Raw genomic sequence first — 57,671 nt, forward strand, 5'->3', positions numbered from 1 at the left:
TGGAGCTGAGCTTTTCTTAGCTCTTTTTTCGACATCACATCCACCATCCTCACTTACTATTTTAATGGATTAGAAACTGAAATAGAATGTTTATAGGATATGAAAAAAAACAAAAAAAAGCAGCGGATAAAATCCGGCTGCTTATTTCGTTTCGCGGTGAAGAGTCACACGCTTTAATTTCGGGCAATATTTTTTTAGCTCAAGGCGGTCTGGGTTATTACGCTTGTTCTTAGTAGTAATATAATTACGCTCACCAGTTTCTGTGCAAGCTAAAGTAATGTTTACACGCATTATAATTTCCCTCCAAACATATACATCATCTACTATTCATACGACTTTTATATAATATCACTTTTCTCGGGGAAATGCTAGTCCGTTTTTAATTCTATCGCTTAAATTTGAAACCTCTTCTTCCAAAGCCCCTTCAATTGCATAGACTTTGCCCTTTTTCACTTCAAAAGGCTTAAAGGAAAAGTCCAGCATATAAACCATCATATTGGGTCCATTCGTAATGGGATAGTAGTAAAGGCTGCCATTTGAAAGAGATTTTTTCCAAAGGTGGAGTCCTTTTAGATTTAACGGGTATATGGACTTTTTGACCCCTTGGGCGCAAGAGACAATATTTGTAATGGCAATACGCTTTCTGCAATAATTCCAAAATGTATCCTTTGATAAAGACAGGATCCCTACCCCATCCTCTTTACAGCCGAGCCATTCAATCAGGAAAAAAACCTTCAGTTCCTTTGTTTCTTTCGTGATATTCTCCATCTCAAAAGTGAAAGCTTCTCCCCAGCCTTCGACGTGTTCAGTGATTTCAACTTTTATACCTGTTAACTGGGGTACATTGTCTGACGAAAGCGGGGTATACTTATTATTCTTGCTCCAGGCGATTCCTTGGATATGGAATTTACAATTTTGAATCTCCTTCATTTGCCTCTACACCTTTTGCCAGATTTTTATTTTCTTTCCATAATACCTTGCGAGTTCCAGCGCAAGATTCCTTCTTTGGGCCATGGAATAAATAATGAAGCCTCGATTCGGGTCACTGATGATTCTCGTACTTCCTCCATCTCTATGTTGAAAAATCACTTCCTTTTTGCTTGTGGAAGATGGAACTGTTTCGAGTAATTTCGCCAGGACCATTGGCTTTTTTCCGTTTGGACAGGCGACTTGAAGTCTCGTGACAAAGGGCTGGAAGGATTCTTTGGATTCAGTGAAGCTTTTTTTAAAAGAAGGATGGGAAAATTGCCCCTTCATCAGGTCTTCCCTGGCTCCCTTGTATTCTTCAGGATTACCTATATCCCGCCAGTAAGCGCTCGTCTTATACACGTATACCTCTTCATCATTATTTAAAAGCTGGGGGATGAAATCCTGACCAAAATCCCTGATGCCTTTATTTGAATAGCGTTCAAGGAGGATCGGATCCAGCATATAAACCCCTGTATTCACTTCATTCCCTTCCCACTCCTCGGGCTTCTCGATGAAGTCAACCAGCTTACGGTTCCGATTGGTGTGACATACCCCGTATTCTTTCGGAGAAGCCACATCCTTTGATACGACTGTCATCACTGCCTTTTTCTCATAGTGAAATTCAATGACTCTGTCAATAGGAAGATTCGTAAACGCGTCACCACTCAGCACAAGAAAAGGTTCACGGAATCGGTGACGGGCCAGAAAAAGCCCCCCCGCAGTTCCGAGTGGGGATTTTTCTTCAAGGTAGGTGATATTCACATTGAACGCTTCGCCGTTTTCAAAGTATTCTTTGATGGTTTCACTTCTATAACATGTCGTGATCAGAATATCCTTAATCCCATATGCTTTAAGGAGGTTGATGCTATATTCCAGAATCGGCTTATTCATAATCGGGACCATCGGCTTTGCAATGGACATCGTATATGGCCTTAACCGCCTGCCTTCTCCACCTGCCAATATGACCGCCTTCATCTTTTAAGACCTTCCACTTTGAATTGAAGGATGACATCTTCGTAAACATGGATGGTTTGGTCTGCAATACGGTCCCAGCTGAACATGGATTGAGCCAATTTGAATCCATGTTCACCAAGTTTTTCAGATTTTGTTGGATCCTCAATCAAGGAAACGACTTGAGCGTAAAGGCTGTGATCCTGGTTCGGTTCAAATAATAAGCCTGTGCTGTCATGTTTGACGATGCTCTTTAGCCCTCCCGTGTTGGACGCGACGACGCCTTTACGGAAAGCCATCGCCTCTAAAGCGACAATCCCGAATGGTTCATAAAGACTCGGGAAGATGACCGCCAGGCAATTCTTCAAGTAATCATTCCGCTCCCTGTCGGAGATGTATCCGACGAAGGACACCATATCCATCAGGTTTCTTTCCGCTACCATTTGACGATAGTGTTCAAGCATCGGACCCTTTCCGGCAATTACAAAAGAGGTGTCTACCCCTTCATCCTTCAAACGGGCCGCTACCCGGATGATCGTATCAAACCCTTTTTCATGTACCATCCTTCCAATTGAAAAGAAATATGGTGTTGATGTCTTTTTCATCTCATATGGAGAAGACTGATCCAGCTTTTCAAGCTCGACCCCATTTGGGATCACGGCAATGGGTGCTTCGATTGTAAACAGGCTTTTGATTTCATCTTTCATATGCTCACTGCATACGATAAGATGGTCCGATGCTTTCACAAGAAGCTGTTCTTCACGGTGAATCTTGTGTTGGAGTTCTGTATAGATCCCCTGGTTCCGTCCATGTTCCGTTGCATGGATCGTAGTAATCAAAGGAAGTGAAAAATACTCCTTCAGTTTCATGGCAGATGTCGATACGATCCAATCATGGGCATGGAGATGGGAGATCCGCTCCTCCCTGATTAAATCACTTGCGTAGTGAATGAATGCCTGATTGAGATCAAATACCCATTTAAAGAAATCTTCTTCATATGGATGAAGCGGGTGGACCCGGTGAACCGTGACCCCTTCCATCACCTCGAGGGAAAGTGCATCATTCGCCTTGGTTGTCAAAACATGAACATGCTTGCCCTTTTTCACAAGATTATTGGCTAAATCATACACATGCCTTGATAATCCCCCCACAATATTCGGTGGATATTCCCATGAAAGGATGAGAACTGCCTCTCCGTTTGCTCTTTCCTCCACTTCTTCCGCATCTCCAGCGAACAGCGCGGCCAGGATCTCATCAGACGGGATGGCATTGATCCCTTTTCTGTGGAGAAGGAAATGTTCATCGCCCTTCCCGTCCATCAATTGTTGACGTAACCGGTCGTAATGCACGGTGGATATACCGTCGACTCCGTTCACCCCGTCCATGGAGGTCATCCATTCCCTCACCAGCTGATGAGTCAAATCAGTCTGATCAGACGATGAAATCAACTGGTCGAGTTCTTCTTCCATCTGATGGACTTTTCGTATATTCCTGATTGCTTCATCGGACAAAATCGTCGTCTGCTTCTCCATACCAAGATATCCAAAGCCCACTCGTGAAAGTGAAGAGGTCAAATCCTGCCATTCTTCCAGTGAACGGAAGGGGTTCTCTGCCATAGGCCTGGTTAACCCTGCATAATCTGCCCCGGCGCTTATCATGGTAATCGTCAGGACGGAGGAACCGTTGCTCTCTTGTGCCACTGGCAATAGCTTCAAGCCCCTTGGTGACCGTATGATGGGTGCATCGTGCTCTTTTTCACTATGTTCATAAGAAAATGTAGAAATGAAACTGTATTGAATTCCTTGCTGAGTGAGATATAAGTCGATTCCTGGGACATACGCCGCCTGAGGCAGCCAGAAGGTTTTCGGTGTCATTTGGAGATGATGTCTATATAGTAATATACTCAATCTAATCTGTGACTCTATGGCTCGTGGCGTACGGTAATGAGTCAGTGGAAATGCATTTACCGTGGTTGGGATGAGGACCGCTTTCCCGTCTGCTACGAGCTTTTTAAAGGCTTGTACGAGGTTCATTCCATTCGCGGTCCAATGAGAGTAGATTAACTGCCACTTGCTCTTCTCACAAGGATCTGCTTGAAGGAGGTTGGCTTGAAGATTCTTTTGGGCGCTTTCCTTGAATCCCTTATCCATGAACAAGCTAAAGAGCCTGGGATTCACGACGACAGGAATGGGATTCCCCTCATTTTGTTCAAGGAAGTCGATCAATTCCCCGCATTCAATCAGTAATGCAGAGAGCTGATCCTCACGCCCGGTTACTTGTGAAAATGCCAATTCGTTAAATTGTGGATGAATCATCATCGTTGAACCTGATTCCATCATGCTTTCCCCTCCCGATTCATGACATAGTACGAGTAGGTACTCACATGCTCCACCCACTTCGGTTCTTGAATGAATCCTTGCTCAAATTCAGTTAATTCTTTCATGCTATGCCATTCCTGATGATGAGACGTTCTTGGCGTGTGGATGACATTTGAACGGCTGATGGCGATGAAATCACCGGCAGGCAGACGCAGTCCCACCTCCATGCAGTAGCTCCTGTTTTCCTTGAGTCCATTTACGAACCACTCCGTCTCTGTATGGGGCACGTATGTATCTGTATAAGCGTGATGATTGTGTCCATTAAAGGCTATGGAAGTAATATCGTACAAACGCAGGACGTATGGCTGAGGGTCAGTATTCATATTGAAATGATTCTGTATATGGCGGACCCATCCAGCGGGAATATCCCAATAGCAGTAAATTCTTGAAGGCGTCGAGAACGTTACTGATACTCCTGAAACACGGCGGCTGCCATCCTTACGATCAGCCATCTTCCTCCCGAACGAAGCCCGCCCGATACGCTTTTTCGATACTTGCGGCTCCTTGACTTCTATCTCAGCGGTAACCAATCCACTTCCAAGTGCTTTATGGTATTTCACCCATTGATATTGAACTTTCCCTACAGTCGTACCCAGCTCCTTGGCAATCTTCCTGAACGACACTCCCTGTTCTTTTAACTTAATGATGTCTTCAATCAACACAATACCTCCCATAACGTAACCAAAGTTTATATGCATTTCATCTAAAAATTATGACAATTCATCTTAAATTAATCGTACCACCCCATCATGGAACCTACAATGAACACATTTTGTCGTATCTTGCCAACCCTCGTTTTAACAGCGTTTATCATGCATTTTTTTTCCGAACGATGAATGAAAAATCAAATTAAAGCGGTTACATATCCAACCCGACAATTTTCTTAAATTACGGAACTGTAACATTCGACAAAAAACTTGTTTTTGCTGCAGATTTATCCTCCAATCTTATAGAGATACATGTCTATCTGTGCTATAACTAAAGGAGAATAATACAGCAAGAGGTGATTGAGTGGAATTACTATTCATTGGATTAGTAAGTTTCTCTATCCTGTTACTCCTCATTTCTTTTTTCCAAAAAGACCGGTATCGTGAGATCGAGAAGGAAATCGAAGAGTTGTCAATGAATGTCCTGCAGGAAAACTATCAGTTAAAGAAAAGGCTCCGTGTTCTTGAAGAAGAGCTGATGATGGATGGGGATGCTCCTGTGAAGAAAAGAACGTCAGTCAGGAACCCGATACATGAGGTTGTAAAGAATCAAGTGCTGGCTCTTCACCAGCAAGGTATTTCAATCGATCAGATTGCGAAACAGTCTGCCCTTTCAAAGTCAGAGGTCCAGCAGCTCATTTCAAAAATGTGACCGGGTTACTCTTATTGATCCCATAAAGATGCAAAAAAAGCTGTCCGTGATGGACAGCTTTTCTTCTTACATTCTATTCATTCAGGTCGTAGCGACGGCCTTTTACAAGGTAGAATACACCTTCAGCTATGTTCGTTGAATGATCGGCAGCTCTTTCAAGGTAACGGCATATGAATGAAAGCTGGGTGATCTGAGCGGTGAATTCCGGTTTTTCTTTATTAAGCGTCAGAAGTTCTACGATCGTCTCTCCATATAGGTCATCCACTTTGTCATCCATATCGGCAATTCTCTTGGCTTTCGCTGCGTCCTCTTCTACAAATGATTCCAATGTAAGCTGGATCATTTCAGACGTGATCGCATGCATTTCTTTAATATGATGAATCGGTTTGATAAGCGGCTCATTCCCGATACGAATCGTTGATTTTGCAACATTCACTGCAAAATCTGCAATTCTCTCAAGATCTGATGCGATTTTTATCGCAACGATGATCCTTCTCAAATCGGTTGCGACCGGCTGCTGCTTGGCGATGGTCAGGATAGCCAAATCGTTGATTTCCTCTTCAAGTTCGTCGGCCTTTTGATCGCCCTCAATGATGGCAAGTGCCGTATCAACGTCTTTCTCCTCTAGTGCGATAATACTTCTCTTGAGTGCATCATTTGCGATATGACCGAGATCCATCAACTTTGTTTGCAGCTCTTTTAAATTTGCATCAAATTGTCCTCTGACTGACATTGTCTTACCCCTTCCCACATACTGTTCATATTCATGTACATATGAGGATAAATTAGCCGTCGCGGCTGCATTATCCTCCTTCTGATAGAAATTATCCGAAACGCCCAGAAATATAATCTTCTGTACGTTTATCTGATGGAGTGGAGAAAATCTTATCCGTTTTATCAAACTCTATGACTTCCCCGTTCAGGAAGAATGCTGTACGGTCAGAAATCCGGGCAGCCTGTTGCATGTTATGAGTGACGATGATGATGCTGTAGTCTTTTTTCAACTCTTGCACAAGTTCCTCAACCTTCAGAGTTGAAATTGGATCAAGTGCAGATGTCGGCTCATCCATTAAGATTACGTCAGGCTCGATCGCGAGACATCTAGCGATACAGATACGCTGTTGCTGACCACCGGACAGTCCATATGCATTCTGGTTCAGGCGATCTTTCACCTCATCCCAGATGGCTGCACCCCTCAAGCTCTTTTCCACAATCTCATCAAGGATTTTCTTGTTTTTGATTCCGTGGATACGAGGGCCGTAGGCGATATTATCGTAGATTGATTTCGGGAATGGATTTGGCTTTTGGAAGACCATCCCGACCTTGGTGCGAAGTTCTTCTACACGATATTTACTATCGAAGATATTACGGTCCCGATAGATGATATCCCCTGAAGTCTTGACGCTTGGAATCAATTCAATCATACGGTTCAACGTCTTGATATACGTTGATTTACCGCAGCCTGAAGGGCCGATGATGGCTGTCACTTCATTTTCCATAATATCAAGATCGATATTCTTCAATGCGTGGTTTGTCCCGTACCATAAATTCAATTGTTTCGTTTGATAAACCGCTTCTTTCGTCCCCATATTTTCAACCGTGTTATCTTTTTTTGTGATTGTCGTCTGCATAATTGAAAGCCTCCTTCATCCATTTAAAACCCGTGAATCCTAGTATCTATTTTGAAACTTATTCCGAATGAACACTGCAACTGAATTCATGAATAACAGCAATACCATCAATACAATGATCCCCGAAGCTGCTACATGATGGAATTCTTCCTGCGGTCTCTTCGTCCAGTCATAAATCTGCATTGGTAGAGCCGTGAAGGTGTCCATGAGAGAGCCTGGTGTAAAGAGTAATATGGTTGGAACCCCGATGACAACGAGTGGAGCCGTTTCTCCAATCGCACGTGAGAATGCCAGGATGCTTCCTGTCAATATCCCAGGGATCGCTGCCGGTAATACAACCCGCAATATCGTCTGCCATTTAGTCGCACCCATCCCATATGACGCGTCACGCAATTCCTTCGGTACAGAACGGATTGCTTCCTGTGCCGCAACAATGATGACCGGCAAGATCAAAAGACTCATTGTCAAACCTGCAGCAAGCACGCTGTGCCCCAGGGCAAATGCACGTGCAAAAATGGTTAATCCGAGGAGACCGAATACAACGGAAGGTACTCCTGCCAAATTTGAAATATTGATTTTGATGAATTTATTGATCCGGTTTTGCTTCGCGTATTCTTCAAGATACACCGCTGTCCCCACAGCGAGGATCAATGAAACGGGTACAATGACTGCCATCAACCATAGAGATCCGATTAATGCAGCATAGATCCCTGCTTTCTCTGGAAATCTGGACCCCATATTTTGAAGGAATTCCAGATCTAAATAACCAGTTCCTTGAGTGAGTAGCCGATATAGAAGTACCGCCAATACGATGAGGCCAAAAGACGTGGCGGCCAGGAATACCCATTTAAATATTCCATTGATTGATAGTCTGGACGTCATCTTTTTCTTGACGTTTTCCTGATTGATATGCTTCATATTAATACTCCTCTCTGAACCGCTTAGAGATGTATTGGGCAAGCAGGTTCATCACCAATGTAAAAACAAACAGGGTGAAACCTACTGCGTAGATACTATAATAGATAGTCGTACCATACCCTGCGTCCCCGGTACTTACTTGTACAATGTAGGCTGTCATCGTCTGGATGGAGCCTGTCACATCCCAGGTAAGATTTGGTGTAGCACCTGCGGCAACGGTTACGATCATCGTTTCACCGATGGCGCGTGATATCGCCAGCACCACAGAAGCGACGATTCCTGAGACAGCCGCCGGCAGTACGATTTTCATGGCAACTTCAAACTTCGTTGCCCCGATCGCCAGTGCCCCTTCACGGATAGAGTTCGGAACGGACGCCATTGCATCTTCTGATAATGAAGCAATCATCGGAATGATCATCACTCCTACGACGATTCCTGGACTTAATGCATTGAAAATTTTCAATTCGGGTATCATGCTCTGCAACACTGGTGTGACAAATGTAAGAGCAAAGAATCCGTACACAATCGTCGGAATCCCCGCAAGAATCTCCAATATCGGTTTAATGATTCTTCGAGAACGATCTGATGCGTACTCACTCAAATAAATGGCGGATGCAAGACCAATCGGCACTGCAACCAAAACAGCGATCCCGGTAATCTTCAGCGTCCCTGAAATAAGGGGAAGAATACCATAGCTCGGATTATTGCTTGAGAACGGGTACCACTCACTCCCTGTGATGAAATCAAAGAAAGGAACCCTGGAAAAGAATTCGATTGTTTCAAAAATTAATGTTAATACGATGCCGATTGTTGTTAAAACTGAAACCCCAGCTATTGTGAACAGTATCCAAGGAATAGCTTTTTCAGTTTTGTGATTCAGGCTCTTATTACTCTTTTGTTCAATCATCTCAGAAACTGAGTATGATTTCGTTGTACTTGAACCCATATAGTGCAAACCCCTTTCATCCACATAACAAGATGAGAAGCAAGTAATCGCTTCTCATCTGTTATGAATAACTTTTGCTGAGCTACTTACTTAAGTTCTTCTAATTTAGATAAATCTTCTTCATAAATGCTGTCTTCGAGTTTCACATATCCGACAGCTTCTGCCATTTCACCTGCGTTTTCAAGCGTATATTTCATGTAATCGTAAGCTGCTTCATTCTCTTTCATTGACTCGTTTTTCGCATATACGAATAGTGGACGGGATAGTGGAGAATACTCTCCGCTTTCGATTGTTTCGTTATTCGGCTCAACTCCGCCAACTTTAACAGCTTTCAGCTTATCTTTGTTTTCAAGGTAGTAAGCATATCCGAAGAATCCGATCGCGTTTTTGTCTCCTGTGACACCTTGTACAAGAACGTTATCATCTTCAGAAAGCTGGATGTTCTTCTTCACCATATCTTGTTCTTCTAAGATGACTTCATCAAAGTAATCAAATGTACCGGAATCTGTACCAGGAGCGTAGAATTTCACTTCTTCGTCCGGCCATTCAGGGTTGATGTCTGACCATTTCTTTGTTGTTCCGTCTTCGATGAATAGTTTCTTAAGGTCTTCAACTGTCATATCTTGTGCCCAGTCGTTTTCAGTATTTATAACAACAGTTAAACCGTCATTTGCAATTTTAAATTCAGTGAAATCAATACCAGCTTCTTCTAGCTTTTGCTTTTCTTCGTCTTTTATCGGACGGGATGCATTTGAAAGATCCGTTTCACCTGCGATGAACTTTTCGAATCCTCCGCCAGTTCCGGATACACCGATTGAGACTTTAACATCCGGCTGCATTGCAGTGTATTCTTCATTTACAGCTTCAGCGATAGGAGCTACTGTTGAAGAACCATCAACTTTTACACTGCCAGATAGTTGTTCCGAATCTGAACCTTCTCCAGCTCCATTTGATCCACATGCTCCCAGTAGAAGAGCTGAACCAACCATTGCTGACATTGCTAGATACTTAAAGCTTTTCATTCCTAAATTCCCCCTAAGAAACTTGGTTGTTTTGTCCTACGAGTAATAGATTAATAGATGAGTGTTAATTGGGTTTTAATCGTTTGTAAAGGTTTTGTAAATTCGACATTTTTCATCATATCCGCTTGATTCCTTCAACGATAATAACCCTCAAAACCCTTATGAAACCTAGTATTTGATAGGGAAGGAAAAATTATGTGCAGACTTTTTAAAAAAGGAAAATTCGTGCTTGATTTTATCCAGATCAGTCGATTATTGTGAAAAGTCATCGTTATTCATTAGGAGGAAAGACATATTTCATGGTGGAGGCAGAAGGATCTCAGACCATGCCGAATCCTCACAAGCTTTATAATGTTTTCGCCGCAGATTTACGTGCAGGGCCTCTCCTCGGGCGGCGGTGAACCTTCTCGTCGCCGGTCCCTCTTACACGGTCTCCCCTACCCTTTTTTTGCCGTCTTGCATTCCCATCAACAGGTAGAGCCGGCTACATGTATAAAAAAATCCGGACGCTTTCGATTTCAGTTAAGAATTTCGAAAGATCGTCCGGATTTTCCTCATTATTTTCAGTTTGTCTTACAGCTTCAGAAGTACATCAGTTACTCTCTTCTCTTTCAACCTGCATCTGTTCTTCCGCTTCTTTTGCATTTTCTACTTTTTTATCGATTGAAGTCGGATCTTTCACTTCTTCTGCCCGTTTCTTTTTTAATTCAAAGTACTTATCCATCACACGCTTGGAGATATACTTATTGACATAGGGGTCTGATACGCCGCTTGCCTGAATATGAGAAGCAGGCACCAGTGTAGCGTATGCGACTTCAGGATGCTCATATGGTGCATATCCGATCAGCGTGGTGTTATAGCTTAATTCACCATCAACATACGTCTCAGCCGTACCAGATTTACCTGCAGCATTATACGGGGCATCCTTAAATTGTGAATAAGCAGTACCTTGAGGGCTGTGATAAACCCTGTAGAACCCTTTCTGAACATGCTTGATCTGTTCCTTCGTGGCATCGATCCGGTTTAAGACATTCGTTTCTTTCTCAAACAGGATCGGTCCAAGGCTCTCCTTGTCATTCGTAGGTTCCCGAATTTCCTTCATGATGTGGGGCTGCACCCGATACCCGTCATTTGCAATTGTTGACACATATTGAGCAAGCTGCATCGTCGTATAGGTATCAAACTGTCCAATGGCCAAATCCAGGAGGAAACCGGGATCCGTCTTCGTTCCTGTCAAACCGGCCGATTCGCCGGGCAGATCGATCCCAGTCGGCACACCAAGGCCAAACTGGGCATAGTGATTCCGGAAGATTTCAAAAGCCTGCGGGTTATTCACAATCGGTTCATTTGGAATATACCGGCCGCCGGCAATTTTCAAGGCTACCTTCCACATGTATGAGTTAGATGATTTTTCTAATGCAAATAAGTCGTTCATTGGGATCCGCTGATATTTATTGAACCAGGACGTCTTCGGATTGGTTCCTTTGATTTTTAACGGTTCATCGATCAAAACTTCCCCCGGCGTTAACTTCCCGGTCATATATCCGGTCAATACAGTTGCTCCCTTTACGACAGAACCAACTTCATATGAAGAGGTGAAAGTGCCAAGTGCAGCATCCCTCATTTCATATTTGCCTGTTGTAGGGTTCTTCGTATACTGCTTTCCTGCCATCGCCAGGATCTCCCCAGTATTAGGATCCATCATCACCACATAGGCACGGTCCAGGTCAGGTGATTCATGGCGGTTGACAATCTGTTTACTCAGCTCTTCTTCAATGATTTTCTCTACTTCACGCTGCAGCTCCATATCGATGGTAAGGACGATATCCTTCCCTCTCTGCCCCTCTTGGACAAGTACCGACTCCAGCACGCTTCCGCCTTTGGTCACATTTTTGATTTGTTCTTTCTGACCTTGTAAAATATCTTCATATTGCAATTCAACATAGCTCTTCCCAACACGGTCATTCCGGTTGTAGTCCTGGGCCAGATAAGATTCGACCAGGTTTTTAGGCAAGCCTTCCCTTGCTGAAGAGACATTACCCAGTATGGTTCGAAGCGTATCATCAAAAACGTATGCACGCTTCCAATCAGTCGTTGTATTCACACCGGGCAGTTCATTTAAGTGCTCACTGACCACGGCGAATTCTTCAGGTGTGACCCCTTCATTTTTCACGATTTGAGGGTTCAATGCATAACCGCTTGAGAATTCACGATAAATCGCAATGATTTCAAGGTCTTTTTCTGTCAGGGAAGCCAACTCTTCTTCGGTGATGCGGTCCAGTCTCATTTGATAAACCTTTTTGTTCACATCGTCCTCAGACAAATCCTCATTATTCTGGAGCTTTTTGATTTCTTTATCAGAAACCTTCGCTTCAGCTTTTTCTTTATTATTGATGAGCCAATAATCTTTCTTATCACGCTCTGTCACTTCTTTTGTATCTTTCTCGATATACTCAGAAAGCTTGGAAGCGACCTCCATCATTTCTTCGATTTTCGTATTGTTGGCACGGGTGTAGGTGATTGCGTTCAATGGGACATTATCGACTATCACATTTCCGTAACGGTCGAACATCTTCCCTCGGGGTACGCCCGTGTTCACGACTACATCCTCTGTTCTCTCAACTTCTTTCTTATAACTTTCCCCGTTTACGATTTGAACAAGTCCAAGTCTTAAAACAAGGAGGGAAAATAACAGGAACACAGCAAAAAACAGGATATTCATCCGTACAGGAACATGCGTCCTTTTTTTCTTTCTATTTTTCTTCAACCTTTCCAACCCTTCCTCATATATGAAAATTCATTATGTATGTATAGACATGTACATCACTATCTATTTTATAGAATTTCATGAGGATTATCTAGCCATAAGCAAAGAGAGGAAATCTTTCCCTCTCTTTGTACGGAAATTATGACGGCAGGGCCACTTTTCTGATGAAAAGATAAATCAACGTATGCCCCGCACCTAAGATTAATAGCAATATCGGGATGCTTTCCTCCTGATTAAATAATGTGACAGCAATAATGAAAGCGACCACCGAGACGATCCTTCCCAAATTCAAGAAAATCTCCCTTACGACAATATACTCAATCCGCATTTCCGCCGCATTCCAACCTGTCCCGATCACATCATACGTCATGGAAATGTAAGGTACCAATAAGATTGGGTAAGCAACTGCGATGACTCCTGCATATAAGAGCAGCTTTCCATATGTGATATCTGATATGAGGAGGAAAATCGCAAGGTATAGCAGGATCCCCCCTAATAAGATCGCCCGTTTCCTTAGATTCTTCTTAATGACCCTCGAAGCGACATAATAGGCTACAAACGCGATTCCCGAATTGATCAATCCAAAGGTGCCGATCGCAAATTCACTGCCGGTGCTGATGAACACAAATACAGAGATGATGAATAGAAATGTCCCTTCCCTCAGTCCCTGGAAGAAGTGGGCGTTGGTGATCAGCCGCCAGTTCCCATTGTACTTCCTCTCTTCGAGAATCCTCAGAAACAGATATCGCCCCGAAGCCGGTCTCCTCTTCAAGAAGAAACTCATCACCACCGCGACCGTGAATAGGAAGAGAGATAATCCGAACACAATTGTATAGCCCTGAAAGGACGCAAACCGTGAAATGATGAAGCCTGCAAGAATGGGACCGATCATGCCCCCTGCAGATGTCAGGGCACCGAGGAATCCATTGAAAAAATCCCTTGTCTCAGGCTCCGTGATTTCGAAGGTCAACACATTAAATGCCAGCCAGTAAAATCCGTATCCTATGCCAAGCAGTGCCCCCAATACGACAAGAAAATGTTCTGCCGACTCCCCGAAAGCCAGGACGGATATGTAAAAGAGGGCCAAAAAAATAACACCGAAGCGCAAAACAATCACCCGGTCCACTTTCTTAGCCCACCTCCCAGCCAAAATAAATGTAAGGGGCTGAAAGATGACGACCGTTAAGTTATAGATGCCCAAATCGATAAATTCACCTGACTGCTTCCACAGGTAGATATTCACAAATGTGTTAGAGAGCGCAATGCTCAATGAGTACAACCCACCGATCAACAGGAGCAAGGTCAGATCTTTCGTTAACTCAATATCACCTAATACTTTCCTATATCTACTCATGTGCAAAACTCCCCTTTAACGTACCCCTATCTTTTGAAAAAGGGAAGGAAGTTATACAAAAAAAAGAGAGGTTCTAAAAAGAACCTCCCTTTACTTGCATGACGATTATTTAGCCGCAGAGTAGCGTTTTGCCACTTCATCCCAATTGACAACATTCCAGAAAGAATTGATGTAGTCAGGACGACGGTTTTGATAATTTAAGTAGTATGCATGCTCCCAAACATCCAGACCAAGGATTGGCGTCTTGCCTTCCATTAGTGGGCTGTCTTGATTTGGTGTGCTTGTTACTTCCAATTCACCATTGTTTACAACCAGCCAAGCCCAGCCAGAGCCAAAGCGTGTAGCTGCTGCATTAGCGAATTCTTCTTTGAATGAATCAAAGCTTCCGAACTTGGAAGAAATGGCATCTGCCAGTTCTCCAGATGGAGCGCCTCCACCGTTCGGTGATAATACCGTCCAGAATAGAGAGTGGTTAGCATGTCCGCCACCATTGTTGCGCACTGCAGTACGAGCACCTTCAGGAACAGCATCTAAGTTAGAAACAAGATCTTCAATGGATTTGCTTAATAAATCATCGTGTCCTTGAAGTGCATCATTTACTTTCGTCACATATGCGTTATGGTGTTTAGTGTGGTGGATATTCATCGTTTCCTTGTCGATATGAGGTTCCAATGCATCATATGCGTAAGGTAATTGCGGTAATTCGTAAGCCATTATAAATTCCTCCCTATGTATAGTTTCCTGAATCACTTCAGGCCGTTTCAGTATAAGATTACCAAAACAATTATATCTCTTCAAATAATTTGCCTTCAATCGTACACTTTTTTGTTACATCATTAAAATACCCTAATTATGCCCGGCTAGTCATGACAAGTAAGAATATTTCAGGATACAGATTTTATGGAGTCAGCTTCCTGTAAATCCAGGGAACTGCACTCCAATCTTTTTAAATCACCATAAAGAAATAAATGGCCATTACGACCTGTATGATTCCTTTTGTCAGGACACTTGAAATGAAGCCTACAACAGAACCTACCCCTACTTTAACCGCATTCTTGATAGGGCTTCGGTGCACGATCCATTCTCCGATGACCGCGCCAAGAAAGGGACCGATCAGAATCCCTGCCACCGGGATGACAAATGGGCCGATAAGCAGTCCGATGGTGCTTCCCCATATCCCGGCTTTCGTACCGCCGAATTTCTTTACACCGATGAGATTCGCCAGATAATCGGCTCCAAATAACAGGGCGACAAAAAGGAGCTGTACAGTCCAGAATAACCAACCAAACGGTTCGAAGCTGAAAAAGGCCCCATAAAGAATAAAGCTTCCCACCAATAAAATGACGCTCGGCAAGATCGGATAAATCAGCCCGACGAACGATAACACCATAAGTGCGATGATGATTCCCCAATATAAAATGTCCATTCCGTTACACCTCCAACTTGATAGAAAAAGGACCCCTTAAGATTCATCTCCAAGGGGTCCAGGGAATGCATTCTTACTCTACTCCCAATACTGCTTCTGCAATATTGACAGCATGATCACCAATACGCTCTAAGTTACTGATGATATCGACAAATACGATTCCTGCTTGTCCAGAACAGCGACCTTCGTTCAGGCGCAGGATATGTTGTTTGCGGAGCTTGCGTTCCATTTTATCAATTTGATCTTCTTTTTCAGCCACTTCTCTGGCAATGTCTGTATCGTTCAGATCCAAAGATTTCATAGCTTTTTCAACTGTTTCAATCGTCAAATTGAACATAGTTTCTAAATCTGACATGGCATCATCAGTGATTTTCACTTTATTTGCCTGCTGATATTCAATCAGTTCAACGATGTTTTCAAAGTGATCGCCCACACGTTCGATGTCACGAACCGTATCCATCAGGATGGAGTGGCGTTCAGATTCAGATTCTGAAAGGGATGCAGATGATAAATCAACAAGATAGTTTGTGATCTTCTTATCTAAGTTGTTGATGGCTCCTTCGATTTGATAAGCAGCCTCTGCATTTTTCGAGCTTTTTGTTTTTAAGAATTCATTTGTTTCCTCTAGTCCTTTAACAGCGAATGCACCCATGCGGAGTACCTCTTCTTTCGCCTGACCAAGGGCAATGGACGGCGACTGTTCGATGAACATAGGATCCAAATGTTTAGAGTTATAATCAACGAGAGAGTCTTGACCTGGAATCAACTTGGTTACGATCACTGCCAATATCGCGATGAACGGGAATTGAATGATTGTATTTGTTAAGTTAAATGTTCCGTGTGCAAAAGCGATTGTCATTGGTTCATTCAAGTTGAACGCAGATTGTAAAAATACGACAAACTTCGTGAACAACGGTAGAATGATCAGGAAGATCGTTGTACCGATCAAGTTAAACAACACATGGACCGCTGCTGCACGTCTCGCGGCAACTGATGCACCAAGAGCTGCAAGAACAGCCGTAATCGTTGTACCGATATTATCACCGAATAAAATCGGTAATCCTGCGTTCAAGTCAACAAGATCAGAGCTGTACAGCTCCTGAAGAATCCCGATTGTTGCAGAAGAACTTTGTACGATGACCGTAAATAATGTCCCTACAACCACTCCAAGGATTGGGTTGTCACTCATGCTTACCGTCAAATCGTGGAAGGCTTCAAGCGAACGAAGTGGTTTCATTCCTCCGCCCATCAATTCCAATCCATAGAATAAAGCACCGAATCCAAAAATCATCTGACCGAAATTGTGGACCTTCTTATTTTTAAAGAAGAAAAGCATGATTGTTCCGACAGCAATGATCGGCAGGGCATACTCACCCACATCGACACCGATGATGAATGCCGTTACCGTCGTACCGATATTCGCACCCATGATGACGCCGATTGCTTGTCGTAATGTCATAAAGCCGGCACTTACCAATCCGACGACAATAACCGTCGTACCACTACTTGACTGGATCAGGATGGTTACAAAAATACCTGCCAACACACCCATGAATGGGTTTGTCGTGAACTTATCAAGAATTTCTTTCAGACGTTCACCTGCAGACTTCTGTAGACCGTCCCCCATATACTTAATCCCGAAGAGAAAAATCCCTAATCCTCCAAAGAACTGAAACAGCATCTCTTGCCAATTTAATTCCATTTTTTCAACCCCTACAAATATTTTCGACATAAAATAACAAAAACCCCATATCATTTTTAAACTATTACGAAGGATTCGTAAATAGTTTTTTGTTCAAATTTACAATAGGTTAATAAAACTCGACTTTTATTACAACAATGTTACATTTTATAATTATTATAAATAATAATCAGGGTTCAATACTTGATGAAGCCGAGAGACAAGCATAAAATAGATAGGGCACGTACGAAAGGAGAAAATGGAGATAATGAATATATTTCAGCAATTGTATAAAAGTATCTATTCCCCAAAAGACATCGCTAAATTCCGCTTTCAAGGAATTGGAAAAACAATCCGCTTCATCTTCCTGCTGGCCTTCATATCAATACTGCCGGTGGCCATTCAATTCCTGTCATTTGCTACTGACGCATTTGACACTTTAAGGGAAACAGCGGAAAACGAATTGCCTGCCTTTACAATAGATGATGGGGTCCTGTCTTCCAATGAATCTGGACCGATCACCCTTGAAAAAGAAGGGATGACCATTATTTTTGATGATACAGGAGAGGTGAAGGAATCAAAGCTTGACAGAGATGTTAATACCCTTGCACTTCTTCAACATGAATTCGTGATCATTAACCAGGGAAACGTTCAGTCCTCCTCTTATTCCTTATTTGGAGATGCACCATTAACAAAAAACGACTTCCTTGAGATTCTGGATTCACTGGAAAGTTTGAAATGGATTTTGATTCCGGTGGCACTGCTCGTACTGTATTTATTCACTTCAGGGATGACATTTTTGAAAATCACCATCTTTGCCATGATCGGCGTAACGTTCGCAAACCTGCTCAAACGAAATCTACAATATCGGCAAAGCTTTAGGATTACAGCGTATTCAGCCACTGTATCTACCCTGTTTTTTACCCTGATGGAACTATTGCAAACCTACATAGCAGCAGCCCCAGTCCTGGACTGGTTTGTCATGACTGTCATCTTATTTCTGACCGTAAAAGAAATACCACAGCGAAAAGCACGTACATAAAGAAAGTCCCCGCCTCTCAAAATGGCGGGGACTTTTCACTATTCAATTCTGCTATAGTTTGAACTGACGGCTCAACTCATTCAAATGAGTGGAAGTATGTAAGAGCATCTCTCCGACTTCGTGGGTGTTTTTCACCTTTTCAAGCTGGGCTTCAAATGCATGGAGCATTTGCTCGGTTCCAGCCAATGTTTCCTGTGAGATGGAAGAAAACGCTTCTGTTGATGCTTCCACTTTAGGGAGAGAGGTTTCAACATATCCCAATTCCTTCTTCATATCTTGAAGAACACCTGTGACCTCATCGATTTCATGTTTCAGCTTATCAAAGGATTGCCTTGTATCCGTCGCGGCTGACACCTGGTGTTTGAAATCCAGGAAAAATCCATCGAATTGCGAGGATGCCTGCAGCGTAATTCTCTCCATTTTGCCGATTGTCTCACTGATGCTCCGTGTCGCCATGGACGACTGCTCGGCAAGCTTTTTCACTTCATTGGCGACAACTGCAAACCCGCGGCCCGACTCCCCTGCCCTTGCAGCCTCGATGGTGGCATTCAAAGCAAGCAGTTTCGTCTGATCCGCAATATCATTGATCATTGAAATGACGGAGACGATGGATGTTGATTGCTGATGTACATTCCGTATACTTTCATTCATCTGACTGAAGTCACGGGAAACTTTATTCAGCCCCTCAACCATACCGTCCACCTTCAGTTCACCCTGACTGGCTGAATCATTCATATCATTGGTTTTCATAAACACCTGATTCATTTTGGCAAATACGGACTGAACTGCACCCTTCATTTCATGGAAATGATCTACACTCACCTCAGAGGATGCGGCTGTTTGTTCTGCGCCCCCCTTCACCATTCTGACCGTCGCAATCATTGAATCGTTATCCTTTAACAAATCCCTCGAGGAAGCCTGGAGCTGGTTTCCGGTCGTGGCTAATTCCTCCGTTGTGCTATGTATATTTTGGATAAGAGACCTCATTTTACTGACCATGGATTCAAAACTTTTTTGAAGAGAAACGATTTCCGGCATCGTCGTGCCTGTCATAATGTCAGTGGAGAGATCTCCGTCCCGTATGATCCTCATTGCTTCCCGCAATTGAGCGATCGGGGAAAGTAATCGGTGTACCGCTATCCATACGATGATAAATGCGCTGACGCCACAGAGGATGATCATGAACATCGTATAAGTCGCCATCGAACTGATTCCCTGCATATATTCTTCCTGGGGGAGCACAATTACGTACTCACCCTGAAGCTCCTGTATAGAATGAAAGGCCAATGTATATGCCTCTCCATCTATTTTCGTTTGAATGCTTCCTTTTTCAATCATTTCTATTTCATCAATGAGCTTTTTATCGAATTGAAGAGTCGAGTTTTTACTGACTGAAAATGGGACTGCCTCAGCATCCTTAATGAAGAAGAACTGTGCTTCTAAATCATCCTGAATGAGAGCGGCATCCTGCTTCTTGATCATATCGTTCAGTTTGTCTTCAAACTCGTCCTGTCTCCCGACATAGATAAGCATCAAGCTCTGGGAGATATCGCTGATTGATGTGACCTCCCGTTTTAACCGCTGTTCCATTAAATGAATCGTTGTCTCCTTGGATTTTGTATAAGAGATGATACCAATTGTGGACCCCATCGTCCCGACCAGCAAAAGGATGAGCATGACCAACCGCATTTTCAGTGAAATCCTCGGCATCTTGTAAAAGCCTTTTCGTTCCGTATTGACTCTTTGAAGAATTTCTTTCAACCAGATGATGACCTTCGACAAAAATATGCACCCTTCCCTTTTCATTCCATGTATCATTGTCTCAGAGGAATATGTAGGAAATGTAAAGGGAGGGTAAATTATTTTTGATTTTTAGGTCTAAAGACCTCTACTTACATGTGGATACAGGAAAATTGAATCATTCTCTTGTTGTTTCAACCGCTTTGAAGCTCTTTCGGCATCGTCAGAACACAAAATATACGAAAATATCGCCGAACAAACCTTACTATACTATTTACCGTAAACCATCCACTAGAATCATCAACACGAAGCAAAGTCCTCATCATATGCCGCTTCATACAGGGACCGTTCATCATGTCATACACACTATGATCACCTCACATCACGATCCATTCCTCTTTGTTTAACACGATCTTACAACAATAGGAGGAAATTCAATGAAACGAATGGCCATATTCTTCGGGATCATCATCCTTCTTTACAGTGTCTATTATGATTTGAATAAGGGAACCTTAAGACTTCTATACAAAGACGCCACGGTCGCAACCGCCCAGCCTTTAGCAGATCAGGAACCTGTCGTGAATGAAACGAAAGAAAGCATATCCTCGACTCCTTATGTCGAGATGGAGGTCACTCCTGGTGATACCGTATTGAGCCTGGTGGAAAGTCTCATTGACGGTCCCATCCCTGTTTCCATCGACCAGGTGATCACCGACTTTGAGGAATTGAATGACGTCTCCCCTGGAAAAATACAGATTGGGAAGACCTATAAGGTTCCGAGTTATCAATAACCGCATGAAATGCACCTATTTCTTGTCATTTTGCATAAAACACTGTTACAATTGCTTCGTATTACTTATAATGAAACTTTGAGAACTCTTCTAAAGGAGCGAATAACACTTGAGTGAAATTATACATCGTACTAAAACACGTCCGGTAAAAGTCGGAAACCTAACAGTTGGCGGAAACAATGAGCTTGTGATTCAAAGTATGACCACTACAAAGACCCATGATGTAGAGGCGACGGTCAAAGAAATCCACCGTCTTGAAGAAGCAGGGTGCCAGGTCGTTCGGGTGGCTTGTCCTGATGAACGTGCAGCGAATGCGATTGCAGATATTAAGAAACAAATCAACATCCCACTCGTTGTTGATATACATTTTGATTATAAATTAGCCTTGAAAGCCATTGAGGGCGGAGCAGATAAGATCCGGATCAATCCAGGAAATATCGGCCGCCGTGAGAAAGTAGAAGCCGTTGTCAAAGCAGCAAAAGAAAAAGGCATTCCGATTCGAATCGGGGTAAACGCTGGAAGCCTTGAAAGAAAGATCCTTGAGAAATACGGCTATCCAACCGCTGACGGAATGGTTGAAAGTGCCCTTCACCATATTAAAATATTGGAGGACCTTGATTTCCACGACATCATCGTGTCCATGAAGGCTTCTGATGTGAACCTGGCTATCGAAGCGTATACGAAAGCGGCTCAAGCGTTTGATTACCCGCTTCACCTCGGCATCACTGAATCAGGTACATTATTCGCAGGAACCGTGAAAAGTGCAGCCGGCCTTGGTGCCATTTTAAGCCTCGGGATTGGAAACACACTTCGCATTTCCTTAAGTGCAGATCCTGTTGAAGAAGTAAAAGTTGCAAGAGAACTATTAAAGTCATTTGGACTTGCTTCGAATGCTGCCACTTTGATTTCCTGCCCGACATGCGGCCGTATTGAAATCGACTTGATTTCGATTGCCAATGAAGTGGAAGAGTATATCTCTACCATCAAAGCACCGATCAAGGTTGCTGTCCTGGGATGTGCGGTAAACGGACCGGGTGAAGCGAGAGAAGCAGATATCGGCATCGCCGGTGCCCGGGGAGAAGGACTTCTGTTCCGAAAAGGAAAAACTGTCCGTAAAGTACCGGAAGAAACAATGGTCGAGGAACTCAAAAAAGAAATCGACAAGATTGCAGAAGAATATTTCGCCAAACAGGAAGCAGAAAAGAAAGAACAGGAACCGCAAGTTTAATACAACGGAAAGAGGACTGAATAAAATCAGTCCTCTTTTTTACATTTCTTGAAACGCTCCCAATTCCAAGAAAACAATTTATCTTAAAAGAACGGCAGTACGAATAATCCAACGATTATCGATACAGCCCCAATTCCTATTGCCCAGGCACCAAGCATTTCTGCTCCTCTTCGTCTGGCAACAAATCCGAGCACAATCCCTGCAGCCCCCAGAATGACCGGGAGAATGAATAAGGACAGGACGGACAGTGCCAATGAAGAGTATCCTAAAACACGGCCGGATGTAGCCGTATCTTCGACGGTATCCCTTTCAAAGTCACGGCTTACATTCATTGGAGCAGCAATTTCTGCTGCTGTTTCTTCCCGATACGTTTCTCTACCCACATCTGTTTCCGGATTGTCGTAATACACGTCGATATCTTGAAGATTTCGATCAACGCTGTTCAATTCGCGTCGTTCATCACTCATACAGCAATCCCTCACTTTCTGTGTTTGGGAGCCTTCTTATTGTGTGCCGTGCGAGCCCGGTTTACTATGCTAATTTTTGTTAGGTGCGGTTTGCTTCAGTGCCAGTTCCCTTGTCTGAAAAACATCGTTTATTTAACCGTCTCGGATGTGATAAACTTGAAGGAGTTTTTAAACAGAGGAGCATGATAAGGAATGAAACGCTTTGGAATCGATATTGATGGGACAGTCACGTCACCTGAATCTTTACTGCCTCATATAAATGATTACTTTCAATTGAATCTTACGCTGCAGGATATCACCCAATATGAACTGACTGAAGTTCTTGATATTTCACCACAGACTTTCGGAAAGTGGTTCAAGGAAGCAGAACCGACCATTTATAAAGAATCCCCCCTTGCACCCGGTGCAAAAACAATTCTGGACCAATGGAAAGAAAAGTACGAGCTATACTTTATCTCTGCCAGAAGTGCGGATCTATTCCAAATCACTAAAGATTGGTTCGACCGGCAGGATCTCATGTATCACCATATCGAGTTGATTGGTTCCCACGATAAAATTTCCACTGCTAAAAAGCATGACGTCGACATATTCTTTGAAGATAAGCACGACAATGCGGTAGCCATTTCTGAAGAATTGTCCATACCGGTTCTGTTATTCAACACCCCGTACAATCAGAATCCGATTCCTGGCGGCGTCATCCGGGTGAACGACTGGCAGGAAGCAGATGCATGGGTACAGAGGTGGCTGAAACAGCAGTCATAATATGAGGCCGGGACATCCCTTTTTTGACCCGCCATTTACATAGCTGTTGATTTCCGTGCCCGGAAGGCAGTCTCCCCTGTCTTATATATATATCTACATCTTGAATATGAAACGTTATCCCTGAAAAGAATTCGACCGAGTGAGATTTTACCATCACCCGGTCGTTTTTTTCGTCTTCCCAACTTTTTTATTGCTGGTACATGGATTTAATGCGCTCCACCCTTTTTCGATTCACTTTAAAATCGTAATAGCCGAGTCGGGATCCCGACTTAATATGTACAAGCCCCATGCTTACATCAAGGAATATCTCCAGGTCATCCTTGAATTTGAACCATTTGGACGTAAACACGGCGTGGATATATTGGCGCTCACTTTCCTTGATTTCCACATCTTCAAACTGCTCCAGTATGCCCATGATCTTCCCTCTTGTCTCCTCCACATCACCGCTGAAGGGAAGTGGTGTGATCGAGTGGTAAGGGGTCAGGTCAATTGAGCTCACACAGTTCTTTTTATTCGTCGGACAATGTGTAAAAGGTACCGAATCCATTTTTAACACTCCTCCAGTCTGCTTCTTCCCTATTTTTCCCCTGTTTACCTTCCCATTAAACTTTTGGATGAGTGAAAAATGAGATGATGACATAAGAAAAGACATTGATTCCGAAGGGAATATAAAAAATCCGGCCGATCATTGTATTTCAATTAAGAAATGTGGAATGATCGGCCGGATACGCGGCTTTATATTGGCAGTGAACAATGGGGATTGCGTCATTTTCCTTAGTCATTGCGTCAAAAAGAATGATATTTGCGTCGTTTTTTTGATATTTGCGTCATTTTCGTAAGGAATTGCGTCAGAATGTGATTATATGCGTATTTTTACATAAATTACCATCAGACTGATCGCTCAGTCAAGCAATTCTCACCCAACCAAACCACCCTCACTGACACTGGGGACATCTGCCGTAGATCTCGAATTTATGACCGGAAATGTCATACCCTGTTTCTGTTAAGTTTTCTTTTAACACTTCCATTGGGCATGTATGGATCTCTTTCGTCTTTCCGCAGTCCATACAAATGAAATGATGATGGTGGTGATGACTTTCACACGTGAACCGGAAATGCCGTTCACCGGAAAGCTCTGTCTCTTCCAGGATCTCAAGTTCTACAAACAAACTTAGATTCCGGTAAATCGTATCGAAACTGAGCCCAGGGTAGTCCCCTTTCATATTTTCAAGTACATCCCTGGCCGTTAAATACTTATTCGAGCTAGAAAACAGTTCCAACAGCTGTTCTCTCTTACCAGTGTGCTTATAGCCTTTTGCCTTCAATAAGTCCATTGCTTCGGTTACATTCACGTTCTACACCTCAACTTTAGAAGAATGACTCGACGTTCTTATCTTTTTAAACAGAATGGTCAAGAGTAAAATCAAAATGGCCGTCATCACAATTGTTCCACCCGGGGCGAGGTTGAGATAAAAGGCACTGACCAGGCCGACAATGACGGATATCTCACCAAATAGCAGGGAAAATCCGATTGTCTGCTTAAATCCACGGGCAATCCTGATGCTTGCCGCGACAGGCAGCGTCATGAGGGAAGAAACAAGAAGGATTCCCACAATCCTCATTGATGCGGCGATCACAAGGGCTACCATGATCATAAAGATAAAATGGATCGCTTTTGCAGGGATCCCTGATGCTTTTGCATGGTCCTCATCAAAAGAGAGCAGGAATAACTCCTTATACAATAAAGTGATCACGCCAATGACAAGGATACTGATGCCTCCTATAAGGTAAAGGTCTCCCCTGCTCACAGCACTTACACTGCCGAATAAATAACTGAATAAATCAGTATTGAATCCGTCTGCCAATGAAATAAATATCACCCCGATCCCAATCCCTCCAGACAGGATGATCGGTATCGCAAGCTCCTGATAATGCTTATACAGCATCCTCAGCCGCTCAATGAATAATGAACCCATGACGGAGAACGCCATCCCGAAGTATAGGGGATTCAATCCTGCAAATCCGGTCACGGTCTTGCTTAAATAGAGGCTTGCAGCGATCCCTGACAGTGTCACATGGCTCAGTGCATCTGCAATGAGTGACAATCTCCTCACAACGATGAACGCCCCCAATAAAGGTGCGATGATCCCGATGAGAATCCCTGTGAGGAACGCATTTTGTAAAAATTCATATTGAAAAATCGCTTGAAGCATTATCTTCCCTCCACTGAATCATGTATGATGATGTTCATGCTCATGATTCAAGAAATGTACATCATGACCATAAAAAGAGGAAAGCTGATTTTCTTTAAGCTTTTCAAACTCTTCTGTTTTGCCATGGAAATGCAAATGTTTATTCAAACAAGCAACATGTGTCACTTTATTCGAGATCGAACCGATATCGTGGGTAACAAGGACAAGCGTGATGCCCAAATCTTTATTCAGCGTTTCCAGCATATCATAAAAATTTTGTACATTCTGACTGTCCACACCCACTGTCGGTTCATCGAGGATCAGCACATCCGGATGACTCACGAGCGCCCTTGCGATGAAGACCCTCTGCTGCTGCCCCCCTGACAATTCACCGATATTCCGTCTGGCAAACTCACCCATCCCGACGGACTCAATCGCTTCATACACATCCTGTTTGTATTTCGATGAAATTCTTCTGAACAATCCTGCCTTTTTGGCCAAACCGCTCTCCACCACTTCATATACTGTGGCAGGGAAACCCGTGTTGAAACTGTTTGCTTTCTGTGAAACAAATCCGATCCTGTCCCACTGCTTGAACTTATGCTGGGGAACACCGAACAGTTCAACCTTGCCCTGTTTCACCTTCAAGAGGCCGAGTACAAGCTTTAATAGTGTGGATTTCCCAGAACCATTCGGGCCGACAATTCCAAGAAAGGCACCTCTTGGGATACTCAGATTTATATCTTCGAGCACCCTTTCCCGCTCGTAGCGGAAATTCACATCTTCTATTTTAATTACTGGATTTGTCGTATCCATTTCTATCATCTCTCTTTATAAGAATCATTCCGATTTAAAAGTACATAGGGTAGTATACATGATGTTCTTTTAATTGTAAATCATCCCGAACTTCACAGGTGAAGTGGCGGGCCTTGAAGATGCCCTCCTTTTCACACCCAAGCTTTCATAAATATGAGTGTCCGTGCTGCGGAGCTGACCTCCATTTAACATCCGAACCTGCTAAATGAATGAAGCCTTATCGCAAAGAACAAAAATCCGAACGAGTTAGATTTTCCACCCGTTCGGATTTTCCTTTGGAAGAAACCTTTTTGGTCCATCCTCTTTCTTTCAATGACATCCCTGATTAATGGATCGCTGATTAATGGATCGCTGATTTAAATCGTGCGCCTTTGGTTTCCTGTGTGTTCATGATGGTGATGAAAGCACTCGGATCGACATCGGAAACAATCGACTTTAATTTTGTGACTTCAAGCCTTGTCACGACCACGTAGATGACTTCTTTATCATTATCCGTATAACCCCCACGGCCTTTCAGCATGGTCGTCCCTCTGCCCAGCCTTTGTAAGATGGCTTGCGATACGTCAAGATAATCATCCGATACGATGATGACCGCCTTCGTTTCGTCCATCCCTTGTATGACCGTATCAATCGTTTTAAAGGCAATATAATAGGTCATGACGGAATACATCGCTTCTTCTAGACCAAACACAAATGCAGCCCATCCGAAGATGAAGATGTTCATGAACATGACGAATTCCCCGACGGAAAAAGGAAGCTTCTTCGTTAATAAAATCCCAAGGATTTCAGTTCCATCCAATGATCCTCCGTGGCGGATCACAAGCCCGACACCGACACCGAGTATCAACCCTCCGAACACCGTCGCGAGGATCTCTTCTGTCACAAAGGGCTCCATGTGGTGCAGGAGGCTCTCGATGATTGCCAGCGAAACAATGGCAAACAGGGATGACACGACAAAGGTTTTCCCGATTTGCTTGTAGCCTGAATACATGAAGGGGAGATTCAACAGAACTAGCAGAGTAGAGAAATTTAGAAAAGGGATCGTATCTGAAATAAGGTAATTCAAGATCAACGATACGCCAATGATGCCGCCGTCGATGATATTATTCGGAACGAGGAACAGCTCAATTGATACAGCGGCCAATCCGGCACCGAGCGTTATGAAGAACAGGCGATAAATAAAGTGGAGCGGGCTCTCTTTTTTATGTATTCTTTGTGTCATCGTTACTTCCTTTCCTTTCCCTATTTTTCTAATAAAAAGTGTCACTTTCTTGCTGTGAGTCACATATGTATCTTTTGAGGAGTGATATACATGAAGCTACTGCAAAATGTGATCAATCACAAAATAAATTCGATTACAAATGATGAATTATTGAAGTATGCCAGACAATATAATATTTCCCTGACACCCCAGCAAACGTCCAGCATCGTAGCGAGCGTAAGAGGCAAAAACATCAATATATTCAATGATGCAGAGCGGAGCAGGCTTGTGAAGAACCTTGCCAGGGTCATTGGGCCCGCCAAGGCAAAAGAAATCAACCAACTGTTCCTGCAGCTCATCAGATAGTAAGAAAGAGGAGGTGTCCCCACTATCATGAGAGATGACCTCCTCTATCACTTTACTGATTCATTATTTTCGATAATACATCTTCATCAAATGTCTGATTGCGAAGCATATCGATCTCGAACTTATAAGGAGGCTTCTTGTTTTTCTTATCTTCTCCTACATAAGGTGTTTCCAGAATTTTAGGCACTGAAGCAAGCTGTGGATGATGCACGATATAATTCAACGCCTTGAATCCGATATGACCGAAGCCGAGGTTTTCATGACGGTCTTTGCTTGCTCCCCGTTCGTTCTTACTATCGTTGATATGAAGGACCTTCAAGCGGTCGATTCCTACGATTTTATCGAACTCATTGAGCACACCATCGAAATCTTCAACAATATTATACCCTGCATCATGGGTATGACATGTATCGAAGCATACGGAAAGCCGGTCATTCAGCTCGACACCATTGATGATCTGCGCCAATTCTTCAAAGGAACGGCCGCACTCAGAACCTTTGCCGGCCATTGTTTCCAATGCGATCTGAACTTTATGGTCTTTCGTCAGCACTTCATTCAGACCTTCAATGATCTTCTCGATGCCCTTATCGGCCCCTGCACCGACGTGTGCACCGGGATGAAGGACGATCTGCCCTGCTCCTAGCGCTTCAGTCCGCTCGATTTCAGAACGGAGGAAATTGACGCCGAGCTCAAATGTGGAAGGATTTGTCGTATTCCCGATATTGATGATATACGGTGCATGAACGACGATGTCTTCGATGCCATTTGCTTTCATATGGGCAAGTCCCGCTTCAATATTCAAGTCTTCAATCTTTTTTCTTCTCGTATTTTGAGGTGCACCTGTATAAATCATAAAGGTATTTGCACCATAGGATACTGCCTCTTCACTGGAAGAAAGCAGCATGTTCTTTCCGCTCATGGAAACATGGGATCCAATCTTAACCATTCTTCTCAACTCCTAAGAAAATCTCTCTCTATTGTATCGAATGTGTTCAAATGAATCACGTTCAAGCACTTATTTATTTCTGTTCTTGATTCGTCTTTCCCGTTTCTTGATTTGATCCATCTTATACTTCATCTTCTTTTTATAACCAGGCTTGACTGCCTTTGGTTTGCGGACCATTGATTTCGCTTTTTCATCGATTTCATCAGTATTAGATTTCTGGCGGTTTTTACGTTTATTCAGTGCAGGAAGATCAGACCATTCACCTTTCTTGATATCTCTGTGAGAAAAGTCGATTCCTAGCTTCATCAGGCGATTCAGCGCATCTTCATCGGAAGGCGTATAAATGGTTAGTGCAATTCCGCTGTTTCCTGCACGTGCCGTACGGCCGGAACGGTGTACGTAGAAGTCAAGATCCTGTGGCAGTTCATAGTTGATGATATGACTGACGCCCTCGATATCGATCCCGCGTGCCGCAAGATCCGTTGCAACGATATATTGGTAATCGAGGTTGCGGATTTGCTTCATCATTTTCTTACGTTCACGTGGTGTAAGATCCCCATGGATACGTCCGACTTTCAACCCTTTTGCAATCAGAGCATCGGCCACTTCATCCGCTTTTTGCTTTGTATTGGTGAACACAATTGCAAGGTACGGATTGATTTCCACTAAGATATTGTAAAGCAGGTTTGTTTTATCACGGCTTTTCAGCGGTACAATCACATGTTCAATGTTTTTCGCAGAAAGCTGTTCTGGTTCCACATGGGCATATTGTGGATTTTCCATATATTTCTTCAAAAAAGGCTTAAGCTTTTCAGGAATGGTCGCAGAGAATACAAGCATTTGCAGTTTTTCAGGCATTTTAGCTGCAATCTGGTCCACATCTTCAATGAACCCCATATCAAGCATCAAATCCGCTTCATCAATGACCAATAGTGACGCGGTATGAACGAACAGTGCCTGGTCCTTCATCAGATCATTGATTCGTCCTGGCGTACCCACGACGATATTCGGTTGACTCTTTAACTTCTCAATCGTTCTCTGCTTGTCGGTGCCCCCGATAAAGCAGCGGGAAGTGATGTCACTGTTCTTTGTCAGTTTAAGCACTTCTTGATAAATCTGCTGTGCCAATTCCCGTGTCGGTGCAGTAATGACTGCCTGAACCTGTTCAGTATCCCCTTTTACCTTTTCAACGATCGGCAACAGGTATGAATGTGTCTTCCCCGTTCCTGTTTGTGACTGACCGATTGCACTTTGGCCTTTTAAAATCAACGGGATCATTTTCTTTTGAATTTCAGTCGGTTCGTAGAAACCAAGCTCTTCAACTGCTTCATTGAGGAACGACTGAAAGCCAAATTGCAGAAATAAATTCTTTTTCATCTAAAACATCTCCTTATAGTAAAAAAATATCCTCATATTTACGCTAATCATCGGGATGGGTGATGCACGCCGTTCACATCATCATCGCAAATCTATATTAAATGTACGCACCACTTTCATATGGGCAGTGATTATATTTTAACGTTAACAAGCGTCATATTTAAAGAACATCTAACCATTATAATCAATTTTTACGAAAACATCTAGGTCAAGCTCTTTAATATTTTAGATGATACTGTCACAATTCCCTTTTTCAACCTGTTGCATACTCTATAATGACGACGAATTTATCATAATGAAAGGAGGCTGTCATGATGCCGCCAAGAAGAATGAGAAATAATGGCCAGGATATGAGAAATCCTTTTGGGATGCGGCAGCCGCGACGGACAGGAAGCAGGAATGGATTCGGCATGCAGCAACAGACCGGTCTTTTCGGTCAAGGGCAGGCCCAGCCATTTCAATTCCGGGGACCGACCCAGAACCAGGGCTTCAACTTCGGAGGTAACCAAAGGCCGCGTGGCAGGGGGGCAGGTAAAGGCGGGTTGTTGGCAAAGTTCCTTAAAAAAGGTGAAAACAATAACGGCGGAGACGGACTTCTCCAACAATTCACAAGGGGCGATAACCAGGACCGTTCAAGCGGATCTGAGCGTTCACCCCAAGCAGCCGGTGGAATTCTCCAGACACTCTTAAATCCTGGTAATGTCAATTCCTTCCTATCAAATACACAGCAGGTGCTTCAGAGTGCCCAGCAATTAGGACCGATGTTCCAGCAATACGGTCCGATGGTCAAAAACATCCCATCTTTGTGGAAACTGTACCGTGGTTTGCAGGATATGTCTGCCGACGAAACAGAAACACCTGAAGAGGAAAATAAGGGTGAGGATCCGATTGTCCCTGAAGCGGAAGCCCCGGTAAAGAAGAAGAAGAAAAAGAAACCGCCCGTGAACACATCAGAAGATGACGAATCTGATGACGAGAGGCCTGGACCAAAACCTAAACTCTATATTTAACGTACTTATCCCTTAAGGGAATGAATGACCTTAGAGGGATTTTTCTATATCCTGATCGAGGGAAAATTGCTCCTCTATATTCCATCTGCTTCGTTCTCTTTGTCAGAAAGACCGTTCTCCTTTATAATGGAGTCAAAACCTTTTCTCATGTAGGAGGATATTCATAGATGGAAATTATTAAGATTACCCCGAGGGGCTATTGTTACGGCGTGGTCGATGCAATGGTCATTGCAAGGAATGCCGCATTAGACAAATCGCTCCCTCGTCCAATTTATATTTTAGGCATGATCGTCCATAACAAACATGTGACCGATGCTTTCGAAGAGGACGGGATCATCACACTGGACGGCAGCAACCGAAAAGAAATCATTGAACAGGTGAACGAAGGGACGGTCATCTTCACCGCTCACGGTGTTTCACCTGAAGTGAAGGAAATCGCCAAGCAAAAAGGGCTCGTCACACTGGATGCCACATGCCCGGACGTCACGAAAACACACGATCTGATCCGCGCAAAAGAAGCAGAAGGCTATGATGTGATTTATATCGGTAAGAAAGGTCATCCGGAGCCAGAAGGTGCTGTCGGCGTCGCTCCTGACATAGTACATCTCGTTGAAACGGCGGAAGATGTCGAACAATTAACCATCAACAATGACAAAATCATCGTCACCAACCAAACGACGATGAGCCAATGGGACGTTCTTGATACGATGGATAAAGTGAAAGAAATGTATCCACATGTGGAACTTCACAAAGAAATCTGCCTCGCTACACAAGTAAGGCAGGAAGCGGTGGCAGAGCAGGCTGGGGATGCTGATGTCCTCATCGTCGTAGGAGATCCAAAAAGCAATAACTCCAACCGCCTTGCCCAAGTATCGATGGATATTGCCGGCACCCCTGCCCACAGGATTTCAGACATAAGCGAGTTGGACATCGAATGGATCAAAGATGCAAACATCGTTGCGGTAACGGCTGGTGCATCCACTCCGACACCGATCGTGAAAGAAGTCATTAAATTTCTTGAAGCGTTCGATCCAAATGATGAAATCACCTGGACACGGGAGCACAGTGTACCGTTAAATAAGATTCTCCCTAAGGTACGGAAAGCTAAGTTGGGAATAAAATAAAACTCAATCAAAAGGCACCTCCGCTTCGGAGGTGCCTTTTCATATTACATATACGTAAACGGATTCGTTTCAGCTTTAGAGGCGAACACATTCACCACATACCCTCTATCAGCGCATTTACGGGCTAAATATGCGGCCACTCCGTCTTTCATCACTTTTTCAATATGGTGACCGGCATCAACGATATGAAGGCCCATCATCATGGCATCATGTGCGGTATGATAATAAATATCACCGGAGACAAACACATCGGCACCCTGCCTTTTCGCTTTTCCGATGAACTTGTTGCCATCCCCGCCTAAAACAGCTACCTTTTTAACTTTCGCTTTTCCGTCCCCAATCATCCTTACTCCATCCATGCCAAACGTCTTCTTCACATGCAGGGCGAATTCTTTGAGGGTCATTTCAGCAGGTAAAGTACCGATCCTTCCTAACCCAAGGGAAGAGGATGTATTTTGAAGGGAATAGATGTCATAAGCTACCTCTTCATAGGGATGATGTGTAAACATCGCTTTTAACACTTTCTTCTCAAGCGAAACAGGATAGACCGTCTCCACCTTTTCTTCAGAAACTTGTTCGAGCACACCCTTTTTCCCAATGTGTGGGTTTGTTCCTTCTTCAGGCAGGAATCTCCCCGTACCTTCACTTGAGAAACTGCAGTGTGAATAATTACCGATATGACCGGCACCAGCTTTCCCCAGGGCCTGACGAAGTTCTTCTGCATTCTCTCCTGGTACATATACGACCAGTTTGCGGAGTTCTTCTTCGAATGTTGGAACCAGTACGGATGGTTCCTGTAACTGAAGCATATCAGCAAGGAGGTCATTGACGCCCCCTGTCGCCACATCCAGGTTCGTATGGGCGGCGTATACGGCAATATCGTGTTTGATCAACTTTTCAATCATACGCCCTTGATACGTGTCTGTTTGCAGTGTTTTCATCGGTCTGAATAATGGCGGATGATGGGCGATGATCAGTTTTACATTATTTTTGATCGCTTCATCCACGACATTTTCGAGAACATCCAGGGTAACCATAACATTCTCCACTTTTTCATTCAGCTTTCCAATTTGAAGTCCAATCGGATCTCCTTTTTCAGCAAGATGCTTTGGGGAGAATTCTTCGAATAGTTGAATGATTTCATGTCCATTCACTGTCTTCATTGAGCAAGGACCTCCTCCACCATGTTGATTTTCACCATCAATTCCTGCTTTCGGCTTTCAAGCGCCGTGGTCTTTTCTGCTTTTTCCATATTGTTGATAATATGCTTCCATTGTTGAAGCTCCTGTTTCCATTTTCTCTTAAACGCATCGTTTCGTTCTTTCATCAAGAATGGTCCGAGCAGGAGTTCTTGATCTATTTTATCTGTGTAGTTCGCTTTAGGATCTCCTTTTTCTGCGACCAGGATTTCATAGAGCTTATCGTCTTCTTCTAGGATTTCTTCTCCAACCAGGCTCCACCCATTGTCCATCAGCCATGTTCGGATGGATTTTGCGCTTACATTCGGCTGCAGAATCAATCTCGGGCCATTGTCGAGTTTGTCCTTTCCTGCCTCCAGGATCGACGCGATCAACGTGCCTCCCATCCCTGCAATGGTGATACAATCTACTTCCCCTGGCGTGATGACCTCTAAACCATTCCCAAATCTTACTTCCACTTGGTCGGTTAATTGTGCATCCTCCACCTGTTTCTTAGCTGACAGAAATGGCCCCTCCACTACTTCCCCTGCAATGGCGGAAGCAGCAATGCCCTTATTTACCGCATAACAGGGAAGATAAGCATGATCCGAACCGATATCTGCAATTTTTGAATTCTTCGGTATGTAAGAAACAACTGTTTCTAGTCGTTTGGATAATTGTTGAATGTTCATATATTCACCTTTACTCGTTTTATTTGATTATAGATACGGTACTCATTTTAACCAACTTTCCCCTATAAAAAAAGTCCTTTGCCCAAAAGACAAAGAACCTTTTTCAAACATTGATTATTTAAGTGATTTGATCCAGTCTGCCATTGCATCAAGATTTTCTTCTTGTACTAGGCCAGCAGGCATGATGCCTCTACCATTTTTAATGGTTTCTTTGATTTCATCTTTTGATAATTTGGTACCTTTCAGAGCAGGACCAGCGCCACCTTCATAGTTACCACCATGACAAGATACGCAAGACTCCTTGTACTTCGCTTCAGGATCGAATTCCCCGCTTGAAGCTTCTTCGCCCTCTTTCATCTCACCATGTTTCTCTTCATTTGCTTTTTCCTCAGCATTGTTCAATCCTTCGATTGATAAGAAGAATACAAGGCCGATTCCAAGCGCCATGATCAGAATGAATGGAATGATTGGATTACGGTTCATGATTTTTTACCTCCTTTATGTACAAAATCCAAAAAATAGTGCTTTTTTCAACACTTTATATTTTACTGTAAAAATCGACAAAGTAAAAGTCCTATCAATTAACTTTTCCATCTTTCTCAAAAATTAGACACATTTTTCTTATATTTCCCCTGATCACCCTGCATGCGTTTTCATTTTTTAAGGAAAAAAGAATAAATGAGCCCTATCCTTCCCAGGGGGACGACAGGGCCCATCATCATCATTTATTCACTTTATCCTTACTGACAGCCGATCAGTCTCGAAATGACCATTCTCTGGACTTCTGACGTCCCTTCACCGATCTCCAGGAGCTTTGCATCCCGCAGATAGCGCTCTACATGGTATTCCTTCATGTATCCATAACCGCCGTGGATCTGAATCGCTTCATCTGCCACCTCCATGCTGATTTCAGAAGCATACAGCTTACACATGGAAGCTTCTTTTGAAAACGGCCTTCCTTGATCCTTCAGCCACGCTGCTTTGTGGACCATGTTCCGTGCCAGTTCAATTTTCATCGCCATATCGGCAAGCTTAAACTGAGTGACTTGGAATTGTGACAACGTTTTGCCAAACTGCTTTCTTTCTTTTGAATATTGAAGCGCTTTGTCAAATGCAGCCTGTGCAACTCCGACAGCCATCGCTCCGATTCCGATTCTTCCTCCGTCAAGTGTGACAAGGAACTGCTTGAATCCTTCCCCTTGCTTGCCTAACAGATTTTCTTTCGCCACTTCTACATCTTCCATGACCAATTCGGTTGTATTCGAAGCATGCAGCCCCATCTTTTCATAATTATCGATCACCTTGAATCCGTCGGCACTGGTAGGGACGATGATTGCGCTGATCTCTTTTTGCCCGTTGTTCCTGCCCGTAATCGCAGTCATTGCAAGATGATTGGCGTAACTTGCGTTCGTTATATAGCACTTGCTTCCGTTAATGAGCCATGTATCCCCTTTATCCTCTGCAGTTGTCTGCGTTCCACCTGCATCAGAACCTGCATTGGGTTCAGTGAGCCCGAAAGCGCCGAACGACTCCCCTGTGCATATCGGTGTTAAATATTGCTGCTTTTGTTCTGGTGTCCCAAATAAATTAATCGGTGCCCCGCCAAGTGATATATGTGCAGAGTAGGTAATTCCCGTTGAAGCACAAGCACGGCTGAGCTCTTCGGTTACGATCGCAAAGCTGACCGTGTCGGCACCGGCACCGCCATATTCTTCTGGAAAAGGAAGCCCCATCATCCCCAAATCTGAGAGCTTCTTGAAAATGTCTTTAGGAAATTCCTTGGTACGGTCACGATCCAGTGCACCAGGTGCCACTTCTTCATCGGCAAATTCCCTGATTGTCTTCTTAATCATTGCTTGTTCCTGTGTCAAATCGAAATTCATTCATATCCCCCTTGTCTAACGTTGATGACTGAAAGCCACAGATCTCCCATCTGCCAAAGCGCTTTCAAGCATATCCAAACGACTCTATGAATACGCTCTCATTACTATTATAAAAGGGAATGGTTAATTTTCTCAACTTTAAAAAACTTTTAAATTTTCAGAAGTTATAGCAGTATATAAATTATCATCATAATCATCCCTGCAGAACCTGACCAGGCAAAATAACTCATTCTCCACTTCATTCCTGCCAAGACCCATGCAATACAGTTTAGGAATAGTGTGGTATATAAGGCAGCAGTGCTTCCTTGAAACAGTTCCTCCGTTACCTCAATCGACGCGAGCATGGCGATGCATGCAGCGGAACAGTATAATAGCAGCGGGGATAAACGTTTTTTAGAATAATAAATTCCCAAACCAGTTAATAATCCGACAAAACCTGTCAAAATCGCTGTTTGCAAAACGATTGACAATTCAGTAAAATAAATGACAAATAACGAAATGGTTACAATGCTTATGGCAATAAGAATATCCCGAAAAGATACTCTCTTTGAACGGTTCGTTTTACTTTGGACTGACTCTCCGGTCCCTTCACCTGTATATAATGCGAGTAGATAATCACAGTATTGTTCCGGCAGCATTTTCGTTTGCTTCCAAGTTTGAATTTCCGAAATGATGATTTCTTTCTTGGATTGTTTCGTTTTATTCACAGTCGTTTCACCTTCATTCGTTCGATCCTATAGCTACTTTCGTCAGCAGACGAGGAAAATCCTTTAATTCGGACAAAAAAAACCGCCCCTATCTACAATAGAGGCAGCAAAAGAATGGCCTATTCTAAAAAGTCTTTCAGACGTTTGCTTCTGCTTGGATGGCGCAATTTGCGTAAAGCCTTGGCTTCGATCTGACGGATCCGTTCACGTGTGACACCGAAGACTTTACCTACTTCTTCAAGTGTACGAGTTCTGCCGTCATCCAGTCCAAAACGGAGGCGCAGCACATTTTCTTCACGGTCGGTAAGCGTGTCGAGGACATCTTCCAGCTGTTCTTTTAACAGCTCATATGCAGCATGCTCAGAAGGAGACTGGGCTTCGGCATCCTCAATGAAGTCACCAAGGTGAGAATCATCCTCTTCACCGATAGGCGTTTCCAGAGATACAGGCTCCTGGGCGATCTTCAGGATTTCTCTGACCTTTTCAGGTGTAAGGTCCATTTCTTCAGCAATCTCTTCAGGTGCCGGTTCACGGCCAAGATCTTGAAGCAACTGTCTTTGGACACGGATCAGTTTGTTGATCGTCTCTACCATATGAACCGGAATACGGATGGTTCTTGCCTGGTCGGCAATCGCACGGGTGATCGCTTGGCGGATCCACCATGTAGCGTACGTACTGAACTTGTATCCTTTACGGTAATCGAATTTCTCCACGGCTTTGATCAGACCCATGTTACCTTCCTGGATAAGATCAAGGAAAAGCATCCCACGGCCAACATACCGTTTCGCGATACTGACAACAAGTCGAAGGTTCGCTTCGGCAAGGCGGCGCTTCGCTTCTTCATCACCATCTTCAATTCTCTTGGCAAGGTTGATTTCTTCTTCAGCGGATAACAGATCCACCCGACCGATTTCTTTTAAATACATACGGACCGGATCATTTATTTTAACCCCTGGAGGAACGCTTAGGTCGTTAAGGTTGAATTCTTCTCCCTCTTCTTTTTCTAACTCCTGGGCACCTGGATCATCGTCTTCTTCACTTTCATTGATGATTTCGACACTTTGTTCACCTAAGTGCTCGTAGAATTCATCCATCTGATCCGAATCCAATTCAAAACCGGATAACTTATCGGCAATGTCTTCGTAAGTGAGGACTCCTCTTTTCTTACCTTGATTCACTAAAAATTCTTTCACCTGATCAACTGTCAATTCTGACGCTATTTGTTTGGAACGCGCTGACTTTTCAGCCATATGTTCCCCTCCTTCCAACTTCCTTACAAACTTTATAGAGACTTACGTAACTGTAAGATTTCCATTGCAATTTGTGCTTCTTTTCGGTAATCATTCAGTCTTTCCGCTTCTTTTCTTTCCACTTCTTTTTCCTTTATTCTCAACATCTTTTGATGTTTTAACACCTGGTTCACATAATCTGCCAGTTCTTGTTCCGAACTTTCCTCGCTTATTGACATCATTTCAATGTCTGTGACGATCCTTCGCAGCTTTTCATCAGGAAGATACCCGATGAAGGTACTGGCATTTGGAGGCAGACCCTCTTCATAATATCCCAATAAATAAGTAATAATTGCCTGATGCTCATCAATATTAAGGTTCGTGCCTGCAAGCCATTCCTGAATCTTATAAGCGATGTTCGGGTCTTTTAGCATGTATGCGATCAGCCTTCGCTCCGCGGTTTGATAGGCGGGCAATAATCGTGACTGATTCGGACGCTTGAAGTCTCCTTGCATACCGACCTGTTTAGGAGGTTTTGACGTCCGTCTTTCAGGCCCTGCCATTTCAGACATCTGCTGCTGAAGAGCATCTAACGATAAATCGAACTCATCGGCTAAATGCCTTAAATAATAATCCTTTTCGACCGCTTTACTTAATTGAGTAATTTCCTTTAGTATGTCTTCTATATACTTCAGGCGATCTCCTTCATCATTTAGGTTTTTATTTAGCTTATAGTACCGGAGCTTAAACGCCATGAGCGTCAAGCTTGCCCCTATTACATCCTGCTGAAACTTGGCTGCACCATATTTCTTAATGTAGTCATCAGGGTCCAATTTTTCCGGGACTGTGGCAACACGTATATTCATCTGATGCTGGTGAAGTAGTCTCCCGGCACGGAAGGCAGCCTCCACTCCGGCAGAATCACCATCGTAACAAATGATGACCGTGTCCGTTAAGCGTTTCAGAAGTCCGATCTGCTGCTCAGTCAAGGAAGTACCCATGGTCGCGATTCCGTTTTCCACTCCAGCTTCACTGGCTGAAATCACATCGGCAAATCCTTCGAATAATACCGCCTGCTGTTTCCTTCTGATCATCGCCCTTGCACCATGGTAATGATAAAGGATACTGCTTTTATTGAAAATCTTTGTTTCCGGACTGTTTAAGTATTTTGGTTCATCATCAGGTTCTATGCTTCTGCCTGAGAAGGCAACCGTGTTTCCTTTCGTATCGACGATCGGGAACATGATCCTTCCCCGGAACCGGTCCAGGAACGAATCATCACGTTCCCTTCTGACGAGCAAACCGGCCTCTTCCATCAACTCAAGGGAGTACCCTCTTTTCTGAAGGAATTTCACAGTGAAATCCCAGCTTGGAAGTGACCATCCTATCTGGAACTTCTCTATGCTTTCTGTTGTGAAGCCCCTGGACAGTAAATACTCCAAGGCTTCCTGGCCTTCCTTTGTATTTAGGAGAAGATGATGGTAAAATTTACTTAATAGCCCGTGGGCTTCCATCATTTGCTTTTCATCCTTCTGAGATGGAAGGTCCTGTTCAGACGAAGGAGCCTGGATGGATATTTCTTCTCCCACTCTTGCACCGAGTTTCTGAGCCGCTTCCTGGAAGCTTAACCCGTCGATATCCATCAGGAAGGTATAGGCGTTCCCTCCAGCTCCACAACCGAAGCAGTGAAAAATTTGCTTGTCAGGTGAAACAGAAAAAGATGGCGTGCTCTCACCATGGAACGGACATAAACCGAAATAATTCCGTCCCTGCTTTTTCAGCTGTACGTAATCACCTACAACATCTACAATATCGGTCGATGTTAATATTTTATTTAACGTCTCTTCAGGGATTCTTTCAGACATGATCTATCACCTGTTTTTATTTACCCTCTTAATCCATTCTGTACTTATTCAAATTCTCCTGCCATTTCCGACAAGATCTTTTCAAAAGCAGTACAAAAGGTTTCTCTGTCTTCTTTTGTAAATGGCTTGGGACCTTTTCCGTAGTTCCCTTTCCGCCGTTCTTTCGCAGCCACATATCGATAATCGAGTGCCGTCACAATGCTCTCTTCCCTGTAGACATTTCCCCTTGGAGAGATCGCATAAACTTTTTTCGGCAATACCAGGCTGGCAAGCCCGATATCCTGCGTCACAAGAACATCACCCCTCTTGATATGATTCATGATGTAAAGATCGGCAGCTTCCTTCTCGCTATCGACATACACCCACGTGCCTTGATCAGGTGTATTCTTTCTGTGGGCATTGGATGCAACGAAAACAATTCCCAATCCATACGCACGTGTGATCCCGATGATTTCCTGTTTAACAGGGCAGGCATCTGCATCAACGTATACGGTAGACTTATGTTCGCTCATACTAACTATTCTACATCACTCCGTATTTTCCTTCTCCCATTGAGAACTTTCCTAGAGAATTGATTAAAATTGTCGAATTTTAAATTAGATTGGGCTTGACATATCACAATAATTAGTTTATTCCTTAAGAGTTTACTCTAAACCTATTTTAAATATTTTTATCACAATTTTTTATTATAGTATAAAGGGACAAGTTTTACCACTATAAAAACTTATTCCCCCCAATGATTTTGTCAAGACATTCAAATCGTCAAAAAAGAATGATTCTCCCGTGTCTATGCGGAGAATCATTCTTTTTGTTGGGCGAGAGTTGTATCAATCGTTTGACTTGTTATAAATGTTCGTAATGACATTCGCCGTCTCTTCAACAGCTTTATTCGTTACATCAATGACATGGCATCCGATGCGATCGGTGATTTTCTCGAAATACTCGAGTTCATCCTCGATACGTTTGATGTTTGCGTAGCTCGCCTGATCATTTAAGCCTAGAGACTTTAATCTTTCACGGCGGATCGTGTTTAATTTTTCAGGACTGATCTTCAACCCGAAGCATTTCTTTGGTGAAACGAGGAATAATTCCTCCGGAGGATCGACCTCCGGTACAAGGGGCACATTCGCCACCTTGATTCGCTTAAGGGCAAGATATTGGGATAATGGGGTTTTCGATGTCCTTGAAACCCCCACCAATACGATGTCCGCTCTTAAAATCCCGCGGGGGTCACGTCCGTCATCATATTTAACGGCAAATTCAATCGCTTCGACCTTCTTGAAATAATCATCATCAAGCTTTCTTACCGTGCCCGGTTCAAAAAGGGGCTGCTTTTGGTAAGAAGATTGATATCTATCCATTAATGGACCGATGATATCAAATGCATAAAGTTCTTCTTTATCCGCCTGCTCCTTAATGTACGCACGCATTTCCGGTTTCACAAGGGTATAAACGATCAACCCCTGGTTCAATTTAGCCAATGAAATCACTTCATCAATATGTTCCAAGTCTTCCACATACGGAAAGCGTTTTATGACCGTATTCGAACCATGAAATTGGCTGATCGCCGCTTTTGTGACTAGCTCGGCAGTCTCTCCCACCGAGTCGGATACTACATAGATGATCGGTTCTTTCACGATCGTTCACCACCTTCTAATATTCATCTGCCAATGCTACAAATGCTTTTGTAATATTCGTTTTCGTAATTCTGCCGATGACCTCAAGATCACCTTTTTCCGTTTTCTTGATAACCGGAACTGAATCGATTTGTTTATGGATCAGATCCTTCGCTACCGCGATCAACGGATCCTCTCTCTCACATACCGTAATATTAGGCATTCTCGTCATAATAATATTCACCGGCAGCGTACTGAGTTCCTGCTTTCCGATACTGGCCCTTAAAAGATCCTTCCGGGAAAGCACTCCCACCAGGTATGTATTGGCGTCCACAACAAACAGCGTCCCTACATCTTCAAGGAACATCGTCACGATGGCATCATACACAGATACGTTTTCATTCACGACCACAGGAATCGACTGATAATCCTTGACGAATATCTTATTCAAGTTTTCAGTCAGTAATTGGGTCCCGGTTTTCCCTGTGTAGAAGTACCCCACTCTCGGACGGGCATCCAAATATCCCGCCATGGTCAAGATCGCCAGGTCAGGTCTTAAAGTCGCTCTCGTTAAGTTTAATTGATCCGCGATTTGTTCTCCAGTAATAGGTCCGTTGTCTTTCACAATTTGCAAGATATGCTCTTGGCGTTTATTAAGTTCGATTGTCATTCACCACCTGACGGACTAATGATTTATGTTATACTTTATATGAAATATTATATACTATTTGATGAAAATGAAAAGAGCATATTATCATTCTAATCTGACAACACTATAATGACATTTCACTTATCAAAGAGTAGCTTTTTTTAAAGAAAACATCAAATTTATTTTTACACATGATCAGCAGTTGTTTTTCTCGCACCGTCGTGATAAAATGTCTTCATCTTATATTCAGCTTTGATGGATCAATAAGTATCTGCATATGTAGCGACTGGGGACGGTGAAAGCCCAGAAAGCAGGGAAACGGCAATCCGGAGCGATGATTTTTTCTAAAAGTGGGTGTGCCATCACGCATGCCAACTAGGGTGGAACCGCGAGTATCAAGCTCGTCCCTAGGCTTCAACAGCCTAAGGACGAGCTTTTTTATTTACATAAATATAAAAAGGAGTGACTGATATGTCAATGGAAAAGGTAGTAAACTTAGCAAAACACCGTGGATTTGTCTTCCCGGGTTCAGAAATCTACGGAGGACTGGCAAACACTTGGGATTACGGCCCATTAGGTGTCGAACTGAAAAACAACATCAAGAAAGCCTGGTGGAAGAAATTCGTCCAGGAATCACCGTATAACGTAGGTCTTGACGCGAGCATCCTGATGAATCCACAAACGTGGGTGGCTTCTGGTCACGTTGGAAACTTCAACGATCCGATGATCGACTGTAAGCAATGTAAAACACGTCACCGTGCTGACAAAATCATTGAAAATGCCCTTGAAGAAAAAGGAATCGAAATGATCGTCGACGGCCTTTCATTCGAAAAAATGGAAGAAATCATCAATGAGCACAGCATCGCGTGCCCTGACTGCGGCAGCCAGGATTTCACAGACATCCGTCAATTCGATTTAATGTTCAAAACCCACCAGGGTGTAACAGAATCTTCAACGAACGAAATTTATCTGCGTCCAGAGACGGCTCAAGGGATTTTTGTTAACTTCAAAAACGTCCAACGTTCAATGCGCAAGAAAATGCCGTTCGGTATCGCTCAAATCGGAAAAAGCTTCCGTAATGAAATCACGCCTGGTAACTTCACGTTCAGAACACGTGAATTCGAACAAATGGAACTTGAATTCTTCTGCAAACCTGGAGAAGACCTTGAGTGGTTCTCTTACTGGCGTGAATTCTGTAAAAACTGGTTACTCACACTCGGCATGAGCGAAGACAACATGCGCCTCCGCGACCATGATGAAGATGAACTATCACACTACAGTAACGCAACAACAGATATTGAATACAAATTCCCGTTTGGCTGGGGCGAACTTTGGGGCGTAGCCGACCGCACAGACTTTGACCTGAAACGTCATATGGAGCATTCAAATGAGGACTTCCATTACATGGACCCGCAGACGAATGAAAAATATGTGCCGTACTGCATCGAGCCTTCCCTTGGAGCTGACCGTGTCACACTTGCATTCTTATGTGACGCATTCGAAGAAGAAGAGCTTGAAAATGACTCACGCACAGTGCTTCGCTTCCATCCGGCACTAGCACCATTCAAAGCGGCAGTCCTTCCGCTTTCGAAAAAGCTATCTGATGAAGCGTTCAAAGTGTATGAAGAGCTTTCACAAGACCTGATGATCGACTTCGACGAAACGGCATCAATCGGTAAACGTTACCGCCGTCAAGACGAAATCGGTACACCATTCTGTATCACATTTGACTTTGACTCCATGGAAGACCGCCAAGTAACGGTCCGCCACCGCGACACAATGGAACAAGTCAGAATGCCGATCAGCGAAGTAAAATCCTTCTTACAGGAAAAAATTAAATTTTAATAAGGTCCGTGATTAAAACTGACCTGTTTGGAAATCCCTGAAGGTGTTGTCTGCCTTTTGGGGTTTTTTTCGTTTGGATGTGGGATTGTGTTTTGAGGCCTGTGCTGTGGATGTGGGATGGATTGGCGATATGGGGGATAGACTCGAATTGACAGCTTTTCATGCTGGGTTTGGCTGTGATGGGTTGGTTTTTTATTAATGGAGCGGAGGTTTTTTCATTATTTCATTCGTTTTAGCTTTGGAGATGTTTATTTGCCATATTTGAAGGGACTGTGAGCAGGGTGGAGCATGGGTTTTACGCTTTATTGCGTAACTTTCCGACTTTATTGCGTGAGATTCGCACTTTATTGCGTGAAAACTGGACTTTATTGCGTGAGTTTCAGCATTGATTGCGTAATTAACCTTTGACGCAATTATTCACCTTTATAACGTAACCGATAACCAGGTGCGCGATCCTCTTTCTTTAAAATAACCTTCCTATGGGTGACATTTTCTTTTCTCCATGTAGCCTTTTGGTCCCTGGCGCGAAGAATTCATTCTTCTATGCATCATTTTTCATCTTCAGAGCCTGATAACTCCTTTTTTAAGCTAACCGATATCCCTTCGAACGTGTCTATGACTCTCTATTGCGTAACTTTCCAACTTTATTGCGTGAGATTCGCACTTTATTGCGTGAAAACCGGACTTCATTGCGTGAGTTTCAGCACTGATTGCGTAATTAACCTTTGACGCAATTATTCACCTTTATAACGTAACCGATAACCATGTGCGCGATCCTCTTTCTTTAAAATAACCTTTCAACGGAGGACATTCTCTTTCCTCCGGTAACTTTTTGGCCCCTGACTCGTAGAATTCACTCTTCATTGCATCATTTTTCATCTCAAAAGCCTGATTACTCCTTTTTTAAGCTAACCGATATCCCTTCGAACGCGTCTTTGACTTTCAATTGCGTAACTTCCCAACTTTATTGCGTGAGTTCAGCACTTTATTGCGTGAAAACTGGACTTCATTGCGTGAGTTTCAGCACTGATTGCGTAATTATCCTTTGACGCAATTATTCACCTTTATAACATAACCGATAACCAGGTTCCCAATCCTCTTTCTTTAAAATAACCTTTCACCGGAGGACATTCTCTTTCCTCCGGTAACTTTTTGGCCCCTGACTCGTAGAATTCACTCTTCATTGCATCATTTTTCATCTCAAAAGCCTAAATACTCCTTTTTTAAGTTCTAAGTTATTCCTTTGCAGGTGTCTTTGACTCTTAATTGCGTAACTTTCCGATTTCATTGCGTGAGTTTAGCACTTTATTGCGTGAAAACTGGACTTTATTGCGTGAGTTTCAGCATTGATTGCGTAATTAAACTTTGACGCAATTATTCACCTCTATAACGTAACCGCTAAACAGGTGACCGTTCCTCTTTCTTTAAAATAACCTTCCTATAGGTGACATTTTCTTTTCTCCATGTAGCCTTTTGGTCCCTGGCGCGAAGAATTCCTTCTTCTATGCATCATTTTTCATCTTCAGAGCCTGATTACTCCTTTTTTAAGCTAACCGATATCCCTTTGCACATGTCTTCCCCTCTCAATTGCGTAACTTCCCAACTTTATTGCGTGAGTTCAGCACTTTATTGCGTAAAAACTGGACTTTATTGCGCGACTTCCAACAATGATTGCGTAATTACCCTTCAACCTCAACCAGCCCCTCCCCCAGCACAGCCAACCCCCAACCCAAAAAATAAGGCCCATTCACAAAAGTGAATGAGCCTTCAAATATCACAAGCAGCATAAGTTCAAGTTAGAATAAGTCCTTCATGTTATCCATTTGATCAAGGAATCTTCTGGATTTTAGGGTTAGACCTGAGTTTTCATCGTAATAAGTCCTGATTACCCGCTTCAATTGAAGTTTTGTTTCATCTTTCACCGATATGTTTCCGAGGCGGTTGATATCGAAATAATAAAAGAGCCTGAGCAGTTTTACAGTGCCCTGGGATATCGGAAGATGATGAGGATCTTCATTTAGACAGCGATGACAGATGAATCCATTTTCTTTGAATGAGAAGGAGAATTCGCCATCGGTCTCCCCGCAAACTGCACATCCATTGAGATGAGGATAGAGCCCCATGACGGGGAGCATCTTCATTTCGAATATATGCATCAGGATTTCGGGATCATAGTCTTCATTTAGGTAGGAAAGGGTTTTATATAATAATTCAAACAGGAATGGGTTCGGCTTGCGGTCCTCCGTCGATTTATCGAGGAGGTCGACGATGTATGTCGCATAGGCCGTCTTGAACAAGTCTTCCCTTACATGTCTGAGCGATTCGGCCATTTCTCCCTGTTGAAGGGTGCCGAGGCCGCTTCCTTTAATAAAAACGAAATACCCATATGTAAACAATTGTGAAATGGCGGATAGACGGCTATTAGGTTTTTTCGCCCCTCTAGCCATCAATCCAATCTTTCCAAATTCCCGTGTATATATGGTGACAACTTTATTCGATTCACCGTAGTGATTCGTTCGAATGACGATTCCTTCACACTTCTGTAGCATACAGCCACCTCCCGCTATCAATCCACCCGGGTGATGACAAGCTTATCACGTTAAAGGAAAATCAACTTCCGCTATTTCTTCCTCAAAGCTGAACGGATCTTCTGTCGTCTCCTTCTCAAGCTCTTTGAAAAGCAAATAGGTGTCGATGCTTCCCGTTTGCGAAAAAAACTTCCAAGTTAAGTCTAACATCAAAAACCCACCTTTCTGGATTTAAACTAGCAAGACTTCATAAGCTTTCTTGTGATTAGAATGGACCTTTTCTCTTTTATTCATGTGGACTAAATATTGTTAATTTTAATATTCATCGTCGCTGAAGCCGAAGTCACGCAGGTTGGATGCACGATTGCGCCAATCCTTCTGCACCTTCACCCACAGTTCAAGGTATACTTTTGTCCCCAAAAGGTTCTCGATGTCAAGACGGGCCCGTTTGCCGACTTCTTTCAGCATGGATCCCTGCTTACCGATAACAATCCCCTTTTGAGAATCTCTTTCCACTACGATCGTGGCGATGACGTTGATCAGGTCTTTGTCTTGTTTCTTCTCCATTTTATCGATCATGACGGCGATGCTGTGGGGAATTTCTTCCCTTGTCATGTGCAGGACCTTCTCACGGATGAGTTCAGATACAATAAAACGTTCCGGATGATCCGTGATTTGGTCGGCAGGGTAGAATTGAGGCCCTTCCGGTAATTGGTCTTTCAATAATTGAAGGAGATTGTCGACATTGTTTCCTTCGAGAGCGGAAATCGGAACCGTTGCCGCGAAAGGAAATAAGTCATTGTACTCCTTGATCATTGGCAGCAATTCATCGGGATGGATCTGGTCAATTTTATTCAGGATCAGGAAGACCGGTGTTTTGACACCTTTCAGCTTCTCGATGATGAAGTGGTCCCCTTTTCCTAAACCTTCTGCGACGTTGACCATGAATAAGATGACGTCCACTTCTTTCAACGTGTTCTGTGCAATCTTCATCATGAAGTCTCCGAGTTTATGCTTCGGTTTGTGAATGCCGGGAGTGTCGATGAAGATCATTTGGGCATCATCTGTCGTGTAGACTCCCTGGACTTTGTTACGGGTTGTCTGGGGCTTATCACTCATAATCGCAATCTTTTGACCGATGACACGGTTCAAGAACGTGGATTTCCCTACGTTCGGACGCCCTATGATCGAGATGAAGCCTGATTTGTATCCTGTTTGGCTGCCTGTATTATTCATTTAAATCCTCCGGTGAAAAAGCCCCTGGCAATAGTTCCCCAACGGTCAATTCTTCCACGTCCCCCTTGAGGTTGGTCAATACGACCTTCATCTCAGACGGGCACAGTTCAGAAATAACCTGACGGCACGCACCGCACGGCGGAACCGGTCTTGCAGTGTCTGCTACAACCGCAATCATCGTGTAATCCGTATCACCCTCGGAATATGCTTTGAAAAGGGCAGTACGTTCAGCACAGTTACACATGCTGTATGCTGCATTCTCAATATTGCATCCGTGATAGACTTTACCGTCCTTTGACAGAAGAGCCGCTCCCACCTTGAATTTACTATAAGGTACGTATGCTTTTTCTCTCGCTAGTTTGGCTTCTTGTATCAATTGTTCTGCATTCATTAATATAACTCTCCTTTAAACCCTTACATATTTATTTTACTACAACTTTCATAAAAGAAAATGGGCTGTTATCATTTTGTAATAAAATAGTTAGATAATTCTAACTATTTATCGATTTTAATTGTTGCTCCATATATTTTATACAAGTATAGAAACGTTTTCAAATGAATTAAAGGCTGCAGGCAAGAATTTTTAAAATTTCTTGCCTGCAGCCTTTAATTTTGGCTTTTTTTACCCTTAATGAAGCAGATCAAGCAGCTTCGGGAGGAAGATGATCGCACCGACGAGAGCTGTGCATACGGCGAAGAGCAAGACAGCAGCAGAAGCCAGGTCCTTCGCAGCCTTCGCCAATGGATGATATTCCTCACTCGTCAGGTCGACTGCCTTTTCAATGGCGGTGTTCATTGTTTCCAGTGCCAGCACCATGAATACGAGGATGATGAGGATGGCCCATTCCAATACGGAGACCGAAAGGAGAAAAGCCGTCATGAAGACCGCTGCCCCAACAAATGAATGGATCCTGAAATTCTGCTCTGTCTTCCATACCGAACGGATGCCTTGTGCTGCATATCCGAAAGACTTAAAGAAGCGCGGAAAACCGAACCTAGTCTCTTTTGAGTCCATATTCATCCAGGATGTCCTTTTGTCTCTGGAACATTTCTTTCTCATCCTCTTCTTCCATGTGATCATAACCCAGCAAATGAAGGAATCCATGAAGGGCGAGGAAGCCCAGTTCACGTGTGAAGGAATGATTGTATTCTTCCGCCTGCTCCTCTGCCCTGTCAGTTGATATGATGATGTCCCCCAGGACACGGGGGATCCCTTCTCCGATGATTTCCACTTCGTCCTCTCCCAATTCTTCGAGGGCGAATGAAATGACGTCGGTCGGTTGGTCTTTTTCTCTGTATTCACGGTTGATTTCCTGGATCCGTTCGTTCGTCACAAATGTGACAGACACTTCACTTTCAGCTTCGATATTCTCTTTCTCTGCTGCAAAGTTCAAGATGTTTTGAACCAGCTCCATATGCTCATCGGATAATTTTTCTGTTTCATCGATAAAGTCGATTAATAGTGTCATGTTTATTCTCCTTTTGCTTGAAGTTCAGGGTATTCAATCCTCGGATGGAAGATCCCGTTCAGCGTTTCACATAGCGTCCTTTTCACCGTCTCTAATTGCTTTAATGATATATCACATTCATTAAACTGACCGTCCTGCAAGCGGTCCTGCACGATTGAATGGACAAGTTGTTGAATCTCGGCTTGAGTCGGAGATTTCTTCGATCTGACGGCAGCTTCTACGCTGTCAGCGATGCTGATGATCGCCGCTTCCCTGCTCTGTGGCTTCGGACCGGGATAACGGTAATCCTCTTCTTTCACATCTTTCCCTTGTTCCTTCGCTTTATAATAGAAGAATTTCAATAGGGTCGTGCCGTGATGCTGTTCCGCGATGTCGACGATTTCCTTTGGCAGCTTATGCTTCCGGAGCATTTCGGCACCATCTGAGGCATGACTAATAATAACATCCCTGCTCGTTTCAGGCGATACCCGATCATGGGGATTCCCCATGTTGAGTTGATTCTCGATGAAGAAGTGTGGCCGCTTTGACTTTCCGACATCATGATAATAGCATCCGACCCTCGCAAGCAGACCGTTTGCCCCAATCGATTCACAGGCGGCTTCCGCAAGATTCGCCACCATGACACTGTGATGATACGTACCCGGTGCATCGGTCAACAGCTTTTTGAGCAGCGGCTGTGTCGGGCTTGAAAGCTCCACAAGCCTCATGGATGATAGGATCCCGAATCCTGCTTCGAAGAACGGAAGAAACCCGATCGTCAAGATGGATGAGCCGATCCCCGACACTAAGGCGAACACGAGATAATACACATATTCACTCGTCGTATACGAAGTGCCGCTTAAGAGGATGAGAAACCCAAGTATCAGGACGTTTACAAGGGCTACGTAAATACCCGCACGAAGGATATTCGACCTTTGATTGCGGCTTACGAGGAACAGGATCCCTGAAACCCCGCTGAATAACGTGTAGATGGCAATTTCCATATCAATTGAACCGGAGAACTGCTGGTGAAACACGATGCTCGAACACGCTGCAAGGATGAACACCATCATCATTGCGATCCGCTCATTCAATAGGATCCGTAAGATCATTCCAGTGAACGCTGCCGGAAAGATGAATGCAATATCATTGATTTCCATCTGATCGATCAAGCCCACGATCTTCATGATCAATAGTGAGATGACAAAGACGATGCTTGTTAATATTAAATAATTTTGTTTCCGTTCCTCGGTCACTTGAAGCGTGTAGAAGAAGTAGTACAGTGAGCTGATCAGCACAAGGACAAAAAGTCCGAGTCCGACTAGCGGCTTAAAGGAAAGTGCATTTTCTACCATGCCAAGGGATTTGAGGATGCTGTATTTCTTAGGGGTGATCAATTCACCATCCTGAACGATGACGCCCCCTTCTATGATTTCCACATTCTGCACATTGGCTTCTGCCAGCTTTTTTAACTCATTGGTTTTTTCTGCATCATAAAACTGGGTCGGTTCGATCGATATCTTCCCAAGCTTCACGGCCGCATTCGACAGGTCGCCGTTAAAGGAGTAGTTGGTGATCCTTTGCTCGAGATTCAATTTCGCTTCATTCAGATCCTCTTCTTTGACCCCGTCTTCCATGATGATTTTCATCTGACTGGAAACAATTGTTTCCAGGCGGGACAAATCGTCTTCTGTCGCCGTGAGAAGGGAGGTTAATATGTCATCACTGAGGCTGTTCGTTACACTGTTATTTTTTTCTTTCGGCAATTTATCTTTCAATCGCTTCAATTGTTCGTTGATGTCAGGCGTCTGGGAAGGCTTTAATTCCTCTGCGTCCCCGTCGCCGGCAGCAGTTTCCTTTTTCACTTCACTAACGCTTTCCATCAACGAGCGGAGCAACGACAGGGAGTTGTCAATCGCCCCTTCTTTCGGGGTATAGACATCTGCCACCTCAGCCTTTGCTTCCTGCTTTTTCTTGGTCGTAGCCTCTTCATCTATGAATTTCTTCGGGGCCCGGATCGTGGTAGGCGCCTCCTCGTACAGATTGATATCCAGTGTTTTCGGCTTTACGTTCCCGTACAACACCCCGAAAACGATGATTCCTAGGAGAACAAATAAAAGATTGGTAAATAGCCGATAACTGAGAAAATTTCTGATTTTAAGAAGAAATGGGTGCGTTTGCATAAAGAACCCCCTGTAAGAAATGGACAAATCATCGATATATGTAGCAATTATGTAAAATGATAACAGTTTTTGTCTGAATTATCTATGTTTATGACAATAAAAAAGAATGACCCTTCCCACCGCCATGCCTTTTTAGGCTGGCTGTCATGGAATGGATCAATCCTTTTGACTCTACATATCTATCTTTTCATAAGCATCGATGATTTTCGCGACCAGTGGATGACGGACGACATCCGCCTGATCAAGATAAATGAACGATACGCCTTTGACATCTTTTAATATTCTTTCTGAAGTAATCAAGCCTGATTCGCTTCCTCTCGGTAAGTCCACCTGGGAGCGGTCTCCGGTTATGATCATCTTCGAATCAAATCCGAGTCGCGTCAGGAACATCTTCATCTGAGCCTTCGTTGTATTCTGCGCCTCATCAAGGATGACGAATGCATCGTCCAATGTCCGGCCCCTCATATATGCAAGGGGAGCGATCTCGATTGTGCCCCTTTCAATCAGGCGGGCCGTATGCTCTGCTCCGAGCACATCATGCAAAGCGTCGTAAAGAGGTCTTAGGTATGGATCAACCTTTTCCTTCAGATCACCAGGCAGGAATCCAAGACTTTCACCTGCTTCAACAGCCGGTCTCGTCAGGATGATTTTCTTTACCTGTCCATTCTTCAGGGCATGCACTGCCATCACTACCGCTAGATACGTCTTTCCTGTACCAGCAGGACCGATTCCGAACACCATATCGTGCTTTTTGATCGATTGGATATACTGTCGCTGCCCAAGGGTTTTTACCCTGATGGATTTGCCTTTGGCATTTTTCGTGATTTCTTCATTATACAAGTCTGTAAAATATTCAAGTGTTCCCTGCCGGCCCATTTCAATGGCATAATGGACATCCCTTTGGCCAATTGTGATGCCTTTTCGGATCACGGCTACAAGTCGATCAGAAATATCAAGAGCGAGCCTTACATCTTCATCTTTACCTGAAACCAGCAATTCTTCGCCTCTTGTTACGATTGAAACGTGTAATTCCTGTTCGATTAATTTTAGGTGAGAATCTGAAACGCCAAACAAAGCGATGGCTTCGTTAGGGTTTTCAAGTTGTAATTTCATTAAGATTTCATCTGACATTCGTTAGTCTCCTTGGATAATTGGTTGTCCTACAGCGATATTTTCAATAACTTTGTAATGAATGGTTACCCTAACTTTACCATTCTCGACCTTTTCTTGCAAAATTTTTTCACCCTGGATTTCCGCATCCTCTGGCAGTGACGATTCAAGATTACTTTTCGCAAGTTTTTTCGCTGCAAGGATTGCCTCATCTTTCGAATAGGCTCTTTCCACATCTTCTTTTTCTTTGATGCTTCGGTCAATATAATGGACCGGCAACTCCCATTTAAGGAAGCGAAGATTCTTCTGGTTTTCTTCCATGACGGAATCTTTATAGTCAGGATTTCCAAAGCCCCAAATCGGCACGTTGAAAGAACCTATCCCCACATAATGTTTCCTTTTTTCATTACCGCTGAACACAGCAAATCGTGATTTAAGCGGCAGCTCAACGGTCGATTTGTACCAGGTTTCCCCCAGGATCTTCGCTTTTGCAGGCACCCCTTGTGGATCATCCTCGTTTCCGATGAGGCCTGACACGAGGAGCTGCCCCTTGCTTACATAATCATTCACATTCACCTGGGGATCCCCTTCTTCAACGAACATCTCGGTGATGATTGCCTTCTTTTTAGCCACGATATGTTGGATGCCTGTTGACTCTGAGGGTTCCGGAGCGTTCTTTTCGACCACTTGGAAATGAAAGGTTGTCCCCCGCAATTCCACACCGACCCAGGTGATATTATCCATCCTGTACGACAGCTCCCGTTGAATGGTCTCCACATCCGGAAGGGAGAATTGCATCTTTCCTGTCGATACACCCATCTCCTCCAGCTCTTTCCTTATGCTATGCTCAGTCTGGGGAGACGCCCCTTTGACCTGGATGCCCCACACCATGTTTGACAAAAGGAATACGAGGACAAAGAAAGCCAGTCCACCTATCACGAATCCTGAGTTCTTCAAAGACCGTTTAAATAAGAACGGGACCCCTTGACCTCTTAGAAATGTCACTTTGCACTGAGATGCCCTGACGGCTCTTCGGAAGTTATGTACATCTTCTAAGGATAAGTAAAAAGTGATCGTTTCGGTGCCTGCCCTTTTTACGTTCCATATCGCAATACCCGCCCTGAGTAATTGGTTGATGACCCGCTCCACTGCTTTGCCTTCCATTTTCACAAATACTTTTCCCCTTAAAAAGGTAAACCATTGATTCTTCAAGTCCGTCCCTCCTATTGTTCTAAATAGACCACTTCTACAATCTTGCCTTGAAGGAGAATTTCTTCTGGAAGAATCATCTTGATGACAAATTGTTCACCCTTTATCAACAGCTGTCCTTGTTTAAGCAGAAGCCGCACCTCCCGATCTGTGAACGTCAACAGACCACGGTGGTTTTCTATATAGATATGAATTTGTCCAATCATTGTGACGCGAGGAAGGTCCATCATGACATCTTCAGGTAAATCCATCTTCTGTGTCATCCATGTTCGCACCTGCTGCAGTAAGCTTTTCGCCATAAAAAAAGAACCCCCTTTCATCTCATATGTATGAAATGAAAAGGGGTTTCATCACTCTTATTTTCGATGAAGCGGTTTTTTTGAACGGGGCGGTCCGATCACTTCAGAGAAAATGAATCCTTTTACGATATCATCTTCATTGCTGAAATCGATGGAAAGCGGCGATCCCGTTTCCCGGATACGCTTTGCCCTTGACTGATGTGCTTTGAGCTTCCGGGCATATTCTTCTTCCTTTTTTTGAAGGCTTACACGCATCTCTGCTTCCTTCTTCTTTTCCTCAAACAGGCTTTGGATGGAAGTGGCACCTTCCTTGGAAGGCTTCTTGATTTCTCTTGATGAAAACGTCGTGGCCCTTCCTTCCCTTTGTGTCTGAGGTGAAGCTTTCGGAGTAGCCGTCTGGATCGGCTTCTGCCTTACCGGTTTTTCCTTCTGTGATTCTTTCATTTTATTGAAAATGGTCGAAATAATGCTGATCAGTATGATGATGATAAATGGTTCCATGGAGACAAACTCCTTTCACACGAGGGAGAATTACTGATCTTTAGGGTTCTTCGGATCATTGTTATCCCCGGTCAATTTCCCAATCGAGCCTCTCATATCTGTATCTGCATCGATGTTCTTAATGTTCATATAGTCCATCACACCGATATTGCCTGATCGTAAAGCTTCTGCCATGGCAAGCGGTACTTCTGCTTCTGCTTCCACTACTTTCGCTCTCATTTCTTCGACGCGGGCTTTCATTTCCTGTTCATTCGCAACCGCCATCGCTCTTCTTTCTTCCGCTTTTGCCTGTGCGATGTTTTTATCTGCTTCTGCCTGTTCCGTCTGAAGTTCCGCTCCGATATTCTTGCCGATATCAACGTCGGCGATATCGATGGAGAGGATTTCAAACGCAGTACCGGCATCCAGTCCTTTAGAAAGGACTGTTTGTGAAATCAAGTCAGGGTTTTCCAACACTTTCTTGTGGTTGGTTGATGAACCGATCGTTGAAACAATCCCTTCCCCTACACGGGCAACGATCGTTTCTTCACCGGCTCCCCCGACAAGGCGGTCGATGTTTGCACGTACGGTGATGCGGGCTTTCGCTTTCACTTCGATCCCGTCCATCGCGACACCGGCGATGAATGGTGTTTCAATGACTTTCGGGTTTACACTCATCTGAACTGCTTCAAGCACGTCACGGCCTGCAAGGTCAATTGCAGCACAGCGTTCGAATGTCAGTTCAATATTTGCACGATGGGCAGCGATCAAGGCGTTAACCACCCGGTCGACATTACCACCTGCAAGATAGTGACTTTCAAGCTGGTTGATTGTGACAGTGATCCCTGCTTTATGGGCTTTGATCAATGGGTTGATGACCCTGCTTGGGATAACCCTTCTCAACCTCATCCCCACCAATGTGAAGATGGAGATTCTGACACCGGCCGCAATCGCTGAAATCCACAGCATGACCGGTACAAATGTAAATAGAACAGCTAATACGATGATGCCCACTACAATGGCAACGAGCAATAAAATGGTGCTTGGTCCTATAACCATATTCCTTACCTCCTGAGTAATTATGAAATGTCTCTTACTACAATACGTGATCCTTCCACCTTAACAATCTTAACTCTTTCGTTGGCTTTAATAAAGCCTCCCTCTGTAACAGCATCAATTCTTTCATCATCCACGATGACTGTTCCCGATGGCCTTAAAGGCGTTTTCGTCACACCTTCCCTCCCAATGAGATCCAGTCGGTTGACGTTTGAAACATAACCGTTTTCAGTGCTTGTTGAATCATTTAATATGATTTTCTTAAAAAATTTCATCTTTTTACCAAACACCTTTACAAAGATAATCACTGTCGCGACGGCTATCAGGATAGCGATGAGGAGGGAAATCCCCATTTGCACCACGTCTCCTCCGGCCAGCATGATACTTGCCAGGATGGCTCCGATCCCAAGTGCACCGGCAATGCCGCCAGGGAGGAAGAATTCCGCCACTATGAGGAGGACCCCAATGATGAACAGAAGGATGGTTTCATATCCTGCGAGCCCAGCAACCAAGTGTCCATAAAAAAATAATACAAGAGAAACGAGACCGATAGAACCGGCAATCCCAAACCCTGGTGAATATAACTCCACTATCAGCCCGATGCTTGCCAGCGAAAGAAGGATCGGTACAACGACAGGGTTAGTGATGAAACGGGCGAGCTTTTCAGCAAAGGTCTCTTCCACTGTATTCACAGAAGACTTCTTTACACCAAGCTCTTTGTATAATCCATCTAAGTTCTTCACGGTACCTTCAGAATACCCTATCTCCTTCGCTTCTTTCGATCCGAGCGTCAAAAGCTCTCCTTTGTCGATTCCAAGCTCTGGGATTTCAATGGTGTCATCTGCCATCGCGAGTGCATACAGCGGATCCCTTCCATTGGATTCAGCCGCACTTTTCATGGCAGAAAGCCAGAAGCTTTGTGCTTTCTTGTCAGCGGCATTTCCTGCCTGGTCAATCACCGCCGCTGCCCCTATCTGACCGTTTGGCACCATATAGATTTCATCTGCGTGAAGGGAGATGAATGCACCGGCAGATAATGCATGGTTGTTTACAAAGGCAACCGTCCTCGTATCGATTCCGTCAAGGAGCTGACCGATATCGCCGGCCGCATCCACCAGCCCCCCTGGCGTATCGATATCAAAGATGATCAAATCTGCGTTATGTTCTTCTGCATCTGTGATCGCTCTTTCCAAGAACGCATGAAGCCCTCTTTCAACTTCTTTTTGTATCGGGATGACGTATACCCTTTCAGGATTCTCAGCAGAACTGATGAGAGGCTGCAGGAAACTGAATCCCAACAACAACATCAAAAATAATACGATTCCTCTTTTCACCTTAACCCCCTCGTTTCGATAATATTACTTGATACATTATGTACGGATGACAGGTCAGGATGGTTTCATTTTTTTTTGAAACCTGACTCCCCAATCTAACAGGATTAAAAAAACCGGAAAGCAGCAGGGCTTTCCGGTTTCTTTAATCTTATGATAAATGTTGAAGAACAAGTTTGTTGACGAGAGCCCCATCGGCTTTCCCTTTTAATTTAGGCATGATAGCTCCCATCACTTTACCCATGTCGGCTTTAGAAGTAGCACCAACCTCAGCTACAGTTTCCTGGACGATAGCTGAGACCTCTTCTTCTGAAAGCTGCTTAGGCATATATATTTCGACGTAAGTCAGTTCTGCTTGAATTTTTTCAACGAGGTCTTCGCGACCGGCGTTGCGAAATTCCTGGAGGGAGTCTTTCCGTTGCTTCACTTCTCGAGAAAGGACAGTCAACTCTTCGTCTTCAGAGAGTTCCTGTTTCCCATGTTTAATTGCTTCATTTTGAAGTGAAGCCTTAAGCATACGGATAACAGACAGCTTCTCTTTTTCTTTATTTTTCATCGCTTGTTTCATATCATCATTTAAACGATTGAGAAGACTCATAATTACACCCTCTCTTAGAACTTACGCTTTCTTGCAGCTTCTGATTTCTTTTTGCGTTTTACGCT

59 protein-coding genes (2 of these 59 cut by a window edge) are annotated in these 57,671 nt (G+C 43.7%); 9 read left to right on the plus strand and 50 right to left on the minus strand.

The window, feature by feature from the left end; genetic code table 11:
* From KH172YL63_RS14850 to KH172YL63_RS14875, 6 genes are all read right to left on the minus strand, one after another.
* On the minus strand, positions 1-35 hold the beginning of the coding sequence (locus KH172YL63_RS14850) for a 5-formyltetrahydrofolate cyclo-ligase (protein WP_173106837.1). The gene continues 532 nt to the left of window position 1, outside the view; the window shows 35 of its 567 coding nt (coding positions 1-35); its start codon is at positions 33-35; its stop codon lies off the left edge, out of view.
* A 106-nt stretch (positions 36-141) separates the two neighbouring features.
* Positions 142-291 (minus strand): 50S ribosomal protein L33, encoded by a 150-nt coding sequence (gene rpmG / locus KH172YL63_RS14855; RefSeq protein WP_064091498.1) that lies wholly within the window; start codon positions 289-291, stop codon positions 142-144.
* A 57-nt stretch (positions 292-348) separates the two neighbouring features.
* A complete protein-coding gene (locus tag KH172YL63_RS14860) occupies positions 349-930 on the minus strand; it encodes a hypothetical protein (RefSeq protein ID WP_173106838.1) in 582 nt (193 codons plus the stop codon).
* A 6-nt stretch (positions 931-936) separates the two neighbouring features.
* A complete protein-coding gene (locus tag KH172YL63_RS14865) occupies positions 937-1,944 on the minus strand; it encodes a nucleotidyltransferase family protein (RefSeq protein WP_173106839.1) in 1,008 nt (335 codons plus the stop codon).
* Positions 1,941-4,259, minus strand: a complete 2,319-nt coding sequence (locus KH172YL63_RS14870; protein WP_173106840.1) for a glycosyltransferase — start codon at positions 4,257-4,259, stop codon at positions 1,941-1,943. The genes KH172YL63_RS14865 and KH172YL63_RS14870 overlap by 4 nt, the downstream gene beginning before the upstream one ends.
* On the minus strand, positions 4,256-4,957 hold the full coding sequence (locus KH172YL63_RS14875) for a DUF4912 domain-containing protein (protein ID WP_173106841.1): 702 nt from the start codon (positions 4,955-4,957) through the stop codon (positions 4,256-4,258). The genes KH172YL63_RS14870 and KH172YL63_RS14875 overlap by 4 nt, the downstream gene beginning before the upstream one ends.
* A gap of 352 nt (positions 4,958-5,309) precedes the next feature.
* Here KH172YL63_RS14875 and KH172YL63_RS14880 point away from each other — a divergent pair, with 352 nt between their 5' ends.
* Positions 5,310-5,657, plus strand: a complete 348-nt coding sequence (locus KH172YL63_RS14880) for a helix-turn-helix domain-containing protein (protein ID WP_173106842.1) — start codon at positions 5,310-5,312, stop codon at positions 5,655-5,657.
* 73 nt (positions 5,658-5,730) lie between these two features.
* Here KH172YL63_RS14880 and phoU read toward each other — a convergent pair whose 3' ends face one another.
* From phoU to KH172YL63_RS14930, 10 genes are all read right to left on the minus strand, one after another.
* Complete coding sequence (phoU, locus tag KH172YL63_RS14885) at positions 5,731-6,390, minus strand: phosphate signaling complex protein PhoU (protein ID WP_173106843.1); 660 nt, start codon at positions 6,388-6,390, stop codon at positions 5,731-5,733.
* A gap of 91 nt (positions 6,391-6,481) precedes the next feature.
* The gene (gene pstB, locus KH172YL63_RS14890; RefSeq protein WP_173106844.1) at positions 6,482-7,288 is read right to left on the minus strand and encodes a phosphate ABC transporter ATP-binding protein PstB; all 807 of its coding nucleotides are present in this window, start codon (positions 7,286-7,288) and stop codon (positions 6,482-6,484) included.
* A gap of 39 nt (positions 7,289-7,327) precedes the next feature.
* Positions 7,328-8,206 carry a phosphate ABC transporter permease PstA gene (gene pstA / locus KH172YL63_RS14895; RefSeq protein ID WP_173106845.1) on the minus strand — a complete coding sequence of 293 codons (879 nt, stop codon included), beginning with the start codon at positions 8,204-8,206 and terminating at the stop codon, positions 7,328-7,330.
* Position 8,207: 1 nt separating this feature from the next.
* Entirely contained in the window at positions 8,208-9,113 is a 906-nt protein-coding gene (gene pstC / locus KH172YL63_RS14900) for a phosphate ABC transporter permease subunit PstC (RefSeq protein WP_232066201.1), read from the minus strand.
* 125 nt (positions 9,114-9,238) lie between these two features.
* Complete coding sequence (locus tag KH172YL63_RS14905; RefSeq protein ID WP_173106847.1) at positions 9,239-10,174, minus strand: PstS family phosphate ABC transporter substrate-binding protein; 936 nt, start codon at positions 10,172-10,174, stop codon at positions 9,239-9,241.
* Positions 10,175-10,766: 592 nt separating this feature from the next.
* Positions 10,767-12,896, minus strand: coding sequence for a peptidoglycan D,D-transpeptidase FtsI family protein (locus KH172YL63_RS14910; RefSeq protein WP_173108199.1), 2,130 nt, complete (start codon positions 12,894-12,896; stop codon positions 10,767-10,769).
* Between the two features lie 184 nt (positions 12,897-13,080).
* On the minus strand, positions 13,081-14,295 hold the full coding sequence (locus KH172YL63_RS14915; protein WP_173106848.1) for an MFS transporter: 1,215 nt from the start codon (positions 14,293-14,295) through the stop codon (positions 13,081-13,083).
* A 105-nt stretch (positions 14,296-14,400) separates the two neighbouring features.
* Positions 14,401-15,009, minus strand: a complete 609-nt coding sequence (locus KH172YL63_RS14920) for a superoxide dismutase (protein WP_173106849.1) — start codon at positions 15,007-15,009, stop codon at positions 14,401-14,403.
* Positions 15,010-15,241: 232 nt separating this feature from the next.
* Positions 15,242-15,721 carry a DUF456 domain-containing protein gene (locus KH172YL63_RS14925; protein WP_173106850.1) on the minus strand — a complete coding sequence of 160 codons (480 nt, stop codon included), beginning with the start codon at positions 15,719-15,721 and terminating at the stop codon, positions 15,242-15,244.
* Between the two features lie 73 nt (positions 15,722-15,794).
* A complete protein-coding gene (locus KH172YL63_RS14930) occupies positions 15,795-17,423 on the minus strand; it encodes a Na/Pi cotransporter family protein (RefSeq protein WP_173106851.1) in 1,629 nt (542 codons plus the stop codon).
* A 247-nt stretch (positions 17,424-17,670) separates the two neighbouring features.
* Here KH172YL63_RS14930 and KH172YL63_RS14935 point away from each other — a divergent pair, with 247 nt between their 5' ends.
* Positions 17,671-18,444, plus strand: coding sequence for a DUF1189 domain-containing protein (locus KH172YL63_RS14935; protein WP_173106852.1), 774 nt, complete (start codon positions 17,671-17,673; stop codon positions 18,442-18,444).
* A 51-nt stretch (positions 18,445-18,495) separates the two neighbouring features.
* On the opposite strand, the gene KH172YL63_RS14940 is transcribed toward KH172YL63_RS14935, so the two are convergent.
* Positions 18,496-20,262, minus strand: a complete 1,767-nt coding sequence (locus tag KH172YL63_RS14940) for a methyl-accepting chemotaxis protein (RefSeq protein WP_442858735.1) — start codon at positions 20,260-20,262, stop codon at positions 18,496-18,498.
* A gap of 359 nt (positions 20,263-20,621) precedes the next feature.
* Between KH172YL63_RS14940 and KH172YL63_RS14945 the strand changes: the two genes are divergently transcribed.
* On the plus strand, positions 20,622-20,975 hold the full coding sequence (locus tag KH172YL63_RS14945; protein ID WP_173106854.1) for a hypothetical protein: 354 nt from the start codon (positions 20,622-20,624) through the stop codon (positions 20,973-20,975).
* Positions 20,976-21,084: 109 nt separating this feature from the next.
* Positions 21,085-22,203 carry a flavodoxin-dependent (E)-4-hydroxy-3-methylbut-2-enyl-diphosphate synthase gene (ispG, locus tag KH172YL63_RS14950; protein ID WP_442858736.1) on the plus strand — a complete coding sequence of 373 codons (1,119 nt, stop codon included), beginning with the start codon at positions 21,085-21,087 and terminating at the stop codon, positions 22,201-22,203.
* Positions 22,204-22,286: 83 nt separating this feature from the next.
* Here ispG and KH172YL63_RS14955 read toward each other — a convergent pair whose 3' ends face one another.
* A complete protein-coding gene (locus tag KH172YL63_RS14955) occupies positions 22,287-22,670 on the minus strand; it encodes a DUF4190 domain-containing protein (RefSeq protein WP_173106855.1) in 384 nt (127 codons plus the stop codon).
* Positions 22,671-22,862: 192 nt separating this feature from the next.
* Here KH172YL63_RS14955 and KH172YL63_RS14960 point away from each other — a divergent pair, with 192 nt between their 5' ends.
* Entirely contained in the window at positions 22,863-23,432 is a 570-nt protein-coding gene (locus KH172YL63_RS14960; protein ID WP_173106856.1) for a hypothetical protein, read from the plus strand.
* 187 nt (positions 23,433-23,619) lie between these two features.
* Here the strand turns inward: KH172YL63_RS14960 and KH172YL63_RS14965 are convergent, their stop codons facing one another.
* The 5 genes from KH172YL63_RS14965 to KH172YL63_RS14985 all read right to left on the minus strand — a co-directional run bounded on the left by KH172YL63_RS14965 (position 23,620) and on the right by KH172YL63_RS14985 (position 27,662).
* Positions 23,620-23,979: a DUF1499 domain-containing protein gene (locus tag KH172YL63_RS14965; RefSeq protein ID WP_173106857.1), complete on the minus strand. Its 360-nt coding sequence runs from the start codon at positions 23,977-23,979 to the stop codon at positions 23,620-23,622.
* 388 nt (positions 23,980-24,367) lie between these two features.
* Positions 24,368-24,784 (minus strand): Fur family transcriptional regulator, encoded by a 417-nt coding sequence (locus KH172YL63_RS14970; protein ID WP_173106858.1) that lies wholly within the window; start codon positions 24,782-24,784, stop codon positions 24,368-24,370.
* 3 nt (positions 24,785-24,787) lie between these two features.
* Positions 24,788-25,645, minus strand: a complete 858-nt coding sequence (locus tag KH172YL63_RS14975) for a metal ABC transporter permease (protein WP_173106859.1) — start codon at positions 25,643-25,645, stop codon at positions 24,788-24,790.
* 18 nt (positions 25,646-25,663) lie between these two features.
* The gene (locus tag KH172YL63_RS14980) at positions 25,664-26,440 is read right to left on the minus strand and encodes a metal ABC transporter ATP-binding protein (protein WP_173106860.1); all 777 of its coding nucleotides are present in this window, start codon (positions 26,438-26,440) and stop codon (positions 25,664-25,666) included.
* A 340-nt stretch (positions 26,441-26,780) separates the two neighbouring features.
* Positions 26,781-27,662 carry a YitT family protein gene (locus tag KH172YL63_RS14985; RefSeq protein ID WP_173106861.1) on the minus strand — a complete coding sequence of 294 codons (882 nt, stop codon included), beginning with the start codon at positions 27,660-27,662 and terminating at the stop codon, positions 26,781-26,783.
* A 90-nt stretch (positions 27,663-27,752) separates the two neighbouring features.
* Between KH172YL63_RS14985 and KH172YL63_RS14990 the strand changes: the two genes are divergently transcribed.
* Complete coding sequence (locus KH172YL63_RS14990) at positions 27,753-28,007, plus strand: DUF2624 domain-containing protein (protein ID WP_173106862.1); 255 nt, start codon at positions 27,753-27,755, stop codon at positions 28,005-28,007.
* Positions 28,008-28,059: 52 nt separating this feature from the next.
* On the opposite strand, the gene KH172YL63_RS14995 is transcribed toward KH172YL63_RS14990, so the two are convergent.
* Complete coding sequence (locus KH172YL63_RS14995) at positions 28,060-28,953, minus strand: deoxyribonuclease IV (RefSeq protein WP_173106863.1); 894 nt, start codon at positions 28,951-28,953, stop codon at positions 28,060-28,062.
* A 69-nt stretch (positions 28,954-29,022) separates the two neighbouring features.
* The gene (locus tag KH172YL63_RS15000; RefSeq protein ID WP_173106864.1) at positions 29,023-30,330 is read right to left on the minus strand and encodes a DEAD/DEAH box helicase; all 1,308 of its coding nucleotides are present in this window, start codon (positions 30,328-30,330) and stop codon (positions 29,023-29,025) included.
* A 314-nt stretch (positions 30,331-30,644) separates the two neighbouring features.
* On the opposite strand from KH172YL63_RS15000, the gene vrrA reads away from it, so the two are divergent.
* Positions 30,645-31,340, plus strand: coding sequence for a VrrA/YqfQ family protein (vrrA, locus tag KH172YL63_RS15005; protein ID WP_173106865.1), 696 nt, complete (start codon positions 30,645-30,647; stop codon positions 31,338-31,340).
* 167 nt (positions 31,341-31,507) lie between these two features.
* The gene (locus KH172YL63_RS15010) at positions 31,508-32,464 is read left to right on the plus strand and encodes a 4-hydroxy-3-methylbut-2-enyl diphosphate reductase (protein ID WP_173106866.1); all 957 of its coding nucleotides are present in this window, start codon (positions 31,508-31,510) and stop codon (positions 32,462-32,464) included.
* A gap of 44 nt (positions 32,465-32,508) precedes the next feature.
* Here KH172YL63_RS15010 and KH172YL63_RS15015 read toward each other — a convergent pair whose 3' ends face one another.
* From KH172YL63_RS15015 to KH172YL63_RS15060, 10 genes are all read right to left on the minus strand, one after another.
* Positions 32,509-33,627, minus strand: coding sequence for a Nif3-like dinuclear metal center hexameric protein (locus KH172YL63_RS15015; protein WP_173106867.1), 1,119 nt, complete (start codon positions 33,625-33,627; stop codon positions 32,509-32,511).
* On the minus strand, positions 33,624-34,334 hold the full coding sequence (locus KH172YL63_RS15020; RefSeq protein WP_173106868.1) for a tRNA (adenine(22)-N(1))-methyltransferase: 711 nt from the start codon (positions 34,332-34,334) through the stop codon (positions 33,624-33,626). The genes KH172YL63_RS15015 and KH172YL63_RS15020 overlap by 4 nt, the downstream gene beginning before the upstream one ends.
* A gap of 114 nt (positions 34,335-34,448) precedes the next feature.
* Complete coding sequence (cccA, locus tag KH172YL63_RS15025; protein ID WP_173106869.1) at positions 34,449-34,817, minus strand: cytochrome c550; 369 nt, start codon at positions 34,815-34,817, stop codon at positions 34,449-34,451.
* 257 nt (positions 34,818-35,074) lie between these two features.
* On the minus strand, positions 35,075-36,217 hold the full coding sequence (locus KH172YL63_RS15030) for an acyl-CoA dehydrogenase family protein (protein WP_173106870.1): 1,143 nt from the start codon (positions 36,215-36,217) through the stop codon (positions 35,075-35,077).
* 164 nt (positions 36,218-36,381) lie between these two features.
* Positions 36,382-36,924: a hypothetical protein gene (locus tag KH172YL63_RS15035; RefSeq protein WP_173106871.1), complete on the minus strand. Its 543-nt coding sequence runs from the start codon at positions 36,922-36,924 to the stop codon at positions 36,382-36,384.
* 119 nt (positions 36,925-37,043) lie between these two features.
* Complete coding sequence (gene rpoD, locus KH172YL63_RS15040) at positions 37,044-38,174, minus strand: RNA polymerase sigma factor RpoD (protein WP_173106872.1); 1,131 nt, start codon at positions 38,172-38,174, stop codon at positions 37,044-37,046.
* 32 nt (positions 38,175-38,206) lie between these two features.
* A complete protein-coding gene (gene dnaG, locus KH172YL63_RS15045; RefSeq protein ID WP_173106873.1) occupies positions 38,207-40,018 on the minus strand; it encodes a DNA primase in 1,812 nt (603 codons plus the stop codon).
* 44 nt (positions 40,019-40,062) lie between these two features.
* A complete protein-coding gene (locus tag KH172YL63_RS15050) occupies positions 40,063-40,530 on the minus strand; it encodes a YaiI/YqxD family protein (RefSeq protein WP_173106874.1) in 468 nt (155 codons plus the stop codon).
* Between the two features lie 315 nt (positions 40,531-40,845).
* Positions 40,846-41,658: a pyruvate, water dikinase regulatory protein gene (locus tag KH172YL63_RS15055; protein WP_173108203.1), complete on the minus strand. Its 813-nt coding sequence runs from the start codon at positions 41,656-41,658 to the stop codon at positions 40,846-40,848.
* Positions 41,659-41,671: 13 nt separating this feature from the next.
* Complete coding sequence (locus KH172YL63_RS15060; protein ID WP_173106875.1) at positions 41,672-42,304, minus strand: transcriptional regulator CcpN; 633 nt, start codon at positions 42,302-42,304, stop codon at positions 41,672-41,674.
* A 450-nt stretch (positions 42,305-42,754) separates the two neighbouring features.
* Between KH172YL63_RS15060 and KH172YL63_RS15065 the strand changes: the two genes are divergently transcribed.
* Complete coding sequence (locus tag KH172YL63_RS15065; RefSeq protein WP_173106876.1) at positions 42,755-44,128, plus strand: glycine--tRNA ligase; 1,374 nt, start codon at positions 42,755-42,757, stop codon at positions 44,126-44,128.
* 1,796 nt (positions 44,129-45,924) lie between these two features.
* Here the strand turns inward: KH172YL63_RS15065 and recO are convergent.
* From recO to rpsU, 15 genes are all read right to left on the minus strand, one after another.
* Entirely contained in the window at positions 45,925-46,677 is a 753-nt protein-coding gene (recO, locus tag KH172YL63_RS15070) for a DNA repair protein RecO (protein ID WP_173106877.1), read from the minus strand.
* A 45-nt stretch (positions 46,678-46,722) separates the two neighbouring features.
* A complete protein-coding gene (locus tag KH172YL63_RS15075) occupies positions 46,723-46,866 on the minus strand; it encodes a YqzL family protein (protein ID WP_173106878.1) in 144 nt (47 codons plus the stop codon).
* A 105-nt stretch (positions 46,867-46,971) separates the two neighbouring features.
* Positions 46,972-47,892 (minus strand): GTPase Era, encoded by a 921-nt coding sequence (era, locus tag KH172YL63_RS15080; protein WP_173106879.1) that lies wholly within the window; start codon positions 47,890-47,892, stop codon positions 46,972-46,974.
* Positions 47,885-48,283: a cytidine deaminase gene (locus KH172YL63_RS15085; protein ID WP_173106880.1), complete on the minus strand. Its 399-nt coding sequence runs from the start codon at positions 48,281-48,283 to the stop codon at positions 47,885-47,887. Before KH172YL63_RS15085 ends, era begins: the two co-directional genes overlap by 8 nt.
* A gap of 237 nt (positions 48,284-48,520) precedes the next feature.
* A complete protein-coding gene (locus KH172YL63_RS15090; RefSeq protein WP_232066039.1) occupies positions 48,521-48,913 on the minus strand; it encodes a diacylglycerol kinase in 393 nt (130 codons plus the stop codon).
* Entirely contained in the window at positions 48,888-49,361 is a 474-nt protein-coding gene (gene ybeY / locus KH172YL63_RS15095; RefSeq protein ID WP_173106881.1) for an rRNA maturation RNase YbeY, read from the minus strand. The genes KH172YL63_RS15090 and ybeY overlap by 26 nt, the downstream gene beginning before the upstream one ends.
* A gap of 2 nt (positions 49,362-49,363) precedes the next feature.
* Positions 49,364-51,523: an HD family phosphohydrolase gene (locus KH172YL63_RS15100; RefSeq protein WP_173106882.1), complete on the minus strand. Its 2,160-nt coding sequence runs from the start codon at positions 51,521-51,523 to the stop codon at positions 49,364-49,366.
* A gap of 171 nt (positions 51,524-51,694) precedes the next feature.
* Complete coding sequence (locus tag KH172YL63_RS15105; protein WP_173106883.1) at positions 51,695-52,654, minus strand: PhoH family protein; 960 nt, start codon at positions 52,652-52,654, stop codon at positions 51,695-51,697.
* A 3-nt stretch (positions 52,655-52,657) separates the two neighbouring features.
* Positions 52,658-53,845, minus strand: coding sequence for a sporulation protein YqfD (gene yqfD, locus KH172YL63_RS15110; RefSeq protein ID WP_173106884.1), 1,188 nt, complete (start codon positions 53,843-53,845; stop codon positions 52,658-52,660).
* Between the two features lie 11 nt (positions 53,846-53,856).
* The gene (yqfC, locus tag KH172YL63_RS15115; protein ID WP_173106885.1) at positions 53,857-54,141 is read right to left on the minus strand and encodes a sporulation protein YqfC; all 285 of its coding nucleotides are present in this window, start codon (positions 54,139-54,141) and stop codon (positions 53,857-53,859) included.
* 57 nt (positions 54,142-54,198) lie between these two features.
* The gene (locus KH172YL63_RS15120) at positions 54,199-54,642 is read right to left on the minus strand and encodes a hypothetical protein (RefSeq protein ID WP_173106886.1); all 444 of its coding nucleotides are present in this window, start codon (positions 54,640-54,642) and stop codon (positions 54,199-54,201) included.
* 30 nt (positions 54,643-54,672) lie between these two features.
* Entirely contained in the window at positions 54,673-55,674 is a 1,002-nt protein-coding gene (floA, locus tag KH172YL63_RS15125; RefSeq protein WP_173108207.1) for a flotillin-like protein FloA, read from the minus strand.
* Positions 55,675-55,700: 26 nt separating this feature from the next.
* Complete coding sequence (locus tag KH172YL63_RS15130; protein ID WP_173108209.1) at positions 55,701-56,984, minus strand: NfeD family protein; 1,284 nt, start codon at positions 56,982-56,984, stop codon at positions 55,701-55,703.
* Between the two features lie 175 nt (positions 56,985-57,159).
* Complete coding sequence (locus KH172YL63_RS15135; protein ID WP_173106887.1) at positions 57,160-57,606, minus strand: GatB/YqeY domain-containing protein; 447 nt, start codon at positions 57,604-57,606, stop codon at positions 57,160-57,162.
* A gap of 14 nt (positions 57,607-57,620) precedes the next feature.
* On the minus strand, positions 57,621-57,671 hold the final stretch of the coding sequence (rpsU, locus tag KH172YL63_RS15140) for a 30S ribosomal protein S21 (RefSeq protein ID WP_032087602.1). Its footprint extends 123 nt past the window's final position; the window shows 51 of its 174 coding nt (coding positions 124-174); the start codon falls outside the window, past its right edge; the stop codon is at positions 57,621-57,623.

The sequence above is a fragment of the Bacillus sp. KH172YL63 genome (assembly GCF_011398925.1).
Lineage (GTDB): Bacteria > Bacillota > Bacilli > Bacillales > Bacillaceae_B > Rossellomorea.

Bases quoted from the DNA above. Each gene is read 5' to 3' on its own strand.
- KH172YL63_RS15090 (WP_232066039.1), bottom strand. From the start codon at position 48,913: ATGAATATGGACTCAAAAGAGACTAGGTTCGGTTTTCCGCGCTTCTTT.
- KH172YL63_RS14960 (WP_173106856.1), top strand. From the start codon at position 22,863: ATGAAACGCTTTGGAATCGATATTGATGGGACAGTCACGTCACCTGAA.
- KH172YL63_RS14930 (WP_173106851.1), bottom strand. From the start codon at position 17,423: ATGGAATTAAATTGGCAAGAGATGCTGTTTCAGTTCTTTGGAGGATTA.
- KH172YL63_RS15050 (WP_173106874.1), bottom strand. From the start codon at position 40,530: ATGAGCGAACATAAGTCTACCGTATACGTTGATGCAGATGCCTGCCCT.
- KH172YL63_RS14965 (WP_173106857.1), bottom strand. From the start codon at position 23,979: ATGGATTCGGTACCTTTTACACATTGTCCGACGAATAAAAAGAACTGT.
- KH172YL63_RS14980 (WP_173106860.1), bottom strand. From the start codon at position 26,440: ATGGATACGACAAATCCAGTAATTAAAATAGAAGATGTGAATTTCCGC.
- KH172YL63_RS14925 (WP_173106850.1), bottom strand. From the start codon at position 15,721: ATGGACATTTTATATTGGGGAATCATCATCGCACTTATGGTGTTATCG.
- KH172YL63_RS15075 (WP_173106878.1), bottom strand. From the start codon at position 46,866: ATGTTAGACTTAACTTGGAAGTTTTTTTCGCAAACGGGAAGCATCGAC.
- pstC (WP_232066201.1), bottom strand. From the start codon at position 9,113: ATGATTGAACAAAAGAGTAATAAGAGCCTGAATCACAAAACTGAAAAA.
- ybeY (WP_173106881.1), bottom strand. From the start codon at position 49,361: ATGACACTATTAATCGACTTTATCGATGAAACAGAAAAATTATCCGAT.
- KH172YL63_RS15120 (WP_173106886.1), bottom strand. From the start codon at position 54,642: ATGGAACCATTTATCATCATCATACTGATCAGCATTATTTCGACCATT.
- era (WP_173106879.1), bottom strand. From the start codon at position 47,892: ATGAATAATACAGGCAGCCAAACAGGATACAAATCAGGCTTCATCTCG.
- KH172YL63_RS15100 (WP_173106882.1), bottom strand. From the start codon at position 51,523: ATGCAAACGCACCCATTTCTTCTTAAAATCAGAAATTTTCTCAGTTAT.
- KH172YL63_RS14995 (WP_173106863.1), bottom strand. From the start codon at position 28,953: ATGGTTAAGATTGGATCCCATGTTTCCATGAGCGGAAAGAACATGCTG.
- KH172YL63_RS14940 (WP_442858735.1), bottom strand. From the start codon at position 20,262: ATGATACATGGAATGAAAAGGGAAGGGTGCATATTTTTGTCGAAGGTC.
- KH172YL63_RS14915 (WP_173106848.1), bottom strand. From the start codon at position 14,295: ATGAGTAGATATAGGAAAGTATTAGGTGATATTGAGTTAACGAAAGAT.
- KH172YL63_RS15060 (WP_173106875.1), bottom strand. From the start codon at position 42,304: ATGACAATCGAACTTAATAAACGCCAAGAGCATATCTTGCAAATTGTG.
- KH172YL63_RS14945 (WP_173106854.1), top strand. From the start codon at position 20,622: ATGAAACGAATGGCCATATTCTTCGGGATCATCATCCTTCTTTACAGT.
- yqfC (WP_173106885.1), bottom strand. From the start codon at position 54,141: ATGGCGAAAAGCTTACTGCAGCAGGTGCGAACATGGATGACACAGAAG.
- KH172YL63_RS15010 (WP_173106866.1), top strand. From the start codon at position 31,508: ATGGAAATTATTAAGATTACCCCGAGGGGCTATTGTTACGGCGTGGTC.
- rpmG (WP_064091498.1), bottom strand. From the start codon at position 291: ATGCGTGTAAACATTACTTTAGCTTGCACAGAAACTGGTGAGCGTAAT.
- KH172YL63_RS14985 (WP_173106861.1), bottom strand. From the start codon at position 27,662: ATGACACAAAGAATACATAAAAAAGAGAGCCCGCTCCACTTTATTTAT.
- phoU (WP_173106843.1), bottom strand. From the start codon at position 6,390: ATGTCAGTCAGAGGACAATTTGATGCAAATTTAAAAGAGCTGCAAACA.
- KH172YL63_RS14955 (WP_173106855.1), bottom strand. From the start codon at position 22,670: ATGAGTGATGAACGACGCGAATTGAACAGCGTTGATCGAAATCTTCAA.
- pstB (WP_173106844.1), bottom strand. From the start codon at position 7,288: ATGCAGACGACAATCACAAAAAAAGATAACACGGTTGAAAATATGGGG.
- KH172YL63_RS15135 (WP_173106887.1), bottom strand. From the start codon at position 57,606: ATGAGTCTTCTCAATCGTTTAAATGATGATATGAAACAAGCGATGAAA.
- KH172YL63_RS15130 (WP_173108209.1), bottom strand. From the start codon at position 56,984: ATGTTGTTGTTGGGATTCAGTTTCCTGCAGCCTCTCATCAGTTCTGCT.
- recO (WP_173106877.1), bottom strand. From the start codon at position 46,677: ATGCTACAGAAGTGTGAAGGAATCGTCATTCGAACGAATCACTACGGT.
- dnaG (WP_173106873.1), bottom strand. From the start codon at position 40,018: ATGTCTGAAAGAATCCCTGAAGAGACGTTAAATAAAATATTAACATCG.
- vrrA (WP_173106865.1), top strand. From the start codon at position 30,645: ATGCCGCCAAGAAGAATGAGAAATAATGGCCAGGATATGAGAAATCCT.
- rpoD (WP_173106872.1), bottom strand. From the start codon at position 38,174: ATGGCTGAAAAGTCAGCGCGTTCCAAACAAATAGCGTCAGAATTGACA.
- KH172YL63_RS14865 (WP_173106839.1), bottom strand. From the start codon at position 1,944: ATGAAGGCGGTCATATTGGCAGGTGGAGAAGGCAGGCGGTTAAGGCCA.
- KH172YL63_RS15015 (WP_173106867.1), bottom strand. From the start codon at position 33,627: ATGAAGACAGTGAATGGACATGAAATCATTCAACTATTCGAAGAATTC.
- KH172YL63_RS15065 (WP_173106876.1), top strand. From the start codon at position 42,755: ATGTCAATGGAAAAGGTAGTAAACTTAGCAAAACACCGTGGATTTGTC.
- KH172YL63_RS15105 (WP_173106883.1), bottom strand. From the start codon at position 52,654: ATGTCAGATGAAATCTTAATGAAATTACAACTTGAAAACCCTAACGAA.
- KH172YL63_RS15020 (WP_173106868.1), bottom strand. From the start codon at position 34,334: ATGAACATTCAACAATTATCCAAACGACTAGAAACAGTTGTTTCTTAC.
- cccA (WP_173106869.1), bottom strand. From the start codon at position 34,817: ATGAACCGTAATCCAATCATTCCATTCATTCTGATCATGGCGCTTGGA.
- KH172YL63_RS15085 (WP_173106880.1), bottom strand. From the start codon at position 48,283: ATGAATGCAGAACAATTGATACAAGAAGCCAAACTAGCGAGAGAAAAA.
- pstA (WP_173106845.1), bottom strand. From the start codon at position 8,206: ATGAAGCATATCAATCAGGAAAACGTCAAGAAAAAGATGACGTCCAGA.
- KH172YL63_RS14870 (WP_173106840.1), bottom strand. From the start codon at position 4,259: ATGATGGAATCAGGTTCAACGATGATGATTCATCCACAATTTAACGAA.
- KH172YL63_RS14975 (WP_173106859.1), bottom strand. From the start codon at position 25,645: ATGCTTCAAGCGATTTTTCAATATGAATTTTTACAAAATGCGTTCCTC.
- KH172YL63_RS14935 (WP_173106852.1), top strand. From the start codon at position 17,671: ATGAATATATTTCAGCAATTGTATAAAAGTATCTATTCCCCAAAAGAC.
- KH172YL63_RS15000 (WP_173106864.1), bottom strand. From the start codon at position 30,330: ATGAAAAAGAATTTATTTCTGCAATTTGGCTTTCAGTCGTTCCTCAAT.
- KH172YL63_RS14910 (WP_173108199.1), bottom strand. From the start codon at position 12,896: ATGAATATCCTGTTTTTTGCTGTGTTCCTGTTATTTTCCCTCCTTGTT.
- KH172YL63_RS14905 (WP_173106847.1), bottom strand. From the start codon at position 10,174: ATGAAAAGCTTTAAGTATCTAGCAATGTCAGCAATGGTTGGTTCAGCT.
- KH172YL63_RS15030 (WP_173106870.1), bottom strand. From the start codon at position 36,217: ATGAATTTCGATTTGACACAGGAACAAGCAATGATTAAGAAGACAATC.
- KH172YL63_RS14860 (WP_173106838.1), bottom strand. From the start codon at position 930: ATGAAGGAGATTCAAAATTGTAAATTCCATATCCAAGGAATCGCCTGG.
- KH172YL63_RS14990 (WP_173106862.1), top strand. From the start codon at position 27,753: ATGAAGCTACTGCAAAATGTGATCAATCACAAAATAAATTCGATTACA.
- KH172YL63_RS14920 (WP_173106849.1), bottom strand. From the start codon at position 15,009: ATGGCTTACGAATTACCGCAATTACCTTACGCATATGATGCATTGGAA.